The following is a 40,484-nucleotide window of genomic DNA, read 5'->3' on the forward strand; positions in this document are numbered from 1 at the left end:
CCGGCCTGACCCAGGATCCTTCCCTTGTAGCGAATTCCTCTACATGTGGATGGCACGACCCAAGGCGGCAAGGGCTCCCTCGGCCACACCCTCGGACAAGGTCGGGTGTGGATGCATTGCCTTCTCGAGTTCTTCGACGGTCGACTCGAGGTGTCGCCCAACGACGAATTCGGCGATCAGCTCTGTCGCATGCGGTCCGACGATATGGGCTCCAAGAATCTCCGAATACTTCTTGTCCCTGATGATCTTGATGAACCCGTCGGTGTGCCCCGCTGCCACGGCCCGACCGATGCCGGCCCAGGGGAACTTGCCGACCGCATAGTCGTGACCAGCCTCCTTCGCCTGCTCCTCCGTCAACCCCACCGATGCTACCTCGGGGTGGCAGTACGTGCAGTTCGGGACGTTTGTGTAGTCGACGGTGTGGTGCCCCTGGCCTGCGATATGCTCAACACAGACGATCCCCTCGTGTGACGCCTTGTGCGCGAGCAGCTGCCGGCCGGCCACATCGCCGACCGCGTAGACGCTTGGCACATTCGTCCGAAGCTGATCATCTACCAAGATAAAGCCGCGCTCGTCCGTCTTCACCCCGGCACTGTCGAGGCCGAGGTCTTCGGAGTTGGGCACGCGGCCAACCGCGGAGAGGACATAGTCCACGTCAAGCGTTTGGAACTCGCCCTTCTTGTCCTTGAACGTGACAGTGACACCGTCGGCCTTGATCTCGGCGGTCTGGAAGAAGGCCCCGGTGTGCACGTCGATCCCGCGCTTCTTGTACGTCCGCTCCATGAGCTTGGAGACCTCACCGTCTTCGAGCGGCAGAATCCGGTCGAGCGCTTCAACGACCGTGACCTTCGTGCCGAATGCGTCGTAGACGTCAGCGAACTCCATGCCGATGGCACCGGCGCCGACAATGAAAAGGGACTCAGGCGCCTTCGTCTGCATGAGAGCACCGGTCGATGACCAGATGCGCTCTTCATCAATTTTCAATACAGGGAGATCTCTCGGGCGAGAACCTGTCGCGATCAGTACGCTGGTGGCAGCATGCTCGGTCTTCGTGCCATCCGCAGCCGTTACTTCAATTTTTCCAACACCCTTAAGGCGGCCGCGGCCCATGAGGGGCGTGACCTTGTTCTTCTTGAAGAGGTGCGAGATCCCGTTGGTCATCTGCTTGACCACCCGGCGGCTACGCTCCTGCGCAGGTGCCAGATCGAACGTGACCTCCTTCGCCATGATGCCATGTTGTTCGCCGTTCTTCATCTCGTTGACCAACAGCGCGCTGGTAAGCATGGCTTTCGTGGGGATACAACCAATGTTCAGACACACGCCACCAAGGTCTGCGTCTTCGACGCAGGCGACGTTGAGGCCCAGCTGCGCCGCGCGGATCGCCGCGACGTATCCACCAGGACCACTCCCTAGGACAATCAGATCAAACGAGTCGTTGCCAGCCAACTGTGCCTCTCTTTATGGTCAGGATCCCAATGGATCCAGTCTTTCTTGAAGATTCGCGTCCACGAAGGTAGACGCGGGCTCACAGACGGTAAAGATAACGCCGCGCTGCGGAGACCATGATCTCATGGTGCACACCTGACGCCAATGAGAACTTGTTAGTATGCAATCACTAAACGTCGCTTTCGTGGTTCAGGGCGAGGGCCGCGGTCACATGACCCAGGCGCTGGCCCTCGCGGCCTTCTTGCGGGAGGCTGGACATGAGGTCTCGACGGTGATGGTAGGCCGCAGCCCGTGGCGGACCATCCCTGACTACTTCGTAGAAGGGATCGCGGCAGACATCGAGGAATTCGACGCGCCGACACAGGTGCCCGCGGCAGACGGTCGGGCCCTCTCAGTGCCTCGAACGATCGCGGATGTAGCTCTTCGGAGCCCTGGATTCATCCGTTCGGTCCTCCGCATCGCAGAAGTGACGCAGGGCGCCGATGTCGTCGTAAATTTTCTCGACCTCATGGGTGGGGCTGCTCGAAAGCTATTCCCCAGCCGTGTCCCAGCCCTGGCGGTAGCCCACAACTTCGTCTTCCTGCACCCAGATCTCGCGGGTGCGCCAGGTCCAGATCCCCTACGGAGATCCGTGCTGGCCTACGCTCGCGCTACCGCGTCCGGTACCGACCGCCGGATCGCACTCTCATTCGCACCGCTGGCCAATCGACCGGACCTAGGCCTCGAGGTCGCCCCTCCGCTCCTGAGGCCTGGCTGGGAGGATCTGCGGTCGTCGCCAGGGGACTATCTGCTGGCATATGCCCTGAACGCTGGCTATGGGGCAGAGCTGTCCGCCTGGTCTGCAAAAAACCCGAACGTCGAGGTTCACTGTTACCTGCAGGACGGCGAGGCTGCCCTCCCTGCCGGGAGTCCGGCCACATTCCACGCACACGGCCTAGATCAGACCGCGTTCCTGTCTCACCTAGCCGGATGCCGTGCGTATGTCGGGTCCGCCGGCTTCGAGTCGATATGTGAAGCACATCTGCTCGGGAAGCCGGTTCTCGCGGTTCCAACCGAAGGGCAATTCGAGCAAACCCTCAACGCGTGGGATGCGGAGAGGGTCGGCGTGGCCCGAGCGGGCTCGTATGCTGCCCTGGACGATTTTTGGCAATCTCCACCTACCCCTGGTCAGGAGGCGGTGGACGGATTCCGCCGCTGGCTAGCGACCGCGCCAGATTTTTTCGTCGACGCAGTCCAGCGCACGTCCCATACTGCTGCCGGTGGTGGACCCGGATGAGGCGGAATGTGTGGCGTTGTTGATTTCAGAGCTGAGCGGTCGGCGTGGGACCGCACGATTCGTAGACGTTCCGTGGAAGATTCTCACCGACCAACCAAACTGGATCCCCCCGCTTCGGGCCGTGGTCCGTGACGGCCTCGATGATCGGAAAAACCCTTTCTACCGAAATGCCGACCGGGCGCTCTTCATTGCTGAGCGGGACGGAGTGCCTGTAGGCCGCATCGCCGCGATCGAGAATCGCGCACACAATCGTCACCACAAAGACCGGGTCGGATTCTTCGGGTTCTTCGACTGTGCGAACGACACTGAAGCGGCGACGGCACTGTTGGGCCGAGCAGAACAGTGGCTCGCTGCGCGGGGGCTCGACGCTGCGCGCGGCCCTGTCAGCCCCTCGATGAACCACGAGTCGGGCTTGCTCATTGATGGGTTCGATACGCCTCCCGTGCTCATGACCCCGTGGAACCCGGACTGGTGCGAGAACCTCATCGAGGGTGCGGGATATGTGCAAGCCCAGGACCTCCTCGGCTACTACATCCCCGCCGAGGGTGAACATTCGGTGCCGGATCGACTGCAACGTCTAGCCGAGCGAACAGCCAAGCGGACCGGCGTCACGTTCCGGACGCTCAATGTCGACGTGCTCGAGAAGGAGGCTCGTAAGGTCCTCGACCTCTACTGCGACGCGTGGTCCGGCAACTGGGGGTTCGTGCCACCCGCATGGGACGAGTTCTGGCATACGGCCAAGGACCTCAAGTCCGTGCTCATGCCCCAGTTCTCCTTCGTTGCCGAGGTCGACGGAGAAATGGTGGGCTTCATGATGCTGGCCCGTGACCTGAACAAGGTGCTCCAGACGATACCCTCCGGGCGGCTGTGGCCGACAAACATCGTCAAGCTCCTGCTCGGGCTCCCGAAGGTGCAGACAGGTCGAATCGTTCTCCTCGGCATGCGATCAGACTATCGCCACCGTGGACTGTTTCCGCTGTTCGCTTACGAAGCGGCCCGCCTGGCGCAGGAGATCGGATTCAAAGGAGCGGAAGCCTCATGGATCCTCGCCGACAATGACGCGCTCATCGCCCCGATGGAAGCGATGGGCATGAAAGCCTACAAGCGCTGGCGGATCTACGAGAAATCGTTGTAGTGCCAATGCTCCGACTCGCCTAGCGCTCCCAGACAACCCGGCCACCCAGCATCGTCAAGTCGACCTCCATCGTCTCCAGGCAAGGGTCGGGACACGTCACGTAGTTCGCAGCCGTTACGACCAGGTCAGCAAGCATTCCCGGCACGAGCGTACCGCGAGTGTCTTCCGTGTACGTGAGCCACGCGTATCCCTCAGCCATCGCGCGAAGCGCTTCTTCCCGGGTCACCCTTTGATCCGGACCCGATACACCGGCACTGATCGTGCCGCGGGTCGTAAAGTGATGGAGCACCCACCACGGGTCGTACGGTACCACTGGTGAGTCAGTCCCCAGTGACACCGGAATTTCTGCGTCGATATAGGCCCGCAGCGGTGTCGTCCACCCGGCCCGATCTGCACCCCAATACTCCACCAGACTCGGTGCCGCAAGGTAGAGATGGTCCTGGGCAGAAACCCCGACGCCAAGAGCCTTCATTCGTGGAAAATGATCTTCTCGTGGAATAAACCCATGCTCGACAATCCATCGTTGGTCGGCGATCGACCGCTCGTCAGCTGCGATTTCATATGCATCGAGTACCAGGTCGATCGCCGCGTCGCCGACAGCATGTGTCGCGACACGCCATCCGGCATCCTGCAGGGCAAGCACCGACTCGATGAAGGGCTCTCGGGGTACGGTCTGAAGTCCAAAAAAAGCGCCGCCCTCCCCCCATGGCTCCTCATACGCCTCCCGCATGAGGCCACCCTCGAAACCACCGTCGACACCGAGCTTCACCCCACCTAGACGAAGCAATCCTGCCGCATCAATCTCATCAGAAGGCGGGGTCGCGGGTGGCGACGGCCAACTCGCCATGGCCTCTTCAAGAGCGCCCGGCGATCCTGATCGTGGGGCGCGCAAGAGAAATTCGACACGCATTTCGAGGCGGCCTTCCGCCTCGAGTGATTCGATCATCTCGAACTGCTGGGGAGAGCCGCCGGGATGGCGGACGCTTGTCAGTCCCCGTCTGGAGAGAACGGCGTACTGGTCTACCAGCGCCACTTTCTGCTCCTCGACCGACAGTACTGGCGGCGACGGAAGTCGCACAGGGTCCTTCGCCCGATCAACGAGTTCTCCGTTCAGGCGCCCGTCCTCGTAGCGGCCGATCCGTCCGCCCGGGACATCCCGCGCATCGCGAGTGATTCCCCACTTCTCCAGGGCACGACTGTTGAGGATGTACTCGTGACCTCCACGAACGACGACCAGCGGGTGGTCCGGTGCGGCACGGTCCAGCTCATCTCGGTACGGCAACCGTTGCTCCGCCAACTGGCCCTCGTGCCAGTCGGAGTTGGTTACCACCACCTCGCCGATGGGGGTCTCGGCAGCTCGAGTAGCAATCAGATCATACACATCCTGAAGCGAGCGCGCCCTCGAGAGGTCGACGCCCAAACCGCCGCCGATGGAGTGCAGGTGGTTGTCAGTGAGGCCCGGCACCACCGACCGGCCGTCGAGTTCAATGACGCGGGTCGCCGGGCCAATCCACTCGCCGACTTCGGCATCGGTTCCCAGTGCCACAACACGATCCCCGCGGACCGCGATCGCCTCGACTACCCCCTCCGCACCAAGGGACACCACAGCACCCCCAGCAAGAACAACGTCCGCGAAGCGCTCGTCGTTCGGCCCATCATTCGGCACACACGCGGTGGCCAGCACCAGTCCAAGGAGCAGTCGGGTGCGCAGGGTCGTGGTCATTACATACCATCCACAGCGTTGGTGGAGCGTTTTTGATTCTTGTGAAGATCTTCGTAATACAGAGGAATGGATAGGCAGGAAGCGGTGATGGGTATGGCGGTGGGATAATGATTCTGGCTCAGCCGGCTTCGGTCGACGCACAGGTTCAGGCCTCTGGCAGGAGGGTCCAGCGAGTTCAGCCAGTTGATCGGCATACGCCCGGACGAATCATGTCATGCCGACATGGAGCAAGAGGAACGGCAACCAGGCTGGACCGAGCAGGCCCAAAGGGTAGATATCGGAGTCCGGAAACGCCTACAGCAGAATCGCGGTCGGCTCCTCGAGCATTCCTTTCAGGGTCTGCAGGAAGCGCGAGCCCTGTGCCCCATCGATCACCCGATGATCACAGCTCATCGTGATACGCATCCGAGGACGAACGACAACCTCTCCATTCACGACTACGGGCATCTCTTCGATGCCGCCCACCGCAAGAATGGCGGACTCAGGCGGGTTGATGATTGCCGTGAACTCATGGATACCGAACATCCCCAGATTCGAGACCGAGAACGTCGCACCGGTGTACTCATCAGGCATGAGCTTCTTCTCCCTCGCACGACCAGCGAGCTCTTTTACCTCGGACCCGATCTGGGCTAGGCCCTTGAGGTGAGCGTTCCGCACGATCGGCGTGATCAGCCCGTCCTCTACAGCGACGGCGACGCCGATGTGAATCGCATTGAAGCGACGAATGAAACCGTCTTGCCACTGGGCATTGCAGTTCGGGTGCTGCCGAAGCGCTCCGGCCACCGCCTTCAGCACGATGTCATTGATCGAGATCTTGCCACCCTCCCGTTCGAGCATCGCGTTGATGCTCTTTCGGGCCTCCATCACGCGGGCCATGTCGATGTCCATCGTGAGATAGAACGTCGGGACAGGTCCGATCGAAGTGACCAGACGCTTCGCAATTGTTTTGCGCATCTGCGACGTCGGCACGTCTTCGTACTCTGCCTCATTCGGCGTCCATGCCGCGACCACAACCGGCGACGAAGCCCTCACACCTGCGGCCTTCGCAGCCTCGACATCGCGCTTCACAATCCGGCCAGCCGGACCAGAACCCGCGACGCTCGACAGATCGACACCCATCTCTTCAGCCAACCGTCGGGCCAGGGGTGACGCCTTCACTCGGCCACCCGTTGCCACTGGCACAGCCGGGGCAGGTGCGTACTCAGCGACAGGGTGCGCAGCTACGGGTGCTGCCGCAGGCTCAGCGTTCACGGCCACTGGCGCGGAGGCCGCTTCGGGAGCCACAGGTGCTGCGACACCTCCGCCACCGACACCCTCGACCCCGGATATGTCCTCTTCAGCTCCCGCAATCACACCGATGATCGCACCGACTTCAGCGGTGCCCCCGGCTGGCAGAAAGATCTTCCGAAGGACGCCGTCGCCACGAGCGACGAGCTCCATGGTCGCCTTGTCCGTCTCGATCTCGGCAAGGATGTCACCGTTTGCGATCTCATCGCCCTCAGATTTGAGCCACTGTACCAGCTGGCCTTCCTCCATGGTCGGAGACAGCGCTTCCATATGGACTTTCGTGGTTGCCATCTATCGGCTCCCAACGCTCGCGCAGGCGAGCAAGATCGTGTGCATTAGCGGTAGAGGACCTTCTTCACAGCTTCAATGACGCGGGCGACTGACGGCTTCGCGAGCATCTCAAGATTCTTCGCATACGGCATCGGTATGTCGGCCTGCGTCACACGCAGTATAGGCGCATCGAGGTAGTCGAACGCCTCTTCCTGGATCATCGAGACGATCTGCGCACCTGTACCAGCATATGGCCATCCCTCTTCGAGGTAGACCAATCGGTTCGTTTTCTGTGCCGTTTCAAGAATCGCGTCCATGTCCAGCGGACGAATCGTCCGCAGATCAAGAACGTCTGCCTCGATGCCATCTTTTTCGAGCTTGGCAGCAGCCTGAAGGGCGACGTGGATCATTTTTCCATGCGTGATGATCGATACATCGCCACCCTCACGCTTCAGATCCGCAACGCCGAGAGGAATGATGAAGTCGTCATCCTCCGGCACTTCGCCCTTGATGTTGTAGAGGAGCTCACCTTCCATGAAGGCGACAGGGTCATTGTCCCTGATGGCCGCCTTCAGGAGGCCCTTCGCATCAGCGGGCGTGCCCGGAGTGACAACTTTGCAGCCGGGCGCATGGGAGTAGTAGGTTTCGCACGCTTGGGAGTGCTGAGCCGAGAGCTGCAGGGCTGCACCCGTAGGCCCACGGAACACCAGTGGCATCGGGAACTGCCCCTCGGACATGTAGAACATCTTCGCGGCGGAGTTAATCACCTGATCGATCGCCAGGAACGCGAAGTTGAAGGTCATGAACTCGACGACGGGCCGAAGACCCGCCATTGCAGCCCCAACGCTGAGACCGGTGAATCCAAGTTCACTGATTGGCGAGTCGACCACTCTCTGATCGCCGAACTCCGCCAGTAGGCCCTTGGACACCTTGTAGGCGCCGTCGTACTCGGCGACTTCCTCTCCTATCAGGAACACATCAGGGTCACGAGCCATCTCTTCGCGCAGGGCTTCGTTCAGCGCCTCGCGATACGTAATAACCGCCATCAGTGGGCCCCTTTCGATTCGTCGCGCCCATCAAAGAAGAGCCGTCCATTCGGATTGATCTCCGCCCACACGTTCCGGTAGAGCGCTTCCGGACTCGGCACCGGGGAGGCCTCCGCAAAGTCGGCCGCTTCCGATGAGATCTGACGAGCTTCTGCGTCCATCTCTTCGAGGGCCGCCTGGTCGAGCGCCCCCGCATTCATCAACTGATCCCGAAGGATCGCTATGGGGTCCTGTTCGGTCCTTGCCTTCTCGACCTCTTCGTTCGATCGGTAGGTCCCGGACACGGCGTCGGACATCGAGTGGCCTCGGAACCGATACGTCTGAAGGTCCACGAACTGGGGTCCGGCGCCGCCACGCACCTTGGCTGTGATGTCACGGAAGAAGGCGTAGGTCTCAAGCACATCCTGACCATTCACGACGTGAGCGTCCATACCATATGGGACAGCCTTGGCAGACATATCCGTCTCTGAGACCCGGGAGAACGCAGTCCCCATGCCGTATTCGTTGTTCTCGACGACGTAGATCGCTGGAAGACCCCAAATCGCAGCCATGTTCAGCGCCTCATGGAAGCCTCCCTGGTTTACGGCAGCATCACCCATGAAGACGATGACCACGGAATCTTCGCTGCGGTATTTGATCTTCCACGCGATGCCGGTCGCGAGCGGAACCTGCCCGCCGACGATGCCGTGGCCACCCATGAAGCGGCACTCGGCATTGAAAATGTGCATCGAACCGCCCTTCCCCCCCGAGGCGCCGTCGGCCTTACCATACAACTCGGCCATGACTGCATTAGGAGACACGCCCTTGGCAATCGCCTGGGTGTGCTCTCGGTAGGCGCTCATCACATAGTCGTCGTCGCGCAGCGGCTTGATGCTTCCGGCAGCGGCAGCTTCCTGACCAATATGGACGTGGCAAAAGCCGCCGATCTTTCCGATTGCATACCCCTCCTCGGTCTTCTCCTCGAAACGCCGGTACAGCAGCATATCACGCAAAAGCTCGAGGCCGAGCTCTTCACTTACTCCGTGCTCCGCGAAGGGATCGCTCTTCTTCTTCCGAGCCTTCGTTTTCGTATCTGCCACCTCAAACTCCCTTCATCGCTCGGCCAGGCCGGCCGAGTTCTAGCTGAACGAGATCCAGACGGACCTCGGCGGGGGCGGGAATGTCCGCCTCCATAACATTTTTTATGGATCCAGGCCCACCAGCTTCCAGTTCGCGGGCTTGTTCCTTCGCATGGTAGCTCGAGCGCACGAGGGCACCCGACTCAACATGCTTGAATCCGTACTCCTCTTCACCAACACGCTTCCATTCGATGAACTCGTCTGGCGTCACCCAGCGAGCGACGGGAATGTGCATCGGAGAAGGTCGCAGGTACTGCCCGAGCGTGAGGATATCGACGGCAGCCTCGCGCAGGTCAATCATCGCCTGTCGGATCTCAGCATCTTCCTCGCCCATGCCTAGGATGATGCCCGTCTTGGTGAGCATATCTGGCGCGATGCCCTTCACTGCACCGAGATAGGAGATCGACCGCCAGTACCGCCCCCCTGGTCGGACATCGGGGTGTAGCCGCAGGACAGTTTCCAGGTTGTGTCCGAGAATCGCGGGGCCCGAATCAATCACGGTTTTCAGCGCGGCCTCGTCTCCCTTGAAATCGGGAATCAGGACCTCGACGGAGCAGCCCGGCATGGCCTCATGTATGCGGCGGATCGTCTCAGCGTAGATCCGCGCGCCCCCGTCGGGCAGCTCGTCGCGATTCACGCTTGTAATGACGACGTGCTCCAGTTCCATCTTCTGGACAGTCTCGGCAACTCGGCGTGGCTCATCTTCGTCGAGCGTCGTCGGCATACCGTGCGCGACACCGCAGTACTTGCAGGCGCGCGTGCAGACGTCGCCGAGAATCATAAACGTGGCAGTTCCGTCTTCCCAGCACTCCCCGATATTCGGACAGCTGGCTTCCTCACATACAGTGTGAAGACCCTCGGACCGCATCATCTTCTTGAGGCGGAGGTAGTTGGGGCCACCCGGTGAGCGAACCTTCAGCCAGGACGGTTTGCGCGATCGAATGTCGATCGTCTCGAGCCCGTCGTGGGCTCGTATCTTCGAGGTACCCTTCGGCTTCACGACCCCGGTGTTCTTTCCGGTAGGCGCGTATCCCTTGGGGGCGTCAGACTTTATGCTCACGGGCTTCTCACCGATTCGAGCGAGATCAGTCTGCCGAGTTTCCGGCAGAGCTAAGAAAAAAGCCCCACTTGGCAGGGCTCACAAGGCCAAGGTGATCCTTAAAGGGGAAGCTCGTGCAGACCGCTTAGAATGTGATCGCGAGCGACCTCCGGGTCATCGGTCACACACATGAGGTCAATATCGTCAGCAGCGAGCTTTCCTTCGGCGGCCATTGTGTTCCGAATCCAGTCCAGCAGACCAGTCCAATATTCATTACCGAAGAGCACCACTGGGAAGTCCCGGACCTTGTGGGTCTGGATGAGCGTCAGTGCCTCAAAGAGTTCATCCATGGTTCCGAACCCGCCAGGGAAGATGACAAATCCGCACGCATACTTCATGAACATCATCTTTCGGACGAAGAAGTACCGGAAGTCGATGGACACATCGAGATATTCATTCCCACCCTGCTCGAAGGGCAGCTCGATGTTGCACCCCACGGACTTTGCTCCGGCCAGCCGCGCGCCTTTGTTCGCAGCCTCCATGATGCCTGGCCCACCGCCGGTGATCACAGCAAAGCCTGCCTCACCAAGCAATCGAGACGTCTCAACGCAAGCCTGGTACATCGGATCTTCAGGTTTCGTGCGAGCCGACCCAAAAACTGAAACGGCAGTTCCAATAGAGTGAAGTTCGTCAAATCCCTCAACGAATTCACCCATGATCCGGAATACGCGCCACGAATCTTGCCCGAGGCTCTCACGCCCAAGCATCCGCTCGTCCTCTGTCTCGCGCTCATGCGGGAAGGGTTTGCTGGGATCTGCTCCAGGGTCGAACGAGTCACCCATGGGCCCTCTGCTCCGATCTATGCCGTGAGTTTGCGACAAACCATTTTCCCGATCGCATCAATGCTTGCTGGTGCGTCTCGGGCGGGCTCCATGCGAGCTTCCTTCGAATCTCAAGAGAGGGATAAGGGTTCTCTCCCAACGCGAGCCGCGCCACCCTTTCCAAGGGAAGGTGCTTGGCTCCAGGTGTTCCGACTCCCAGGGTGGAAAGCAGACCGACGGCCCCTCGCACGACGCCCGCAGGAATACGTACGAACCTGGGCTGCCTTCCCAAGCCAGCGGCGAGCCACTGGAATAGCTGCCGTTGCGTAAGCGCTTCATCGCGGCCGACATCGTAGGTCACCCCACCCTCACCGTCCTCGAGTACGAGCCGAATGGCCTCCGCCACATTTCCGGCATACACGATTGGAAGTGTGTTTTTCCCCGAGCCAAACATCGGCACGAGAGGTCGGCAAACAATATCAGCTAAGGCGGGAATCATAAGTCGATCTCGCTCCCCGTAGACAGCGGACGGCCGTAGAATGGCGAGAGCGAGACCTTCCTCCGCCGCGACCCGTCGAGCCGCGACCTCAGCCTCCCGCTTTGAGCGAGCGTAAAGATCATCTTTCGGGATCGCGGTCTCGATCGAAGCCACTTCATTCACCTCTCCGTCGACGGTGCCATAGACGGCAACGGACGAGAGATGCACCGCGCAGGGGATGCCCGCCCGAGCACTCGCACGCAGAACATTCTCCGTACCCTCAACGTTGACAGCACAAACCGTCGGCCAGTGCCCGTTCGCGTACACGAGCGCTGCTGCGTGCACGAGGTGTGTGCAGCCGGCCATGCCGCCCGCGAGGCTGGCCGATCCGTCCCGCACGTCACCATTAACGATATCGCACCCGTGCTCTGAGAGCAGCAGGTTATCCGCCCCCTTGCGACACAGGGCAACAACCTCGTGAGCACGAGCCCGCAGGTGAAGGGCCAGATGCGACCCAACGAGTCCCGTACCGCCAGTCAGGTAGACGCGCATCAACCCGGCTATCTCGAGGCCAGGAACTGCTCCGCGTCTTGCATCAGGACGACAACGATCTGCGAGTGCATGTCGTACTCCTCTAACGGCCTCTGACTCTCCTCATCGAAGATGACGAGAATCTGTCGATAGTGCGTCTCCGCCTCATCCAAAAGACCTAGTTCGATGGCTGCCTCAGCAGCGGCAGCCAGGCCAAGTAGGTGATTCGGATCTCGCCCAACCACCTCGAGCGCTACGTCGAGCGCAGCCTCAAGGTTCATCGCTGTGCGATTCAACATCGACAGATGAAAGAGACCGTCCAGTGTGAGAGGGCGCGCACGCTGGTACGCGGCGATCGCCATAGGCATGAACTGCTGAGCAGCCGCCGAGTCGCCGGCAGAGATGGACGCCATGACACGATTGAAGAGTCGATCTGCCGCCTCGACAGGCGTCATGTTCGAAATGTCCGGCGGGGCTCCGGTCCCGGGCGCCCCACCCACGGTCGCCGCCCCGGATGACCCGATCGTTGGTCCGGCCGCGGGACCCGGGCGTACCATCTGGAGGCCGAACATGAAGATGACCGCAAACATTGCCACTCCTGCGATCCACCACGGAAGGCTCTGCCCACCGGGGGGCTCCGCTACCGCCCCCAGTGCGTCCGTCCGCTTCGCAGCAGGCGCACTGGTCGTTCCAGGGGACACTCCACCGGCTGATGCCACAGGAACGCCATCCGCCTTCACTCCGCATTCGTTACAGAACTTACCACTCGCAGCAATCTGCGAGCCGCACTGGTTACAGAACTGGCCGCCCAGCGTTCCGCCGCAGTGGTGGCAAAAATTACCCGAGACAGACTCGCCACAGTGGGGGCAGCGGCTGACTGCGTTCTCATCCGGCATCGAATTCATCCTGTCAGCCTACCGGAATCCGGCGCTTCTGAATCGCGTTGAAGAGAAGAGGCCAAGTGGCCATCGTCTGCGCTCTGTAGTTCGGCTGGAACCCAAACAAGACCAGTGAGCCCGAGCCAATGTTCGCCTCGAGGATCGCGGGTTTCCCGGCAATGTGGTCGCCCCCGAGGACCCAGCCGGAAAGTAGGGGATCCCCTGATGCATACCGTGCAGCAACACGCACGCGCGGATCCTCAACATCAAACGCCATGCTCGATCGCCAGTACCAGGCGGCGGTCTCACTACGCATCCCGGTCGTGAGCTCCGACTCACCCTCAAGCTCGAGACGAAGAATTGACCCAGGGATGTAGAAATCGGTGTTCGGGAGGCCGGCGGTCGCGCTGGCTATTTCGAGCCCAAAGAGATCACGCGCAAAGTCGGTCGCAGCTTCGATAGCAATGACCCGTCCCCCACCCTCTACGAAGTCGGTGACCTCGGCGGCGCCTGCTTCACCGAGCCCACCAACGTAATCCGACGGCACTTGTCCTTGGTCGAATCCCGTAAGAATGGATGAAGCAGACTGGGCCTGAAAGATCAGCACATCATAGTCAGCGAGCGCACCGGAGCGAACGTCCGCGTCGTGCAGCGTGTCGTAGGCCATGTCGTGCTGATCAAACACCCACCTCTGCCATCCCGCGGGCATTGGCTCCTGCCAAGATTTGTACATCGCAACGCGGGGAACGTCATCACCCGTCAGATGTTCGGGAAGCTCAAATTCAAAGCCGGGTACGTCGATGGGATCAGATAGGGCAACACCCAGACCTCCGTCGAGGGCAACCGCGTCAAAGTCCAGCAGGTAGCCGAGCGTGTGCGCCGTGACGTCGTACGGGCGGGCCGGAGGACCCCCAGGATACTCCCTGAGGTCCGGGTAATGTTGGACCTCGAGCATCGTATTCGCAAAGCCAGCATAAGGCTGAGTCATCGGAATCACCCAGCTCCCGGCCGGAAAGTCGACGCCACCGACATTGAAGCTCGACTCAGCCTGGTGCACCTCTACATCTGCCATCGTCAGTGCTCGCAGTGCATACGTGATCCCCTGCGGATTCTTCTGGTCCGCCGGTATCACCCACGCGTCGGGCCATGCATCCCATCCGTCGACTGCGCGCTGATTCACACCGACGAAATTCTCTAGCCAGTAACGGCGGTTCCGGGCCGCGTTGGTGAGCAGGGCTAGGGCTCCGGCTTTCTGATATTCGACGATGTCCGGGAGCCCCCAAGCTCCACCTTTCCAAGGATCGGGGAAATTCCACGACCGCTTGCTGGCGTCAAAGTTGCGGCCCGGGCCAAGACGCTCAGAGGCGATGTTGACGGGGGTAGCCATCTGAGCGGACGCCGTCTCGGAAAGGATTCGCGCCGCACCGTGATAGTGCATGTACGCACGGGCCGGCGAGAACGCGTCGTACATCGCATTCACCACCACGCCCTTCTTCCCCTGACCGGTGAGCTCCGCGGCCATGTAGGTGCCAAGCTGACTCACCGCGCTGGTCAGTGCCGGGTCGATGTTCGGCTCCCACGGCTCGATATAGGGAGGGAAAAAGATGCGAGCCCCGTTGGTGCCCATCTGATGGACATCGTGGACGATCTGCGGATGCCACGCGTTGTGCGCCCTCTCAACGGTGAGCACGGTTTCATCCTGCGTGAACGCATACCAGTCACGGTTGTTGTCGTGTCCGACATATGAATGGTAGAGCCACGGGAGAGGAGCACCCTCGTACTCGGTCCCGACGTTGCTCATGTACCAGTCTGCGACCCACTGGAGGCCGTCCGGGTTGAGCGACGGGACTTGAAGCAGGATCACATTGTCCAGAATCTGCTGAATCTTCTCGCTATCGGAAGACGCCAATTCATAAGCGAGGTTCGCCGACATCTGGCTGGCGCCGACCTCCGTGGCATGAATGCCCTGAGTAATCAGGACGATCGACTTCCCTTCACTGAGCAACTGTTCCATCTCCGCGTCACCAGAAATCGTCCGCGGATCGGCCAGCTTCATCTGGATCGCGTGCAACTCATCGATTCGGGCGTGGTTTTCGGGGCTCGTGATCGTGAGCATGACAAAGGGAAGTCCCTCAGTTGTAGGACCCAAGGTGTCCACGACCACTCTCGGACTCGTTTCAGCGAGTCGCTCGAAGTAGCCTGTTAAATCAGTCCAGTCCGCGAGCTTCCGATCAGCACCAATCTCATGACCGAAGTGATCGACGGGAGCTGGAACGCTTTGCGCGTTGATGGACGGGGAGTAGACGAGGGCTGCTGCGATCACCGCGATAAGGCGACGGAACAAAAGAGGTCCTCCAGGCGGCCCGAGGCTGTTTAAATACCGAGCCGCGAACGGGTTTCAGGTGGAAACAGATGGTATATCAGGTGCACGCAAGCGGCAACGGATCTAACGCAGAGTCGCCGTGACCAGCTCAATCACCACCCCCGCGCGGTGCTCCCCTCGAGCAGCCCGATGATCGGGCCTCTGAGCCCATCGGCGTTCCCAACCTGCGCCCAAGACGAATCTCCGAAATGTCTATGAGTATGGAGCCCCCGGACTTGACCTTCTGGACCTTCTGGCCAGCAATCAGCGCCCGCAACATGGTCGGGAGACCCGTCAGCGCCACGGCAAGGGCCCCGGTAGCCACAGCCTCAGCCATCGCAGCAGGTCCAAGTCGTGAGCCGCACTCAAGGCGTTGCCTGTACCCCACGACGGGAGAAACGACAGCGACCTAGTGCGCTGACTACCCAACGTGCGCCGCGGTCTGCAGCCGATACACTTCGGTTGGGTCCAACCCCCAAACCAAGTATGGGACGAGGAAAAAGCGGCGCAGATATCCTGGGTCGGCGCTAGTCCGGCCGGCGGTCACAATCCCGTCGGCTGGTCCAGGAACTGGCTCTCCAGGCCGAACCTTTCGCCGAGGTGCTGTGCTAGGGCACGTACACCAAAGGTTTCAGTCGCGTAGTGCCCGGCAAACAGAACGTGTATTCCGAATTCTCCAGCGTCGAAGTACGTGTGATGCGATCCCTCACCGGTCACGAACGCGTGCAGCCCCAATTCGGCGGCCTCTCTGACGAAAGCTCCTCCACCCCCAGTCAGAACGCCAACACGCAGGATCTGCTGCGGGCCGCCCCGTAGCACCTCGACTCGCCCTCCACACACCGCCACCGATACCCGTCCCTGGAGGCCCTCAAGGGAGATTGGTTCGTTGGTCTCACCCCACCAGCCAAGCCTCGCGCCCTTGTAGTCTCCAATTCTTCCGAGCGGCGTCACCCCGATCGCGCGCGCGAGCAGGATGCAGTTCCCGACCTCCGCATGACTGTCGAGCGGCAGGTGGCAGCTATAAAGCCCGATATTGGCCTCAAACAGTGCCCTTGCACGGCGCCCGAGCCGCCCCGTCAGCGGCAAGTGCCCGTCCCAGAAGATCCCGTGATGGACGATCATCAGGTCGGCACCCAGCGCGGCTGCAGCTGTGATGGATGCCTGCGACGCATCCACTGCTGTGACAACCTTTGTCACTTCAGTGGGCCCCTCGACCTGAAGCCCGTTCAGGGCCGTGGCATAATCAGGGTGCCCGGAAATCCCGAGGTATCCGTCCAGGTACTGGAGCAGTGATTCCAATTTCACGGAACTACCTCACAAAGCATCAGGGTCGATGGGTTGGGAAAGGTGTGGGCAATTCCAGAAAACCGCAGTCAGTGCAACGGTAGAACGGCGCCAGGTCATCATCCCCAAGTCAGCCGCGGGATGGTATGGCGGCCGCCTTCCCAAGGTCCGGCGTGGATCGGGTTCGCTCTCCAGGGGCGGCTTTTTCAATGGCCCTGGGCGACTCAGAGCCCATATGAACACTTCCGTTCAGAACTGCACCTTCCTCCAGTTGCATTCGGCGAGTGTGAACGTCACCCTCGATGTGACACGTCGATTGGAGCTCCAATCGGGACGCCGCCACCAAGGTACCCTCCACTCGACCCGAAATGACGGCGTCCTGCGTGGTGATATCCCCGCTCACGACGCCCTTTTTGCCGATCACTACAGCCTTTCCGGCTTTGATGTAGCCCTCTACCGAGCCCTCGACCCGCAACGTTCCATCGGTCTCGCAGTCTCCGACGATGGTCATTCCGGGGCCAATGATCGAAATCACAGATTCGGACGGAGTCGCTGCACTGTCGCGGTCACGTGCCATACTGGCCTCGCCTCATACCTTATTAATGATTGAAATCAAATGTACGCCAGAGGGGCACCCCCCGACCATAGGCGGGCAATAGCATGCAGCTAGCCGGGCTGCTCAACTAAGGTCATCGGGTCGACCGGCTCTCCCTCGACTAGGACCTCAAAATGAAGATGGGGTCCCGTAGAACGACCGGTTGAGCCGCTTAGGGCGACCACTTGCCGCTCTCTCACCGGTTGCCCGAGGGATACGAGAGTCATGGACGCATGGCCGTACAAGGTCACATACCCCTCGCCGTGGTCGATGACAACAAAGAGACCATACACAGCGTCCTCCCCAACGTCGACAATTGTCCCACCACCGGACGCCCGAATGTACGAATCGCTCGCCACAGCAATATCGAGCCCAGGGTGCTGTGCGTTTTTGCCGCCGTGCAGCTCCTGAGTAACAAAGCCGCGCTCGCTGAGTGGCCAGGAGGTGGGGCGGGTGGCGCCCCCCCGTCGCTCTCGCTCGCCCCCGTCGTCGCGACGTGGAGCGGACACTGGAGAAAGCCACAATCCTGTTCGTTGTTCCGGTTGCGCGGCCCCGAACATAGTCCGAAGGGCACCGTACTGCTCTTCGATCGATTCAAGGCGCCGGACGAGTGCCCGCGTGCGCGCCCTATCGCGCGTCATGATTTCAACTTCAGCTTGCAATTCACCGACCCCCGTCGCTCTGGCTGCGAGGTACCACCAGGATCCGGCCATGATCGTCAACAGCAAGGCGACAACGGAGCAGGTAGCAGCCAAAGCCCGAAGGTGCCTATAGGAAACGGTCAGGGTCCGCGTTTCTCCTCCGTCTGGAAGCAACATGACGGTGAGTTTCCGACGACTGGAGCCCTCGGTCACTCGACGATCTCGGACATCAACTTCCCGGCGATCAGTTCGAAGACTCTCTCGAAATCTTCGTCGTTGTGATACTGAATATGGATCGACCCCTTGCCGCCGCGTGCCACGCGAACTTCAACCCTGGTCTGCAAATGATCCTGTAGTGCGCCTTCGATCGCCTGGACGACCGGCGACTTCAATTTCCCACCAGCAGGGCGCTTCCGCGCAGAACCAGCGGCACGGCGTTCCACCTCACGAACCGACCATCCTTCTTTAGCTGCCCGTCGTGCTAATTCTCGAGCCTGGGCGGGATCCTCCACGGTAAGGAGAGCCCGGGCATGCCCCTGACTCAAGTCACCTGCCTCGACCAGTTTGCGAATGGAGGACGGCAAGTTCAGTAACCGCAAAAGGTTGGCAACAGTCGACCGATCCTTCCCCACCGAGCGAGCAATATCTACCTGTTTCATACCAAACCGTTCGGCGAGCGCTTGGTAGCCCTCTGCTTCCTCCAACGGGTTCAACGCCTCTCGCTGAAGATTCTCTACTAGGGCCAGCACTAGGAGAGTCTCGTCATCGGCTTCTCTTACGACCACTGGCACCTCGGTCCACTCGAGCTTGTTGACCGCCCGGAATCGACGTTCGCCCGCTACGAGCTGGTAGCGGTCCGCAGTGCCAGGCGCGGGTCGCACTACGAGGGGCTGGAGTAGTCCATTTTCTCGGATCGACGACGTAAGGCCCCCTAGCTCAGAATCGGTAAACACTCGTCGCGGCTGCATAGGGTTCGGAATGACCGAGGAAAGCGGGAGCTTACGAACCTCACCGTCGGCCACTTCGGGCTCCAGATACTCACCGAGAAGAGCGCCCAAGCCTTTGCCTAGTCGGTCTCTAGCCATCATCACACTCCAGCAGTCGCAGCAACGGAAGCCCTGCTTCTGCGGTTAATCACCTCATGGGCGAGTGAAAGGTAGGCCTGTGCTCCGCTCGAAAGCACATCGTAAAGGACGATGGGCTGCCCGAAGCTCGGAGCTTCCGCCAGACGAACGTTCCGAGGGATAGACGATCGGTAGACCTTCGGACCGAAATACTCCCTCGCTTCCTCGCTCACCTGCCTGGAAAGGTTCAGGCGTTTGTCGAACATCGTAAGCAGGACACCCTCTACATCGAGGGTCGGATTCAAGCCCCGTTGCACAAGACGGACGGTATTCAGAAGCTGACTCAACCCCTCGAGGGCGTAGAACTCACACTGGATCGGTATCAAGACAGAGTCGGCAGCTGTCAGCGTATTGATGGTCAATAGCCCGAGGGACGGCGGGCAGTCCATGATGATGTAGTCATATTCATCCCTCAACGGCTCGAGCGCTTGCCGGAGAATCGTCTCTCTGCTGAGTGCAGAGACGAGTTCGATCTCGGCTCCTACCAGGTCCCGGGTGGATGGCACCACACTCAAAAACGGGAAATGTACATCCGGGACCACCGCCTCGTAGAGCTCATTCTGGCCGATCAGCACATTATAGATAGTGGCGCGGGAGGAACCGGTCGCGACACCGAGGCCACTCGTAGCGTTTCCCTGTGGGTCGATATCGAGCACCAAGGTTCGCTTCTCAGCGACAGCCAAGGATGCTCCCAGGTTGATGGCGGTAGTGGTCTTTCCGACTCCGCCCTTCTGGTTCGCAATCGCGATGACGTGGGCCATTCAGGTCCTTATTTGATTTACTCAGCGGGCGGGCAATATATCGAAGTCACAACCCGACGGGAACAGAAAAAAAGGCTGACCTGTCTCCATTTTTGGTTGAGCCTTGCTTTTATGGTCGATTCCAGTGCCTACAGAAAGACCGACGACACCAGAATCCCATGCGGTATATGAGAAAGTCGGGAGGTAGGGCCATGGGGCGACGCGGAAGTGTGCGGACCGCCTGGCTCCTCCTCTTGGCGGCGGTCGCAGCATGTGGCGGCGCGGGCCGCGTGACTCGGGTGGTCGCGCCCGAGATTCAGCCGCTCGTGGGGACCTGGGAGGCGGAGGCTTTCCGTGTGACGAACGACGCAGGCCCAAGCCAAGTCGCAACCTTTCTTCGCGCCGACGGCTCGTCCACAATGAACGGCCGGGAAAGTTCTGCCTACGCGGCGACTTCCTATTAGGGTGCCCTCATTAGCACTGTGTTCGGTCAGCTTTCCATCTCGTCCAATTTCTTCGCCCTGCGTCCAACCGGTGGAGATCCGAGCAACTCCGTGTTCGTGTTCCAATGCCAGGATTATTTGACCCCGGTCGAACCCACGGATTTTGATTTCACCTTGGTTCGGCTAGGGACCCAGCCCAGGCACACATCGAGCGAAAGCGACGATAGCAGGAAGGGCGCCGGCAGAGTGCCCGGAGCGTTTCACGTGAAACGAAGCGAAAGACCGGCCTCAACCGAGGCGGCCAGAGCCAGTAGCGTTTCACGTGAAACGCTAGCTGTGGTAGCCAAGGCCCATCCTAAGACAACATCCGGTATTTAGTTAGCCGGCGGCGCGCCAGAACGGAGTCGCCGCACCTCAAGGACTAGGTTCTGCAGATCCGCGGGTGAAACACCCGGGATTCGACCAGCCTGAGCCAGACTCCCCGGCCGGACTCTGGCCAACTTTTCCCTCGCCTCATAGGAAAGGGTCTCGAACGCTTCGTAGGGCAGGTTCTCGTCGAGGTGAAAGCCTGCCTGCCCCCGAAGGCGAAGGGCCCGTTCTCGCTCCCGCTGCACATACCCCTTGTACTTCAATTCGACCTCGACGGCCGCCAGGACCTCCTCAGATACGTCTCCCGGAGGTGGATCAGGTGCGATCGCGATCAAGTCCGCCGCCGAGACCTTCGGGCGCTTCAACAGCTCGACGGCCCGTACCGCATGAGGAATGCCGGTGGAGCCTGATCGCTTGAGGACAGGAGCAGCTGCCGTAGCAGGGATCGAGGTGTTCTCAAACCAGACCAAGACCCGATCCTCATCCACCAGACGGCGGCGAAGTGCGGCGTTCTGTGAGGTAGTGAGAAGGCCTCGTTGCTCAGCCAAGGTACCGAGCCTGCGCGGCGCATTGTCCTGCCGAAGCAGGAGCCGAAACTCTGCTCGAGACGTGAAGAGACGGTATGGCTCGTCCACTCCCCTGGTGACAAGATCATCGATCAGAACCCCGATGTAAGCCTCGTCTCGCTCCAGAACCATCGGTGCGTCGCCCCGAACCTGCATCGCTGCATTGATCCCAGCCAAGACCCCCTGCCCCGCCGCCTCTTCGTATCCCGTGGTCCCGTTGATCTGTCCCGCGAAGAATAGACCAGGCACGTCCCGGAGCTCGAGCGTGTGCCGAAGCTGGTGAGGCGGGAAGTAGTCATACTCGATCGCGTATCCGACCTTCGTCATGACGACCTCCTCCATCCCCGGGATCGTCCGGAGGAACTCAAGCTGAACCTCCGCCGGCAATGAGGTCGACAGTCCATTCACATACAGTTCCGTCGTGTCGAGCCCCTCAGGCTCCAGGAAGACTTGGTGTCGAGGAGCATTCGGAAACCGAACGATCTTGTCCTCGATCGAAGGGCAGTAACGCGGCCCTCGTCCGGCGATCTCGCCGCCGTAGAGCGCGCTCTTCATAAGGTTGCGGGTTACGACGTCCTTCAGTTCACCACCGGCATAGGTAATCCAGCACGGCCGCTGCTCCGGGATCACTTCCTGCGCATACGCCGCGAAACGGTAGAGCAAGTCGTCTCCGTCCTGCCGCTCTGTCTTCGAAAAGTCAACTGTCCGTCCGTCCACCCTCGGGGGGGTTCCGGTCTTGAAGCGAGCGACCTCGAGGCCGAGACCTTCGAGGCCCTCGGCCAAGGCGACCGACGGAGCCTCTCCCGCGCGACCAGCCTCGACCCCGGACTCCCCACCCACGTGAATGCGCCCGCGCAGGAACGTTCCCGTCGTGACGACAACGGATTGACCTTGGAACACCAGCCCGCCTCGAGTTCGAACACCCACGGCACGCCCCGAGTCCACCACGAGGTCGTCCACCATATCCTGGAAGAGATCCAGCATGGGCAGTCTGTCCAGGATGCGTCGTACCACAACTGGATACATCGCCCGATCGCACTGCGCCCGGGGTCCCCACACCGCCGGCCCCTTGGACCGGTTCAGCATCCGGAACTGAATTCGAGACGCATCCGTCGCCTGGCCCATCACACCCCCAAGCGCATCAACCTCTCGAGCCACCACTCCCTTGGCGACTCCCCCGACGGCGGGGTTGCAGCTCATTTGGCCAATGCGGGTCAGGTCGGGCGAAAGAAGAAGAGTTCGCACCCCGGCACGGGCAGCCGCCGCCGCCGCCTCTGTCCCAGCATGGCCCCCGCCCACAACGATTACGCCGTACTCTTTACGCATCGAACCCTCTTGGCACTACCTGCACGTTTCTACTCCACCTTTGGACTCAACGCTCGATCGTGAACCCGTCACTCTCAGTGGGAAGAGTACACGTTACGACCTCCAGACGTTCTACCTCGGACATGGGTGGCCCTCGTCTGATCGACTTCTCGAATCTCTCGAGCTCCTCGGCCGTCGCCCGCGCCATCAACTCTACCCCACCATCCAGTCGATTTCGAACTAGTCCCACGATCCCATACCGCTTCGCCTCACGATGAGCCCACCAACGGAACCCGACACCCTGAACCGTGCCTCGCACAATCCAGCCGCACTCGACCGGAGTATCACTTTCCAACGCAAAACTCCCGGAATACGACATCGAGAACATCATCCACAGAGACGATCCCAAGCAGCTCCTCAAGAGATGTTTCCGCCGTCCGAAGGTGAGTCGCAGCCACCTCCGCCGGGAGTCCCTCAACGAGCCCAACTCGGAACGCCTCCACCTCCTCACGTGCCCTGCGGAGCGCCCGAGCCTGCCTGGCTCTCGTCACAACGGGCGCGTCTACCCCCGCTGACACCACTTCGGAATACACGAGGTGAGCCATGCACTCCCTCAACTCTTCGAGCCCGGTACCATCGACGGCAGACACGTCCACCTGGTGCGCAGCATACTCGCCTTCTATGTGGCCCTTGGCGACCATTCCCTCGGGGGGTGCCGTCCTCAGATCGGCCTTGGTGTGGACGACAACCAGGGGACAACGGACCGAGCCTGTCAGGAACGACGTCTCCTCAGCCGAGAGTTCATCACCGTGAGCTAGACAAAACAGTAGAATGTCAGCCCGATCGATATATCGGTGTGCGACCTCGATTCCCAACTTCTCAATCGTTCCCGACGGCTCTCTCAGCCCGGCCGTGTCTACCAGTCGAAACGGGAAGCCTCCCATCTGGACCACGGACTCCAGGGCATCACGCGTCGTGCCCGGCTCGTCCGTCACGATCGCTCGCTCCTCACCGATCAGGGCGTTGTAAAGCGACGACTTTCCACCATTCGGGCGGCCAGCAAACACCGCCAAAGCCCCCTCACGGAGCAGTTCTCCCTCGGGCGCTGTAGCAAGGAGCGCATCCATCGCCGCGACAAGCTCCCTCGACTCACCCACGACCCTCTCTATCGGAACAGGTGCGTCGTCTTCTTCCGGAAAATCGACATGGTGTGCTAGCAAGGCCTCTATGTGCACCATCCGACCACGGAGCTCGGACACCCGAGTGGAAAGCCCTCTCTCAAGCTGGCCTAAAGCCACTCGGTGAAATGCTCGGCTTCGTGCCCCGATGAGGTCCGCGATGGCTTCGGCCTGGACTAGATCCAGCTTCCCGTGCAGGTATGCTCGTTTGGTAAATTCACCCGGTTCCGCGGGACGCGCTCCAGCTTGCACCGACGCCTCCACCACCAGCCCCGGGATCAAGAATCCGCCATGCGTCGAGATTTCGATCAGGTCCTCACCGGTGTAGCTGGCAGGACCCTTGAAGTAGGTGACCAAGGCGCAATCGAGCGTCTCACCAGTAGTCAGATCTACCAATTCGCAGAGCGTAGGCACTCGAACCAGCGGCGCGGACGCTCCATGGGCGAGCAACTGGCGCAACACCATTGTGCTCCCCGGGCCCGACAGTCGCACCAAGGCGACCGCACCTATGCCGGGAGGGGTCGACAGCGAGACAATCGTGTCGACTTCCATGTCCTGCTCCGAGAAAGAAATCCTCTACGTGGCTCCGCCGCCCCGCATGTTATTCGCGGGACAAGGTGAGAGGCGGCTGCCCCTGCATCTTCTTCCGCTCTCTTGCGATCCAGATTTGCTGAGGAAGCGTCGCGATATTGGCGGTCACATAGTACAGGTTCAAGCCACTCGCGAGGTTCATGAAGATGAACAACATCATCGGCGGCATGATGTACATCATCATCTTCATCTGTTTATTCTCCTGCTCCAGCGACCTCAGGCTCACCCATTGCATGAGGAACATCGAGATCGCAAGAACCACGGGCAGGATGTAGAACGGATCCTTCGCAGACAGATCGGGCAGCCAAAGAAACGGGACCCCACGCAGCTCGATTGTGTTCTGAAACACAAAGAACAGTGCGATGAGCACTGGCCACGGCAGGAGCATGGGCAAGCAACCCGCGAGCGGATTGAAGCCATGCTCCTTATAGAGCTTCATCATTTCCTTCTGAAGCTTCTCCGGATTTTCCTTATGCTTGTCCTGCACGTCCTTCACCAGCGGTTGCACGGCCATGTTCCGTAGCTGCGCCTTCATCGCCTTATGATTCAGCGGGAACAAGACAATTCGCATCGCCACACCAAACACAACCAGAACCCAGCCGTATCCCAGATCCAGACTCGTGTGGAGGAAGACAAACATCTTGAGAATCTGCCGCACGATCGGCCGTAGGACCGGGCGGAATACTTTCCAACCGTAGGGGTTCACTTCCTCCATGCCCTGGCCTACGGTGGAGAGGAGCGCGTATTCCTGAGGGCCCATGAAAACACGGAACCCGTAATCTCCACTGGCAACCGACTGAGCGGCTAACACCCGAACCCTGTCCTCGAGCGGGCTTTCGCCCACGAGGATCCCGCCGAGCAGATTCTCCGGAGTCACTTCCGCCTCGCTCTCGGCGGCCAGCATGGCCATCACGAAGAACTTGTTTCGGAACGCCGACCACAGCAGCGGACCGTTGACGACTTCCGGGTCTGCCTTGGTCAGCAACGTCGACCGCACACCATCCGCCTGGTGATTGTAGACGTACGCCATCGACCGCGCCTCGAGCGCCGAATCTGCCTCCGCATATGCGAGGCCCGCTCCCAAGTCCGTTAGGAGCAGGGCACGATCAACCCCAGCTACGCTCCCAGCCACTCCAATCGTGTACTCGTCCGGATTGAAGGTGTACCCAACCTCGAATCGGAATTCGCTGGTCGGATGCTCATAGATAAACCGTAGGGTCTTCGGACTGCCGCCCTGGTTGAGTCGAAGTCCCGCACTCGGCTCAACTCGGAAGGGCACGTTCGTAAGGTCAATGGTGTCTGAGCCAACCACCAACTTCTGACCCAAGTAGCCACCGGAACCGTCCGGGATCAATTCTACCGGACCATCCCGGTTCAGCGCCTCAAACTCCAGAAGTTGACTGGAAACGAGCCGGGCGCCCTGTGAAGAAAACGTATGACGGTACCGCGGCCCCTCGACGCGTACCTCCACCACGGGTGGCGACCCCGAGACCTCGTCAGCCACCAAGGGCTCATCCTGAGTCTGTGGAAGCGTCGTCGTGGGCAGTCCCGGCAGATCGGCCACCGCAGAGGCCACTGGCACACTGTCGCCGAGTAGCTCTGTCCCCTCGGGCACAACCGGCGGAAACATCCGATTCGTACCTACAAGGATACCCAGCATCATGAGTACGGCGAGCAGAAAGCGTGCTTCGGTCTTCATCCGGGAATCATTCTATCGACAGGAGAGACACTCAATCTACGCACACTGGGGTCTCGTCCTTTTCTGAGGGAAGGGGAATCGGATCATACCCACGACCACCCCAAGGATGGCAACGAGCGATACGCTTGAGTGCAAACCATGAGCCGCGCCCAGCGCCGTACCGTTCGATCGCTTCCACCGCATATGCCGAACAAGTCGGGGTGAAACGACAGGATGCAAGCGTCCACGGTGAAATCACCTGCTGATACAAACGAATGGTCGAAGTCAGGAAGGGGGAAAGCACAGCGCCTCCACCGAGTCGAGAACCTCTCGTTCGAGCCGTGAAAAGTCCGCCCCGTACGCAGGTCTCCGAGCCCGAATCAATACATCCACCCTGGCCCCCATCCGATCGAGTCTCGGGAGCGTAAGTCGCCGCCCGATCTCTCGCAGCCTCCGCTTCACTACGTTGCGCTCGACAATCTTGTGTCCGTGCTTCGGAACGATGAGTCCGAGCCGAGAACGAGAAACGGGAGACACGGCGACAAAGACATCCAGATTCTTCGTCCTTTTCCGCTTCCCCCGCTCGAGCAATACACGGATTTCCGAACCCTTTTTGACTCGGGCTTCCCGCGGAAGACCCTCGTCCCGGGCCAAGGTCTCGAGAACTACTTCCCGCCGATCTTCACCGCAATCTGTGCCCGCCCGCGACGGCGGCGGCGGTTGAGAGTCTTTCGACCACCCGCCGTTTTCATCCGCTCGCGGAATCCATGCTTGTTGACCCGCTTCCGGTTGCGCGGCTTGTATGTCGGCTTCATTACTGCCAGCCCAATTCATTATTGTGTACAAACGTTTAGAGATGAGCTGGGGAAGATAGCTACAGCCGCCCAAAACGGTCAACGGCACGAGAGCCCATGGACCCCTGATGTCCGCGAAATCGGCTAGTTTGGGCCCGTTTTGACTTTCCCCAGAGCCCTCGGTAGGTTCGTCCCCCTGCTCAAACTTGGGCTCTCGCATCGCGACCCCCTCACGCCCTCGGCTCTCACTCCGCAATGCTCTCGCCAAACACTCGAACGCTCTCCCTGAAGCTGCCGAAAAGTAGCTGTCCAGGTCTGGGGGAGAAGCAGTGGAGTTGACGGCAGTCGAGGTCTGGACGCGAATCCAGGTCGCGGTTCGAGAATCCATTCCAGAGCACGCTTACAACTCGTGGATCGCAGGAGTGAAGGCGACGTCACTGTCGGCAGACGGATTGGATCTCGAGGCGAGCAATCGCTTCAAGGCGGAGTGGCTAGAGGACAAGTACCGCGAATTGCTCGAGGCAAAGGCTGCGGAAGTTGTAGGGCGGCCCATCCGTGTTTCAGTAACCGGATCCATTTCACCGGATCCGTTTTTGGCGCCGCCCGTTCACCTGGAGAGTCCGTCCGACCAGGGAACGTACAGAGAAAAGAACCCCAGGCCCGCGTTAGCGGATCCCGCGCCAGCTCGCCAAGGACGCCCCTTTCCTCGTCCGAGCTTGAATGAGCGATACACCTTCGATCGCTTCGTAGTCGGCGACAACAACCAACTTGCTTCGGCCGCCGCGCACGCTGCGGCCGAGCAACCGGGACGACTCTATAACCCACTGGTTCTCTACGGCGGCGTCGGACTCGGCAAGACACACATGATGCAGGCAATCGGCCATCAACTGCTCGAGAACGATCCAGGTGCCCGGATCTGCTATGTCTCGTCTGAGCAGTTCATGAACGAGCTCATTTCAGCGATCCGTGAAGGTTCGACCCCAAACTTCCGTGCGAAATACCGGGACATGGATCTGCTGCTCGTGGATGACGTCCAATTCCTCAAAGGGAAAGAGACGACTCAAGATGAATTCTTCCACACCTTCAACGCCCTCTACGACTCGCACCGGCAAATCGTCCTTACAAGTGACCGACCGCCCCGAGACATGGAGGGCGTCGAGGAACGCTTGGTCTCCAGGTTCGACTGGGGCCTGACAGTCGACCTGCGCCCGCCTGATCTCGAGACCCGGATCGCCATCCTCAGGAAGAAGGCCGACGACGAAGGGCTGGTCCTCGATGACGAGGTTATTGAGTATGTAGCTCGCTCCTGTACCTCGTCTGTCCGTGAACTCGAGGGAGCCGTCATCAAGCTTCTGGCCGTCTCGTCAGTATGGAATCAGGAGATCACTCCTGAGTTCGCCAGACGGATCCTGGCCCTGCGGCGAAAGGAGCAGGAGCTTCGCCGACCCATCTCCTCCCCTGAGAAGATTCAGGAGGAAGTCGCTCGTTCGTGGCGAGTCAGGGCGGAGGCCCTATCCTCGAAGACCCGTACCCGCAACATCACTGAAGCTCGACATGTCGCCATGTATGCCATCCGGCAGATCCTAGCTCTCCCCCTGAAGGAGATCGGGGGTCTCTTCGGCGGTCGAGATCATTCGACGGTGCTCTATTCGATTCAAAAGGTCGAAGGCCGCCTTGAGTCTGATCCAGACTTCCGGCAGAGAGTGATGGAGACGATGAATCACATCACCGATCCCCCGAAGCACCCCTACTTGGCCTGATGTGGAGAACTGTGGAAAAGTGGAGGCTTTCCCACGTTGCTCCTCGCCTTCTTTTTTCCACTCCCCGCCCTGTCCCCAGTTTTCCACAGGCGTGTTTAGCGGCTCAAGGCCTCTAAACGCGTTGTTCGACGGAGCTAAAGTTCTAGTGGTCATCTGACTAATCCACACATCCACATACCCTACTACTACTATGTTTTTTAAATAAGAAAAGAGATAGTATGTCGGGCCTGTTGAAAGGCTCATTATCACCCCGTCGACCCGACCAGTGCGGACGCCAGGAGTTCCTCCTAAATGAACTTTACCATCACCAGGCAGAATCTTCATAACGGACTCGCAGCAGTCTCAGCGAGCATCCCTTCGAAGACGACGTTGCCCGTGCTCTCAAACATCCTCTTTGAAGCGAACGACGACGGGGTCTGGATGAGTGGGACTGACCTAGACGTCGCGGTGCGTGTCAAAGTCCTCGCCGACGTGAAGGAAGGTGGAAGCCTCACCGCACCCGGCAAAAAACTGCAGGAAATCACGCGTGAGCTCCCGGATCAACCTGTCGAAGTCGCAACCCGAGGGGAGCAGATCGAGCTTCGTTGTGGCCGAAGTCACTTCAAGCTCAATGGCCTACCTGCAGATGAATTCCCCACTCTCGCCGAAGTCGACTTCTCTGAAGGAATCACAGTCACTGGCAAGGATCTGAACAGTCTGATCCACCATACCTCCTTTGCGGTATCAAATGAGGATGCTCGTCCGATCTTGAACGGCGTGCTCTGGGAACTTAGGGATGGGGAGATGAAAATGATCGCGACCAACGGGCATCGTCTCGCTCGCATGGGCGTCAAGGTCAAAGCCACTGGGACGGCTTCTGCTGACTTCATCGTTCCGCCTGCGGCGCTCGCCCAAGTACAGCGGCTGTTCAAGGATGGCGACACCCTCCAGGTAGCACGCAGTGGAAACCATCTTGGATTCCGTGCGGAGACCACGGAGATTTACACCCGCCTGATTGAGGGCACATATCCGAACTACGATCAGGTGATACCAAAGGACAACGACAAGACCGCCATCATCGATAAGAAGGTGTTCGCGTCCGCCGTTCGTCGCATGGCGGTTGTTGCCTCAGATCAGACCCACCGCATTCGACTCCGCTTCGAGTCGGGAAGAGCGCACCTGAATGTGCTTACGCCCGATCTCGGAGAAGGTCATGACGAGATGGAGGTTGGTTACGATGGTGAGGAGATCGAGATCGGATTCAATGCGAACTACCTGCTCGAGGTCCTGAAACATATTCCGTCGGACGAAGTGAAGTTCAAGTTCAAGGCCCCTGAGCGTGCCGCGACAATCGAGCCAGCTGGAGAGGACGCAGCGGACTATCTATGCTTGGTTATGCCGCTGCGCCTGCTGGACTAGGCCCCTGCCTTGGCTACTGCGAGCAGCTCTGCGCCAGTGAACAGGGAGATCAATCTCAGACCCATGTCTTGGTAGAGCTTCTCAGCACTTTCAGACCGATTTACTACAGTCAGTACACCGACGATGGTGGACCCGTGAGAGCGAACCGCTTCGACTGCCATAAGAGTGCTGCGACCTGTTGTCATCGTGTCCTCTATCATGAGTGCTCGACCATCCACGGGGAGCCCACCCTCGATTCGCTGACCTGTCCCATGGTCTTTGGCTTGCTTACGAACAGCGAACCCGTCAATCGGCTGGCTGTCGAGGGCGCTAGCGTGTGCTATCGCATAGGCGACCGGATCAGCCCCCATCGTGAGTCCCCCAACATGAGTGGGATCAAGCTCGCTCGCGCGGATGGCTTCATACCCAACCAGACCAACTAGTCGCTGCCCCTCCGCACTCATCGTTGTAAGCCTCGCGTCGATGTAATAGTCAGACTTGGCGCCGCTGGCCAAGGTGAAGTCGCCCAGTCGAATGGAGCGGGTAACCAGAAGATTTTTGAGCTGCTCACGGTTCGTCATGTAATTCCGGTTGGGTGGGGACCGGAGGAGCTTCCGCCAGCCGGTCCAACAGAGGGTTGAGTCAGAAAAGGCTCGACGCGCCTAAGGTAACAGCCCCGCGCAAACCTCAGCCGGAACGCGTGTTGGCTTACCGGTGGGGCCAATCCAGACTGCCTTCACGCGAGCTCTGACCACCGAAACAATCGGGTCATCTGCTCTCACGATGTCTTGATGCAATATCATGCTGGTGCGGCGGAGGGAGTGGGCCCATGTCCGGACGAGCAGTCGGTCTTCTCTCTTCGCTTCCGCCAGATAGTCGACCTCGAGCCTCACCACGAAGATGGCCCAATTCCGCTCGGCAAGGACGACCCAGGAGAATCCGGCTTCCTTCAGGGCCCGATACCGGCCGTGCTCCAGATAGTTGAGGTAGACCGCATGATTCACGTGTCCGAAGGAGTCGAGTTCGGCGGTTCGGACATCGATCGTCGTGAGTGCCGTCGGCACGCTATCCCCTGCCGGGGTCCACAATGAATCCCTCATGGTCCAAAGATCGCGCGGCTGACATTGCCAGCAACCCAGGCCTCGGATAACCTCCCGGCCCATGTTTTCCACCCCCGATTCCGCCTGCGCTGAGGATACCAGCCAACAGGCGTGGCTCAGAAGAGTCGCGCATGTCTGGTCGGCTATGCCCCGATTCGCACTGGTGTTCGCACTCCTTGTTTCAGGGGTTACTCCGGTACCGGGAAGCGGTCAGGCAGATGAGATTCTCGTTCTCGCCGCATCGAGCCTCGCCGATGTTTTGCCACCAATCGGAAACGATTGGGAGGAGGCGACGGGGGTTCGGGTTCGGTTCTCCTTCGATGCCACATCTCGCCTTGCCCCACAGGCCGCCAACGGAGCCCCGGCGGATGTGTTTCTGTCGGCGGATGAGACTTGGATTCAATGGCTGGACGAACGCCAAATTATCGACCAGGAGCAGGCGCGCAGGGTCGCGGCTAACGGACTCGCGGTGGTGGTGCCACAGGGTCGAAGAGTGCCCCTGGATGCCGAAGCTCTTGTCGGCATCGGCCGAGTGGCGATCGGCGGCGAACATGTGCCCGCTGGTCGATACGCTCGTGAGGCACTCAAGGCGAGCGGCGTGTGGGGCTCGGTGGAAGGCCGCACCGTCGTGGGTGGGTCTGCCCGGGGTGTACTCGAGTGGGTCGCACGAGGCGAGGTAGACGCTGGGGTGGTGTATCTCACGGATGCCCTGTTGGAGCCCGGGGTTACTACCGCATTCATCTTTAATCCTACGTCGCACCCCGCCATAGAGTACTGGGCTGCCTCTCTCCGGAGGTCAGAGAACCCGACTGCGGCGGCTGCCTTCGTTGAGCACCTCTCCTCTCCGGATGTGTCCGGCGTGTTCAGCGCGGCCGGGTTTTCTTCGGGTGCGATGGACGCAGAAGCGGGCCCGGCTGGAGAGTCTCTCCAGCCGGGCGCATCGCCTGCCGGGCCGTCGATTACCTCGGCGATCCGCCTCTCGTTCTTGGTCGCATCACTTGCCACTGTTGTCGGACTCCTCCCAGCCATCGGTTTGGGATGGCTACTAGCGAGATATGACTTCAGAGCCAAGCCAATCGTTTCCGCCTTAGTGTTGGCACCACTGGTGATACCTCCAGTTGTCACGGGCTTTCTCCTTCTCACTGTTCTTGGTAGCCAGTCTGCCCTCGGGCGGCTGCTCTCGGCGGTGGGTCTGCCCGTGCCCTTCACTATTCTCGGAGCCACACTCGCAGCATTTATCGTGGGAATGCCGCTCTATGTTCTCGCGGTTCGTGGCGCATTCGAAGCGGTGGACCCTCTATACGAAGAGCTGTCGTGGACACTCGGCGTCCCACCACGACAGACCTTTCGAAGAATCTCGCTCCCACTAGCGCTGCCGGGGATCGCAGCAGGGGCCGTGCTCGCATTTGCACGATCTTTGGGAGAGTTCGGTGCCACGGTCGTTCTTGCCGGAAATGTCGAAGGGAGCACTCGGACGATACCGCTCGCAGTCTACACGCTTCTCGAGTCACCGTCAGGTCGGGATGCCATCTGGGTGTTGGTGGGGGCGAGTGTACTCATCTCGCTTACAGCACTCACTGGTTACGAGGCACTGTCGCGACGTCAGCGAGGCAGAAGATTGGAGATCGATCATGGCGGGTGACTCGTTTCGTGGGTGGGAGTTAGCGGTTGAAGTTCCGCTTGCCACTCGCACCCTGACCTTGGCTATCGACACCAGGTGTCGGACGGTCGCGATCGTTGGGCCCTCTGGCGCGGGAAAGAGCACGTTGCTCCGTGTGTTAGCGGGAGTAGAGAAGCGCGCTAGTGGAAGCCTCACAATGGACGGTGGGGTTTGGCTGGATAGCGTGGCCGGAACCGTTGTCCCTCCTTGGGACAGGCATGTGGGATGGGTACCGCAGGAAGCACAGCTCTTCCCGCACCTTACCGTAAGGGAAAACCTTCAGTACGCGGGAGCACCAGACGCAGATGTCGAGCAGACTGCCGAGCTTGTAGACGCAGCGAGTCTCCTAGATCGACGGCCCCGGCGACTTTCAGGTGGGGAGCGCCAGCGGGTCGCTCTGGCTCGGGCACTCTTGGCATCGCCGTCCATCTTGTTACTCGACGAGCCCTTCTCCGCACTCGATCGACCGCGTCGCGTGCAGCTGGCAACAGATGTACGCCGATGGTCGGAGGAAAATGATGTCCCCCTGGTCCTCGTGAGCCACGATGAACAGGACACGGAGATTCTTGCGGACGAGCATTGGCACTTGAATGACGGCATTTTCAGCAGGACAGCGACTGGTCCCCCACATGATTCCTCTGCCGGACCCGGATGATCTCGAAAAGAATCCGAGTCGGCGTTGGACCAACGAATACGTCATGGAGCGCGCTGCGCGTACTAGGAAGCGGCGGCCGCCACCTTTCCATACCGTCGATCGCGCGCTCGAAAGTCGAATATAGCTTCAGCTAGATTTTCGCCGCTGAAGTCCGGCCACATCACGGATGTGAACAGTAGCTCCGCATAGGCACATTCCCAGAGCAGGAAATCACTCAGCCTTCGCTCTCCCCCGGTTCGTATCAGCAGGTCGACGTCAGGCGCCGGACCTCCACCGTTCATGGCATGGCCCAGTAATGTCGCCATATCCTTGCGCTCGATGTCCGTAGCCGAGGCCGCTGCGCGCACAGCAGCGAGCATGAGATCTCGGCTCGAGTAGTCGACAGCCAGTCGCAGAAGAAGTCGGTCGCACGAGCAGGTTTGCGCTTCTGCCCGCTCCATCTGCCGCACGAGCGCGGGAGCAAGGCGATCGCGCCGACCGACGATTTGGAGCCGGACGCCGTTCTTCTTGAGCTCTGCCACCTCTGAGCGCAGGTATCGCCCGAACAACTTCATGAGAACGGCTACCTCGGCAGTCGGCCGCTTCCAGTTGTCGGAAGAAAACGCGTAGAGCGTTAGTGTGCGCACCCCCAGGCCTGGAGCTGCCCGAACCACTTCTCGCACCGATTCAGCTCCTTGGCGATGCCCGAACTCACGGGGGCGGCCGCGAGCAGTCGCCCAGCGGCCATTGCCGTCCATGATGATCGCTACATGCATCATCGGGCTTCCATCCATCATCTCTTGATCCTCGTTGCCTGAATGATGGCTTCCATATGATCGAGGTACCCCTTGAGTTCTTTGCGTCCGGTGGCAGTGAGGGCGTACTCGGTCTTTGGGGTCCGACCCTCGTAAGACTTATTGCAAGTCACGTACCCGGCATCCTCAAGGCGTCGGGCGTGCGCACTCAGGTTCCCGTCCGTAATGCCCAGAAGGTCCCGGAGATCTGTGAACGGCAGCGATCCATTCACCGCCAGCGAACTGACGATTCCCAGTCGAACCCTCTCGTGAATGAGGCGATCCAGTTCAAGTGTGTCGGACCCTGGACCGCGACCTTCGACCGCGCCCAAGTCAAATCGTCTCGTTCGTGCCGAAGGGCTGTCGCGCCGCCGCCCGCGTTGCTTACCCGCCATGTTTCCTCCAGATGACGGCGCCGAACAGAAGGTGCAAGCCACCGAACCCTGCTGCCATGGAGGCTGTGCCCCAAGTCGCAGGAAGCAGAAGCGCCGTCACTCCAGCTGCCATAAAGGCCGCACCCATAACCGGCACAGGCCGCACCGAATGTGACCCACCTGAGACGACGGCTGTCCCGTACAAGAGCAACCACATACCCGGGAGCATATCGACCACTCCGGCTCGCACGAGGCCGACTGTAAGCACCCCACCCGCTGCGAGTGGCGGGATTACGCTCCAGGCAAATTTTCGGCCGGGGCCCGCCAGAATCGTTACGCCCTCAGCGTGTGATTTACGGGCCATCGCGAGGACCGCGACGCCGAGGGACATGCCGGCGGACACCAGCCAGATCGTCAGCCACTCTGAGAGAGTTGACGCACTCCGCGCCAAGCCAGCGGCACCGAGGGCAACCACACCCATCAGCACCCCACCAATACCTGAGACGTGCGTGAAGGAGGCGGACCGCTCCATCGTCTCCCGGATATAGCGAAGATTGTCCATAGCGCGATCGTGCAGCGCCACGGGGGCCTCGCTGGGCCCTCGAAGATCACGGGCAGGAAAATTCATTCTTCAGTGCGCCCCCAGATGTTTGATCTCACTTTGCAGCGTATGCCACTTTGTAATGCAAAGTATGTGCCGTAAAAGGATTGAGCCAAGCTTTTTGTTCAGGTGCCGGAAAGTCAGGCCCTGTCGGGCTCAGACTTTTGGCGCAGCCACAAGGAGCGCGGACTTGATCGTGCGAACCTCGACCACGGCGCCCTGCGAAACACGGACATCCCCATCCATCTCAAAACGCGGCGGCGCTTCAAAGGTCAGACGGAAAGAGGAGTCCTTGATGATCTCGACCCGATCCGAGGTGACGTGGCGTCCGCGCTCGGCAAGCGTGAATAGCTTGAGGCGTGCCAGCGGCGGAGCATCGCCGATCATGCAGGCGTGGAGCTTCCCGTCATCTACAGTTGCGTCCGGTGCGATTGGAAAACCCCCGCCGAAATACCGTCCATTCGACACTGTGAGCATGAGCTGCTCAAGCTTTCGCCGCTCACCTTCCCCCGAGGTCAGGTCCGCCCGGATCCCGGGAAAACGGAACAACTGCTGCAAGGCCGTGAGCTTGTAGAGAAGCTCCCCGCGAAGGAACCGCGCGCCCTTCGCCGCATCAATGACTGCGATGTCGAATCCAAATCCGATCAGGTTCAGGAAGTGTCGAGCCTCGTGGCGATCCGGATGGCTTTCGGCCGCGCTGAGAGTGTCCACTCGTCCTACATCAATGGCTCGCGTATGGCCGGCGGCGAGGACGTTCACCGCCTCTGAGGGATTTTTTGGGTTGTATCCGAAATTCCGACCGAAGTCGTTCCCCGTGCCGCTAGGGAGAATTCCAAGGATGACGTCGTCGCGCTCGCTGGCGACCAGACGATCCGCGACGTTGCTCCACGTACCGTCGCCACCGACCGCTACGATTACATCGTACCCGTCCGCAACTGCCGATTCGGCGAGGTCTCGTTCCTCACCGGGTCGTGTCGTCTCACTGTACGCAACATCGGAGAGAGCGTCATTGAGCAGCCGTTTATAGGCTTCTATCCGGCTAGCTCCTCGTCCCCGCCCAGAGGCGGGATTGAAAATGACGAAGTGTCGCCGAGTGCTCAGAAGGTGACCATCGGGTCGAATGTCTGCATGCCTTTTCCGTACCACTCTTCACGGAAGGGGTAGGTGTTCACATCATCGAGCGTGAGGCCTGCGGTCATTGGATGCTCATGGAGAATCAGCGACCCGGTCTCCTCTTCGTGCTCGGTGTGGTCGGCCTCCATCAGGATATTGACCTTGAAGCGCGACTCCGGGTCGACTGTGAAGCACATGTAGTTGTTTGCGGCAGGCTGACGCTCATGCTCCGTGACCACGAGCTCCAGAACGTCGGCCCCGTCGTCCGTTACCGTCACCGTGAGCCGGTCGACGTCCCGGAGGAAGTCGACCTGAATGTCCTTCATGTAGTGCGGCAACGCCCAGCGCTCGATCGCGTGCGCTCGGGACTCCGGAGTCGACGTTCCGACCATGAACGGAAAAAAGGCCGCCTTGGGCAGAGGCTTGCCGGTTTCGATTCTCGGAGGCACGACAACCGCCAGCACCACCTCGTCATATGCCCCGACCATGCTCTCCTCGAATTGGAAGGCTGTGATCGCGAAAATGCTCCGCTCATGCTGAACCTCGAGCGGTTCTAGGTGGCTTGGGAGGAGCTTCCGGGCGTCCGCCGTGGGCATCTCGAAATATCCGCCGACGCAAACGTCAAAACCGTAGTATGTGTAGTCGTCCGTAACCATTCTTATCAGTCGTCTTGATGATGGTGAACAGGTCTGGTTAGCCTTCCGTACCCGTGCTTCGCTTGTATCGTCACCCCGCCCATCCACTGTGGAGACCGACCCATGAAATTCCGTGGATACGTTGCTCTCGGGTTCCTCTGTCTCGGCCTCCTGCTGTCCGACCTCATCCAGAGGACGGTTGTCGCGCTCTGGGTAAAACTGAGACCGTCCCGGCGCATTCCGGTGCTTACCGGATGGATCAGTCTCATGGCACGGCTGACGACCAGGCCGCTCATTGTACTTGGCGGAGCAAGAATTCAACTTCCGCCACGAATCGTGCCGTCCGGGCCAGGCACGCTCATTCTAATGAATCACCAGTCCGTTCTGGACATCCCACTTTTGGTGAGTACTGTCGAAGGGGGGTATCCACGCATCGTGACTCGCGAGCGATACCGTCGCTTCGTTCCGCTAATTTCGCATTTGGTCAGGCTCTATCAATACCCGACGGTGGACCCGACGGCAAACCCGAAAGAGATGCTGAGAAGCATCCGGTCGATGGTTCAGGCGAGTCGTGAATCTGATGTACCGATAGGGCTGTTTCCGGAGGGGACGAGGACCAAGGACGGATCTATCGGCAGATTTAAGCCGCGCGGTCTGGCGAAACTCTTGGCCGCTCGATCTTGGACGGTCTACGTGTTTGTCGTCGACGGATACTGGCAGACCGCAAAGGTTAAGCATTTTCTCGCCGGAATGGGGCATGTGAACGGTCGCATTGCCCACGTGAAGACGATGGAATGGAGCGATCCGACGGCTGACTCGACTGCATTCATAGAAGAGGTCTACGCCACCATGGTTCAAGGGGTGGCCGAGCTGCGTGAGGAAGAGGCTGTTTCGTGAGAGAGCGGCGGAGCAGGTGAGCCGCCCGGGAGGCGGCGTCAGCGAGTGGCCGGAGGCATGGGAACTCGCGAAGAAGGTGGCCGTGTTCGGAGCACCGACGGTGAAGGCGGTCCTCCTGTATGGGTCACACCTCCATAAGGCCGGGCCGGATCCAAACTCTGCGCTCGACTTTGTGGTGGTCGTAGAGAACTATCGTGCCTTCTATGAGGGGATGGCTTCTTGGAGCGAATTGTCGCGTCCGGTCTGCGTCATGACTTGGATGGCGGATCGGCTGCCCCCGAATGTCATCGCGTTTGCGCCGAATGAGGGGAAGGGCCGAATCGCGAAGTGTCTGGTAATCAGCAAGGAGCACCTTGCTGCCGCTCTCGGATCACGGCTACCCGATCACTTTGTGCTAGGCCGCATGATCCAGCGAATCGGATATCTCTGGTCGCGACTTCCGGAGGACGAATTATGGGTCCGTGAACAGATCGAAGGCGCACACAGTCGCGTACTGGAGTGGATGGCCCCGCACCTCAATGAATCGTTTGATGGCGCCCTGCTGGGGCGACGCGTCCTTGAGGTCTGCTATCAGAGTGAGTTTCGACCTGAATCCCAGGGTCGTGCGGAGCGAATCTTCCAGGCTCAGGCAGCACATTTTGAGAAGGCCTTGCTGCCGGCCCTCGAGTCGGCCCTCGCCTCGGGCACGATCGTACAGACCACACCCGGCTCCTACTCACTCGCGGAACCGTTGTCACTGGCGGCGAGGCGCCGCTGGAAGCGGTACTTCGGCCTCTCAAAGACGCGTGCCACTCTTCGGTGGCTCAAGCATTCGGTGACGTTCGCCCACTGGCTGCCCTACGTAGTGCGGAAGGCTGAGCGACATACGGGCAGGACGATCCGCCTCACGAGACTGGAACGAGCCGTGCCGCATATTTTTTGCTGGCCGCGCGCCATCTACATCTTGGCGAGCCGTTCACTCAAAGAGTTCGACAAGTGAGAGCTGACATGGCGGTGCTGCTTGGAATTCTTGCAGTCGCGCTCTTTTCGATGCCCGCCTACTCCGTTGTGGCTCGCACCCGAACCGATCCGAACGAAATCACAGACCGAGGTGGATTCGTATTGGGTGGATTCGTCCGGAGCTGGTTCTACTGGTTTATCTGGCCGGTCGAGCGGACGTCTCTCACGCTCGGATTGTCCCCTACTGCATTCAACATCGGCGGCGTGCTTTTCGGTTCGGTGGCGGGATACTGCTTTGCAATCGGGGAGGTCAATCTGGGGGGTTGGTTTGTACTCCTCGGGGGCGTCGCAGACGTGCTGGATGGCAGGATCGCACGGGCGCGAGGCAAGGCGAACCAGACCGGAGCGTTCCTAGATTCCACTCTGGATCGGTTCGCAGAAGTCGGAGCTTTTGTCGGACTAGCCGTCATGTTCCGCGACTCGGCCGTTGAGCTTGCGATGGTTGTGACGGCCCTCGGGGGGTCACTGCTCGTGAGCTATGCTCGGGCTCGCGGTGAGAGCCTGGGAGTCGTGGCCAAGGTGGGCATCATGCAGCGCGCTGAACGACTTCTTCTCGTGGGCTTCGGCGGCGTACTTGACCCGGCGGTCAGTGCGTGGCGCGGTTGGGAGCCGGGTTCACTCTTGCTGGGCCTGCTGGCCCTCGTCGCGGTCGGCACGGTGGGCACCGCGATCTACCGTACGGTCTGGATCGCCCAGCGGCTGGACTAGGAAGGGCCTAGCGACGCCTTGCCCCGCCGTATTCTGACTGAACACAGCAGTTCGTTGCTTGTCTCACGTTGACCCGGTCCGTAATCTGTGGGCCGGCCAAATGGCCACTACGGCCTTACCAGCAGAGGTGAACAATGCGTCGAACAGCCCAGAACTTTCTTCTAGCCCTCGCGCTTGTCGCGCTCGCGTCCGTACCCGCCAACGCACAGGACAGCGTTGCCGGGAAGTGGATCTTCAACATGGCCGGGCCACAGGGTGACATGGCCGTCGAATTCATCTTCGAGCAGAGCGGGTCCGAAGTTACCGGGACCGTGACTCTGGAGGTGCCGGAGATCGAAGGCACCGAACTCAGTGACGGGTTGTACGAAGACAGCATCCTGTCGTTTCTGATGCACGTCAGCGCCCAGGGACAGTGGTTCTCCGTCGAGATGGAGGCCGAGGTCGACGGAGACGAAATGGTGGGGGAGGCCTATATGGCTGAGATGGGCCAAGCCATGCCATTCACCGCAAAACGCGCCGAAGGCTAGGGCCACCATATGTCGGTGAAGCGATAGTGTGCCTCCGTGATAACAGACCGACGTAGACGCCACACAACCCGACTGACTTGATAGGCTCACTGCCAGAGATAGCGCAGTCTGATTACTCCCCGTCTCGGACGAGGCTAGGTGCCCTCGCAGAACTCGGCGAAGCACCAGAAGAGGATCTAGTCGTTGTCAGGCGGCGAGTAAGAGCTAGTGCCGAAAATAATCACTTTCCTCTGGGCACCCCACCTGACTCCGCTCAGAGCGGATATCAGCAGTGATATCAGGCTAGGATTTCTGGGGACTCCTAAAGACAAAAGGACTGGGTTCACCCTAACCCAAATCCCCTGAGCAAAACCGTGTTGTATAGGTAGAGACACGGGCGTACTGGGGGGCTAGTTGCCGGGGGGACAGGGGTCGTAGGTGACCGTCTCACCCCAACTAATCCACTCACCGCAATCCTCACCCATGTTGTAGGTGCCTCTCCGCCACAACTGACCGTTGTCGTAGTAGGACTCAAACGGTCCGTCCTATTTAGTATGGCGTGTACCCTACCATCGTAGAGATCGCGATCAGCAGGACTTTCTTCATGC

General features: G+C 60.1%; 39 protein-coding genes. 11 read left to right on the forward strand and 28 right to left on the reverse strand.

Translation table 11 applies throughout. The features are described 5' to 3' along the window. Positions 1-39 precede the first annotated feature (39 nt). Positions 40-1,446, reverse strand: a complete 1,407-nt coding sequence (gene lpdA, locus OSA81_08685) for a dihydrolipoyl dehydrogenase (protein MDE0899078.1) — start codon at positions 1,444-1,446, stop codon at positions 40-42. A gap of 160 nt (positions 1,447-1,606) precedes the next feature. Between lpdA and OSA81_08690 the strand changes: the two genes are divergently transcribed. After that, positions 1,607-2,722, forward strand: a complete 1,116-nt coding sequence (locus OSA81_08690) for a hypothetical protein (GenBank protein MDE0899079.1) — start codon at positions 1,607-1,609, stop codon at positions 2,720-2,722. Positions 2,723-2,738: 16 nt separating this feature from the next. Then, positions 2,739-3,857 carry a hypothetical protein gene (locus OSA81_08695; protein MDE0899080.1) on the forward strand — a complete coding sequence of 373 codons (1,119 nt, stop codon included), beginning with the start codon at positions 2,739-2,741 and terminating at the stop codon, positions 3,855-3,857. A gap of 19 nt (positions 3,858-3,876) precedes the next feature. On the opposite strand, the gene OSA81_08700 is transcribed toward OSA81_08695, so the two are convergent. The 14 genes from OSA81_08700 to OSA81_08765 all read right to left on the reverse strand — a co-directional run bounded on the left by OSA81_08700 (position 3,877) and on the right by OSA81_08765 (position 19,815). Beyond that, entirely contained in the window at positions 3,877-5,580 is a 1,704-nt protein-coding gene (locus tag OSA81_08700; GenBank protein ID MDE0899081.1) for an amidohydrolase, read from the reverse strand. A gap of 294 nt (positions 5,581-5,874) precedes the next feature. Beyond that, positions 5,875-7,158, reverse strand: coding sequence for a pyruvate dehydrogenase complex dihydrolipoamide acetyltransferase (locus OSA81_08705; GenBank protein ID MDE0899082.1), 1,284 nt, complete (start codon positions 7,156-7,158; stop codon positions 5,875-5,877). A 44-nt stretch (positions 7,159-7,202) separates the two neighbouring features. Next, positions 7,203-8,183, reverse strand: a complete 981-nt coding sequence (locus OSA81_08710; protein ID MDE0899083.1) for a pyruvate dehydrogenase complex E1 component subunit beta — start codon at positions 8,181-8,183, stop codon at positions 7,203-7,205. Further along, the gene (gene pdhA, locus OSA81_08715; GenBank protein MDE0899084.1) at positions 8,183-9,262 is read right to left on the reverse strand and encodes a pyruvate dehydrogenase (acetyl-transferring) E1 component subunit alpha; all 1,080 of its coding nucleotides are present in this window, start codon (positions 9,260-9,262) and stop codon (positions 8,183-8,185) included. Before pdhA ends, OSA81_08710 begins: the two co-directional genes overlap by 1 nt. Before the next feature lies 1 nt (position 9,263). After that, positions 9,264-10,361, reverse strand: a complete 1,098-nt coding sequence (gene lipA, locus OSA81_08720; protein ID MDE0899085.1) for a lipoyl synthase — start codon at positions 10,359-10,361, stop codon at positions 9,264-9,266. Positions 10,362-10,459: 98 nt separating this feature from the next. Continuing rightward, the gene (locus OSA81_08725; GenBank protein ID MDE0899086.1) at positions 10,460-11,182 is read right to left on the reverse strand and encodes a TIGR00730 family Rossman fold protein; all 723 of its coding nucleotides are present in this window, start codon (positions 11,180-11,182) and stop codon (positions 10,460-10,462) included. Beyond that, positions 11,175-12,191 (reverse strand): NAD-dependent epimerase/dehydratase family protein, encoded by a 1,017-nt coding sequence (locus OSA81_08730; GenBank protein ID MDE0899087.1) that lies wholly within the window; start codon positions 12,189-12,191, stop codon positions 11,175-11,177. Before OSA81_08730 ends, OSA81_08725 begins: the two co-directional genes overlap by 8 nt. 8 nt (positions 12,192-12,199) lie before the next feature. Next, positions 12,200-13,066: a zinc ribbon domain-containing protein gene (locus OSA81_08735; protein ID MDE0899088.1), complete on the reverse strand. Its 867-nt coding sequence runs from the start codon at positions 13,064-13,066 to the stop codon at positions 12,200-12,202. A gap of 13 nt (positions 13,067-13,079) precedes the next feature. After that, positions 13,080-15,392, reverse strand: a complete 2,313-nt coding sequence (locus OSA81_08740) for a M14 family metallopeptidase (protein MDE0899089.1) — start codon at positions 15,390-15,392, stop codon at positions 13,080-13,082. A 561-nt stretch (positions 15,393-15,953) separates the two neighbouring features. Next, positions 15,954-16,715 (reverse strand): Nif3-like dinuclear metal center hexameric protein, encoded by a 762-nt coding sequence (locus tag OSA81_08745; GenBank protein ID MDE0899090.1) that lies wholly within the window; start codon positions 16,713-16,715, stop codon positions 15,954-15,956. A 109-nt stretch (positions 16,716-16,824) separates the two neighbouring features. Further along, on the reverse strand, positions 16,825-17,271 hold the full coding sequence (locus OSA81_08750; protein MDE0899091.1) for a polymer-forming cytoskeletal protein: 447 nt from the start codon (positions 17,269-17,271) through the stop codon (positions 16,825-16,827). An 89-nt stretch (positions 17,272-17,360) separates the two neighbouring features. Then, a complete protein-coding gene (locus OSA81_08755) occupies positions 17,361-18,107 on the reverse strand; it encodes a M23 family metallopeptidase (protein MDE0899092.1) in 747 nt (248 codons plus the stop codon). A gap of 32 nt (positions 18,108-18,139) precedes the next feature. After that, entirely contained in the window at positions 18,140-19,015 is an 876-nt protein-coding gene (locus tag OSA81_08760; GenBank protein MDE0899093.1) for a ParB/RepB/Spo0J family partition protein, read from the reverse strand. A gap of 2 nt (positions 19,016-19,017) precedes the next feature. Then, on the reverse strand, positions 19,018-19,815 hold the full coding sequence (locus OSA81_08765; GenBank protein ID MDE0899094.1) for an AAA family ATPase: 798 nt from the start codon (positions 19,813-19,815) through the stop codon (positions 19,018-19,020). Between the two features lie 191 nt (positions 19,816-20,006). Here OSA81_08765 and OSA81_08770 point away from each other — a divergent pair, with 191 nt between their 5' ends. Next, on the forward strand, positions 20,007-20,258 hold the full coding sequence (locus OSA81_08770) for a hypothetical protein (protein MDE0899095.1): 252 nt from the start codon (positions 20,007-20,009) through the stop codon (positions 20,256-20,258). A gap of 353 nt (positions 20,259-20,611) precedes the next feature. Here OSA81_08770 and mnmG read toward each other — a convergent pair whose 3' ends face one another. The 6 genes from mnmG to rpmH all read right to left on the reverse strand — a co-directional run bounded on the left by mnmG (position 20,612) and on the right by rpmH (position 26,739). Further along, a complete protein-coding gene (gene mnmG / locus OSA81_08775; protein ID MDE0899096.1) occupies positions 20,612-22,498 on the reverse strand; it encodes a tRNA uridine-5-carboxymethylaminomethyl(34) synthesis enzyme MnmG in 1,887 nt (628 codons plus the stop codon). Between the two features lie 46 nt (positions 22,499-22,544). Further along, positions 22,545-22,832, reverse strand: a complete 288-nt coding sequence (locus OSA81_08780) for an acylphosphatase (protein ID MDE0899097.1) — start codon at positions 22,830-22,832, stop codon at positions 22,545-22,547. Then, on the reverse strand, positions 22,822-24,207 hold the full coding sequence (mnmE, locus tag OSA81_08785; protein MDE0899098.1) for a tRNA uridine-5-carboxymethylaminomethyl(34) synthesis GTPase MnmE: 1,386 nt from the start codon (positions 24,205-24,207) through the stop codon (positions 22,822-22,824). The genes OSA81_08780 and mnmE overlap by 11 nt, the downstream gene beginning before the upstream one ends. A gap of 49 nt (positions 24,208-24,256) precedes the next feature. Further along, a complete protein-coding gene (yidC, locus tag OSA81_08790; protein ID MDE0899099.1) occupies positions 24,257-25,945 on the reverse strand; it encodes a membrane protein insertase YidC in 1,689 nt (562 codons plus the stop codon). 31 nt (positions 25,946-25,976) lie between these two features. Further along, on the reverse strand, positions 25,977-26,228 hold the full coding sequence (gene yidD, locus OSA81_08795; GenBank protein ID MDE0899100.1) for a membrane protein insertion efficiency factor YidD: 252 nt from the start codon (positions 26,226-26,228) through the stop codon (positions 25,977-25,979). A gap of 361 nt (positions 26,229-26,589) precedes the next feature. Continuing rightward, the gene (rpmH, locus tag OSA81_08800; GenBank protein ID MDE0899101.1) at positions 26,590-26,739 is read right to left on the reverse strand and encodes a 50S ribosomal protein L34; all 150 of its coding nucleotides are present in this window, start codon (positions 26,737-26,739) and stop codon (positions 26,590-26,592) included. Between the two features lie 308 nt (positions 26,740-27,047). Between rpmH and dnaA the strand changes: the two genes are divergently transcribed. Both dnaA and dnaN read left to right on the forward strand, forming a co-directional pair. Continuing rightward, entirely contained in the window at positions 27,048-28,478 is a 1,431-nt protein-coding gene (gene dnaA / locus OSA81_08805; protein MDE0899102.1) for a chromosomal replication initiator protein DnaA, read from the forward strand. Between the two features lie 291 nt (positions 28,479-28,769). Beyond that, positions 28,770-29,876 (forward strand): DNA polymerase III subunit beta, encoded by a 1,107-nt coding sequence (gene dnaN / locus OSA81_08810; GenBank protein MDE0899103.1) that lies wholly within the window; start codon positions 28,770-28,772, stop codon positions 29,874-29,876. Here the strand turns inward: dnaN and pyrE are convergent. Together pyrE and OSA81_08820 are read right to left on the reverse strand one after the other, a co-directional pair. Further along, positions 29,873-30,436: an orotate phosphoribosyltransferase gene (gene pyrE / locus OSA81_08815; protein ID MDE0899104.1), complete on the reverse strand. Its 564-nt coding sequence runs from the start codon at positions 30,434-30,436 to the stop codon at positions 29,873-29,875. The genes dnaN and pyrE overlap by 4 nt on opposite strands. Positions 30,437-30,517: 81 nt before the next feature. Further along, the gene (locus OSA81_08820; GenBank protein ID MDE0899105.1) at positions 30,518-30,955 is read right to left on the reverse strand and encodes a thioesterase family protein; all 438 of its coding nucleotides are present in this window, start codon (positions 30,953-30,955) and stop codon (positions 30,518-30,520) included. A 145-nt stretch (positions 30,956-31,100) separates the two neighbouring features. Here OSA81_08820 and modB point away from each other — a divergent pair, with 145 nt between their 5' ends. Next, a complete protein-coding gene (gene modB, locus OSA81_08825) occupies positions 31,101-32,597 on the forward strand; it encodes a molybdate ABC transporter permease subunit (protein MDE0899106.1) in 1,497 nt (498 codons plus the stop codon). Next, the gene (locus tag OSA81_08830) at positions 32,587-33,270 is read left to right on the forward strand and encodes an ATP-binding cassette domain-containing protein (GenBank protein MDE0899107.1); all 684 of its coding nucleotides are present in this window, start codon (positions 32,587-32,589) and stop codon (positions 33,268-33,270) included. Before modB ends, OSA81_08830 begins: the two co-directional genes overlap by 11 nt. A 62-nt stretch (positions 33,271-33,332) precedes the next feature. Here OSA81_08830 and uppS read toward each other — a convergent pair whose 3' ends face one another. From uppS to OSA81_08855, 5 genes are all read right to left on the reverse strand, one after another. Further along, positions 33,333-34,046 (reverse strand): polyprenyl diphosphate synthase, encoded by a 714-nt coding sequence (gene uppS / locus OSA81_08835; GenBank protein MDE0899108.1) that lies wholly within the window; start codon positions 34,044-34,046, stop codon positions 33,333-33,335. Further along, the gene (locus tag OSA81_08840; GenBank protein ID MDE0899109.1) at positions 34,043-34,438 is read right to left on the reverse strand and encodes a transcriptional regulator; all 396 of its coding nucleotides are present in this window, start codon (positions 34,436-34,438) and stop codon (positions 34,043-34,045) included. The genes uppS and OSA81_08840 overlap by 4 nt, the downstream gene beginning before the upstream one ends. Further along, on the reverse strand, positions 34,428-35,000 hold the full coding sequence (locus OSA81_08845) for a hypothetical protein (protein ID MDE0899110.1): 573 nt from the start codon (positions 34,998-35,000) through the stop codon (positions 34,428-34,430). The genes OSA81_08840 and OSA81_08845 overlap by 11 nt, the downstream gene beginning before the upstream one ends. A gap of 174 nt (positions 35,001-35,174) precedes the next feature. After that, the gene (locus tag OSA81_08850; GenBank protein MDE0899111.1) at positions 35,175-36,164 is read right to left on the reverse strand and encodes a diacylglycerol kinase family lipid kinase; all 990 of its coding nucleotides are present in this window, start codon (positions 36,162-36,164) and stop codon (positions 35,175-35,177) included. Beyond that, positions 36,116-36,787 carry an acetoacetate decarboxylase family protein gene (locus OSA81_08855; protein MDE0899112.1) on the reverse strand — a complete coding sequence of 224 codons (672 nt, stop codon included), beginning with the start codon at positions 36,785-36,787 and terminating at the stop codon, positions 36,116-36,118. The genes OSA81_08850 and OSA81_08855 overlap by 49 nt, the downstream gene beginning before the upstream one ends. A gap of 102 nt (positions 36,788-36,889) precedes the next feature. Here OSA81_08855 and OSA81_08860 point away from each other — a divergent pair, with 102 nt between their 5' ends. The 4 genes from OSA81_08860 (at position 36,890) to OSA81_08875 (ending at position 39,897) form a co-directional block, all read left to right on the forward strand. Then, a complete protein-coding gene (locus tag OSA81_08860; GenBank protein MDE0899113.1) occupies positions 36,890-37,663 on the forward strand; it encodes a lysophospholipid acyltransferase family protein in 774 nt (257 codons plus the stop codon). A 16-nt stretch (positions 37,664-37,679) separates the two neighbouring features. After that, positions 37,680-38,642, forward strand: a complete 963-nt coding sequence (locus tag OSA81_08865; protein MDE0899114.1) for a hypothetical protein — start codon at positions 37,680-37,682, stop codon at positions 38,640-38,642. A gap of 8 nt (positions 38,643-38,650) precedes the next feature. Beyond that, the gene (locus OSA81_08870) at positions 38,651-39,370 is read left to right on the forward strand and encodes a CDP-alcohol phosphatidyltransferase family protein (GenBank protein ID MDE0899115.1); all 720 of its coding nucleotides are present in this window, start codon (positions 38,651-38,653) and stop codon (positions 39,368-39,370) included. A gap of 134 nt (positions 39,371-39,504) precedes the next feature. Continuing rightward, positions 39,505-39,897 (forward strand): hypothetical protein, encoded by a 393-nt coding sequence (locus OSA81_08875; protein ID MDE0899116.1) that lies wholly within the window; start codon positions 39,505-39,507, stop codon positions 39,895-39,897. Positions 39,898-40,484: the final 587 nt, after the last annotated feature.

The sequence above is a fragment of the Longimicrobiales bacterium genome, from assembly GCA_028823235.1.
Lineage (GTDB): Bacteria > Gemmatimonadota > Gemmatimonadetes > Longimicrobiales > Gaopeijiaceae > UBA2589.

What these genes read in the sequence shown, in the direction of transcription:
- rpmH (MDE0899101.1), bottom strand. Translation starts at nt 26,739, where the DNA reads ATGAAGCCGACATACAAGCCGCGCAACCGGAAGCGGGTCAACAAGCAT.
- dnaN (MDE0899103.1), top strand. Translation starts at nt 28,770, where the DNA reads ATGAACTTTACCATCACCAGGCAGAATCTTCATAACGGACTCGCAGCA.
- OSA81_08820 (MDE0899105.1), bottom strand. Translation starts at nt 30,955, where the DNA reads ATGAGGGATTCATTGTGGACCCCGGCAGGGGATAGCGTGCCGACGGCA.
- OSA81_08750 (MDE0899091.1), bottom strand. Translation starts at nt 17,271, where the DNA reads ATGGCACGTGACCGCGACAGTGCAGCGACTCCGTCCGAATCTGTGATT.
- OSA81_08840 (MDE0899109.1), bottom strand. Translation starts at nt 34,438, where the DNA reads ATGGCGGGTAAGCAACGCGGGCGGCGGCGCGACAGCCCTTCGGCACGA.
- yidC (MDE0899099.1), bottom strand. Translation starts at nt 25,945, where the DNA reads ATGAAGACCGAAGCACGCTTTCTGCTCGCCGTACTCATGATGCTGGGT.
- uppS (MDE0899108.1), bottom strand. Translation starts at nt 34,046, where the DNA reads ATGATGGATGGAAGCCCGATGATGCATGTAGCGATCATCATGGACGGC.
- OSA81_08690 (MDE0899079.1), top strand. Translation starts at nt 1,607, where the DNA reads ATGCAATCACTAAACGTCGCTTTCGTGGTTCAGGGCGAGGGCCGCGGT.
- OSA81_08770 (MDE0899095.1), top strand. Translation starts at nt 20,007, where the DNA reads ATGGGGCGACGCGGAAGTGTGCGGACCGCCTGGCTCCTCCTCTTGGCG.
- OSA81_08710 (MDE0899083.1), bottom strand. Translation starts at nt 8,183, where the DNA reads ATGGCGGTTATTACGTATCGCGAGGCGCTGAACGAAGCCCTGCGCGAA.
- OSA81_08725 (MDE0899086.1), bottom strand. Translation starts at nt 11,182, where the DNA reads ATGGGTGACTCGTTCGACCCTGGAGCAGATCCCAGCAAACCCTTCCCG.
- OSA81_08760 (MDE0899093.1), bottom strand. Translation starts at nt 19,015, where the DNA reads ATGGCTAGAGACCGACTAGGCAAAGGCTTGGGCGCTCTTCTCGGTGAG.
- OSA81_08700 (MDE0899081.1), bottom strand. Translation starts at nt 5,580, where the DNA reads ATGACCACGACCCTGCGCACCCGACTGCTCCTTGGACTGGTGCTGGCC.
- OSA81_08855 (MDE0899112.1), bottom strand. Translation starts at nt 36,787, where the DNA reads ATGGTTACGGACGACTACACATACTACGGTTTTGACGTTTGCGTCGGC.
- OSA81_08730 (MDE0899087.1), bottom strand. Translation starts at nt 12,191, where the DNA reads ATGCGCGTCTACCTGACTGGCGGTACGGGACTCGTTGGGTCGCATCTG.
- OSA81_08860 (MDE0899113.1), top strand. Translation starts at nt 36,890, where the DNA reads ATGAAATTCCGTGGATACGTTGCTCTCGGGTTCCTCTGTCTCGGCCTC.
- OSA81_08870 (MDE0899115.1), top strand. Translation starts at nt 38,651, where the DNA reads ATGGCGGTGCTGCTTGGAATTCTTGCAGTCGCGCTCTTTTCGATGCCC.
- OSA81_08765 (MDE0899094.1), bottom strand. Translation starts at nt 19,815, where the DNA reads ATGGCCCACGTCATCGCGATTGCGAACCAGAAGGGCGGAGTCGGAAAG.
- pyrE (MDE0899104.1), bottom strand. Translation starts at nt 30,436, where the DNA reads ATGACGAACCGTGAGCAGCTCAAAAATCTTCTGGTTACCCGCTCCATT.
- OSA81_08875 (MDE0899116.1), top strand. Translation starts at nt 39,505, where the DNA reads ATGCGTCGAACAGCCCAGAACTTTCTTCTAGCCCTCGCGCTTGTCGCG.
- OSA81_08735 (MDE0899088.1), bottom strand. Translation starts at nt 13,066, where the DNA reads ATGCCGGATGAGAACGCAGTCAGCCGCTGCCCCCACTGTGGCGAGTCT.
- OSA81_08830 (MDE0899107.1), top strand. Translation starts at nt 32,587, where the DNA reads ATGGCGGGTGACTCGTTTCGTGGGTGGGAGTTAGCGGTTGAAGTTCCG.
- OSA81_08705 (MDE0899082.1), bottom strand. Translation starts at nt 7,158, where the DNA reads ATGGCAACCACGAAAGTCCATATGGAAGCGCTGTCTCCGACCATGGAG.
- modB (MDE0899106.1), top strand. Translation starts at nt 31,101, where the DNA reads ATGCCCCGATTCGCACTGGTGTTCGCACTCCTTGTTTCAGGGGTTACT.
- OSA81_08755 (MDE0899092.1), bottom strand. Translation starts at nt 18,107, where the DNA reads ATGTTGCTTCCAGACGGAGGAGAAACGCGGACCCTGACCGTTTCCTAT.
- mnmE (MDE0899098.1), bottom strand. Translation starts at nt 24,207, where the DNA reads ATGGAAGTCGACACGATTGTCTCGCTGTCGACCCCTCCCGGCATAGGT.
- mnmG (MDE0899096.1), bottom strand. Translation starts at nt 22,498, where the DNA reads ATGCGTAAAGAGTACGGCGTAATCGTTGTGGGCGGGGGCCATGCTGGG.